This window comes from Ruegeria sp. J8 (genome assembly GCF_056531925.1).
Genome location: NZ_JBQFMR010000001.1, coordinates 57,672 through 113,061, shown reverse-complemented (window position 1 = coordinate 113,061; position 55,390 = coordinate 57,672). Strand labels below are relative to the sequence as shown.

General features: G+C 59.0%; 56 protein-coding genes (2 of these 56 only partly in view). 26 read left to right on the top strand and 30 right to left on the bottom strand.

The genetic code is table 11. From position 1 onward, the window contains the following. Window positions 1-585, top strand: partial view of a DMT family transporter gene (locus ACR0L1_RS00520; protein ID WP_480503008.1) — the 3' portion only. Its footprint begins 291 nt before the window's first position; 585 of the gene's 876 nt are visible here — the last part of the coding sequence; its start codon lies off the left edge, out of view; its stop codon occupies window positions 583-585. Here the strand turns inward: ACR0L1_RS00520 and ACR0L1_RS00515 are convergent, their stop codons facing one another. The 3 genes from ACR0L1_RS00515 to ACR0L1_RS00505 form a co-directional block, all read right to left on the bottom strand. After that, window positions 586-2,406, bottom strand: coding sequence for a M3 family oligoendopeptidase (locus ACR0L1_RS00515; protein WP_480856591.1), 1,821 nt, complete (start codon window positions 2,404-2,406; stop codon window positions 586-588). A 67-nt stretch (window positions 2,407-2,473) separates the two neighbouring features. Beyond that, a complete protein-coding gene (locus ACR0L1_RS00510) occupies window positions 2,474-3,439 on the bottom strand; it encodes an alpha/beta fold hydrolase (RefSeq protein ID WP_480856589.1) in 966 nt (321 codons plus the stop codon). Further along, on the bottom strand, window positions 3,439-3,729 hold the full coding sequence (locus ACR0L1_RS00505) for an SCP2 sterol-binding domain-containing protein (protein ID WP_170769445.1): 291 nt from the start codon (window positions 3,727-3,729) through the stop codon (window positions 3,439-3,441). The genes ACR0L1_RS00510 and ACR0L1_RS00505 overlap by 1 nt, the downstream gene beginning before the upstream one ends. 31 nt (window positions 3,730-3,760) lie before the next feature. On the opposite strand from ACR0L1_RS00505, the gene ACR0L1_RS00500 reads away from it, so the two are divergent. The 6 genes from ACR0L1_RS00500 to ACR0L1_RS00475 all read left to right on the top strand — a co-directional run bounded on the left by ACR0L1_RS00500 (window position 3,761) and on the right by ACR0L1_RS00475 (window position 9,646). Further along, the gene (locus ACR0L1_RS00500) at window positions 3,761-4,369 is read left to right on the top strand and encodes a tetratricopeptide repeat protein (RefSeq protein ID WP_170784438.1); all 609 of its coding nucleotides are present in this window, start codon (window positions 3,761-3,763) and stop codon (window positions 4,367-4,369) included. A 16-nt stretch (window positions 4,370-4,385) separates the two neighbouring features. After that, complete coding sequence (locus ACR0L1_RS00495; protein ID WP_480856587.1) at window positions 4,386-7,199, top strand: helicase-related protein; 2,814 nt, start codon at window positions 4,386-4,388, stop codon at window positions 7,197-7,199. Window positions 7,200-7,205: 6 nt separating this feature from the next. Then, on the top strand, window positions 7,206-7,571 hold the full coding sequence (locus tag ACR0L1_RS00490; protein ID WP_480856585.1) for an RNA-binding S4 domain-containing protein: 366 nt from the start codon (window positions 7,206-7,208) through the stop codon (window positions 7,569-7,571). Between the two features lie 66 nt (window positions 7,572-7,637). Continuing rightward, the gene (gene fdxA, locus ACR0L1_RS00485; protein ID WP_170769449.1) at window positions 7,638-7,976 is read left to right on the top strand and encodes a ferredoxin FdxA; all 339 of its coding nucleotides are present in this window, start codon (window positions 7,638-7,640) and stop codon (window positions 7,974-7,976) included. Between the two features lie 286 nt (window positions 7,977-8,262). After that, entirely contained in the window at window positions 8,263-8,772 is a 510-nt protein-coding gene (locus ACR0L1_RS00480; protein ID WP_170381457.1) for a CarD family transcriptional regulator, read from the top strand. A 103-nt stretch (window positions 8,773-8,875) separates the two neighbouring features. Beyond that, window positions 8,876-9,646, top strand: a complete 771-nt coding sequence (locus ACR0L1_RS00475) for a potassium channel family protein (protein ID WP_170769450.1) — start codon at window positions 8,876-8,878, stop codon at window positions 9,644-9,646. Here the strand turns inward: ACR0L1_RS00475 and cobS are convergent. Continuing rightward, window positions 9,643-10,407 carry an adenosylcobinamide-GDP ribazoletransferase gene (cobS, locus tag ACR0L1_RS00470; RefSeq protein ID WP_480503003.1) on the bottom strand — a complete coding sequence of 255 codons (765 nt, stop codon included), beginning with the start codon at window positions 10,405-10,407 and terminating at the stop codon, window positions 9,643-9,645. The two genes, ACR0L1_RS00475 and cobS, sit on opposite strands and share 4 nt — an antisense overlap. A gap of 79 nt (window positions 10,408-10,486) precedes the next feature. On the opposite strand from cobS, the gene cobT reads away from it, so the two are divergent. Beyond that, window positions 10,487-11,500 carry a nicotinate-nucleotide--dimethylbenzimidazole phosphoribosyltransferase gene (cobT, locus tag ACR0L1_RS00465; protein ID WP_480503001.1) on the top strand — a complete coding sequence of 338 codons (1,014 nt, stop codon included), beginning with the start codon at window positions 10,487-10,489 and terminating at the stop codon, window positions 11,498-11,500. Between the two features lie 25 nt (window positions 11,501-11,525). Here the strand turns inward: cobT and ACR0L1_RS00460 are convergent, their stop codons facing one another. Together ACR0L1_RS00460 and ACR0L1_RS00455 are read right to left on the bottom strand one after the other, a co-directional pair. After that, the gene (locus ACR0L1_RS00460; RefSeq protein ID WP_170788501.1) at window positions 11,526-13,406 is read right to left on the bottom strand and encodes a monovalent cation:proton antiporter-2 (CPA2) family protein; all 1,881 of its coding nucleotides are present in this window, start codon (window positions 13,404-13,406) and stop codon (window positions 11,526-11,528) included. A 14-nt stretch (window positions 13,407-13,420) separates the two neighbouring features. Beyond that, window positions 13,421-13,876 (bottom strand): Lrp/AsnC family transcriptional regulator, encoded by a 456-nt coding sequence (locus ACR0L1_RS00455; RefSeq protein WP_480503000.1) that lies wholly within the window; start codon window positions 13,874-13,876, stop codon window positions 13,421-13,423. A 146-nt stretch (window positions 13,877-14,022) separates the two neighbouring features. Between ACR0L1_RS00455 and hppD the strand changes: the two genes are divergently transcribed. Then, window positions 14,023-15,120 (top strand): 4-hydroxyphenylpyruvate dioxygenase, encoded by a 1,098-nt coding sequence (hppD, locus tag ACR0L1_RS00450; protein WP_480502998.1) that lies wholly within the window; start codon window positions 14,023-14,025, stop codon window positions 15,118-15,120. A 46-nt stretch (window positions 15,121-15,166) separates the two neighbouring features. Here hppD and ACR0L1_RS00445 read toward each other — a convergent pair whose 3' ends face one another. Beyond that, on the bottom strand, window positions 15,167-17,020 hold the full coding sequence (locus ACR0L1_RS00445; protein ID WP_480719390.1) for a hypothetical protein: 1,854 nt from the start codon (window positions 17,018-17,020) through the stop codon (window positions 15,167-15,169). A 210-nt stretch (window positions 17,021-17,230) separates the two neighbouring features. On the opposite strand from ACR0L1_RS00445, the gene ACR0L1_RS00440 reads away from it, so the two are divergent. After that, entirely contained in the window at window positions 17,231-17,926 is a 696-nt protein-coding gene (locus tag ACR0L1_RS00440; protein ID WP_170784450.1) for an SIMPL domain-containing protein, read from the top strand. A gap of 2 nt (window positions 17,927-17,928) precedes the next feature. On the opposite strand, the gene ACR0L1_RS00435 is transcribed toward ACR0L1_RS00440, so the two are convergent. From ACR0L1_RS00435 to ACR0L1_RS00425, 3 genes are all read right to left on the bottom strand, one after another. After that, window positions 17,929-18,639: a GNAT family N-acetyltransferase gene (locus ACR0L1_RS00435; protein ID WP_480503362.1), complete on the bottom strand. Its 711-nt coding sequence runs from the start codon at window positions 18,637-18,639 to the stop codon at window positions 17,929-17,931. Window positions 18,640-18,642: 3 nt separating this feature from the next. Next, window positions 18,643-19,935, bottom strand: coding sequence for an O-acetylhomoserine aminocarboxypropyltransferase/cysteine synthase family protein (locus ACR0L1_RS00430; RefSeq protein ID WP_170769459.1), 1,293 nt, complete (start codon window positions 19,933-19,935; stop codon window positions 18,643-18,645). 72 nt (window positions 19,936-20,007) lie between these two features. Further along, window positions 20,008-21,003 carry a hypothetical protein gene (locus tag ACR0L1_RS00425; protein ID WP_480857150.1) on the bottom strand — a complete coding sequence of 332 codons (996 nt, stop codon included), beginning with the start codon at window positions 21,001-21,003 and terminating at the stop codon, window positions 20,008-20,010. 157 nt (window positions 21,004-21,160) lie between these two features. On the opposite strand from ACR0L1_RS00425, the gene ACR0L1_RS00420 reads away from it, so the two are divergent. The 3 genes from ACR0L1_RS00420 to preA all read left to right on the top strand — a co-directional run bounded on the left by ACR0L1_RS00420 (window position 21,161) and on the right by preA (window position 24,637). Further along, the gene (locus ACR0L1_RS00420) at window positions 21,161-21,793 is read left to right on the top strand and encodes a cupin domain-containing protein (protein WP_480856580.1); all 633 of its coding nucleotides are present in this window, start codon (window positions 21,161-21,163) and stop codon (window positions 21,791-21,793) included. 160 nt (window positions 21,794-21,953) lie between these two features. After that, a complete protein-coding gene (locus ACR0L1_RS00415; RefSeq protein WP_170788508.1) occupies window positions 21,954-23,288 on the top strand; it encodes an NAD(P)-dependent oxidoreductase in 1,335 nt (444 codons plus the stop codon). A 44-nt stretch (window positions 23,289-23,332) separates the two neighbouring features. Then, on the top strand, window positions 23,333-24,637 hold the full coding sequence (gene preA / locus ACR0L1_RS00410; RefSeq protein WP_480856578.1) for an NAD-dependent dihydropyrimidine dehydrogenase subunit PreA: 1,305 nt from the start codon (window positions 23,333-23,335) through the stop codon (window positions 24,635-24,637). Window positions 24,638-24,685: 48 nt separating this feature from the next. On the opposite strand, the gene ACR0L1_RS00405 is transcribed toward preA, so the two are convergent. After that, window positions 24,686-24,910, bottom strand: coding sequence for an N-(5'-phosphoribosyl)anthranilate isomerase (locus ACR0L1_RS00405; RefSeq protein ID WP_170788510.1), 225 nt, complete (start codon window positions 24,908-24,910; stop codon window positions 24,686-24,688). A 34-nt stretch (window positions 24,911-24,944) separates the two neighbouring features. Further along, window positions 24,945-25,553, bottom strand: coding sequence for a TetR family transcriptional regulator C-terminal domain-containing protein (locus ACR0L1_RS00400; RefSeq protein WP_480856576.1), 609 nt, complete (start codon window positions 25,551-25,553; stop codon window positions 24,945-24,947). A gap of 171 nt (window positions 25,554-25,724) precedes the next feature. Here ACR0L1_RS00400 and ACR0L1_RS00395 point away from each other — a divergent pair, with 171 nt between their 5' ends. The 9 genes from ACR0L1_RS00395 (at window position 25,725) to ACR0L1_RS00355 (ending at window position 34,648) form a co-directional block, all read left to right on the top strand. Next, window positions 25,725-26,975 (top strand): Zn-dependent hydrolase, encoded by a 1,251-nt coding sequence (locus tag ACR0L1_RS00395; RefSeq protein ID WP_170788512.1) that lies wholly within the window; start codon window positions 25,725-25,727, stop codon window positions 26,973-26,975. 92 nt (window positions 26,976-27,067) lie between these two features. After that, a complete protein-coding gene (gene hydA, locus ACR0L1_RS00390) occupies window positions 27,068-28,522 on the top strand; it encodes a dihydropyrimidinase (RefSeq protein ID WP_170788513.1) in 1,455 nt (484 codons plus the stop codon). 54 nt (window positions 28,523-28,576) lie between these two features. Then, on the top strand, window positions 28,577-29,374 hold the full coding sequence (locus tag ACR0L1_RS00385) for an ABC transporter ATP-binding protein (RefSeq protein WP_170788514.1): 798 nt from the start codon (window positions 28,577-28,579) through the stop codon (window positions 29,372-29,374). A 24-nt stretch (window positions 29,375-29,398) separates the two neighbouring features. After that, the gene (locus ACR0L1_RS00380) at window positions 29,399-30,331 is read left to right on the top strand and encodes an ABC transporter permease (protein ID WP_170769468.1); all 933 of its coding nucleotides are present in this window, start codon (window positions 29,399-29,401) and stop codon (window positions 30,329-30,331) included. Continuing rightward, the gene (locus ACR0L1_RS00375) at window positions 30,328-31,173 is read left to right on the top strand and encodes an ABC transporter permease (RefSeq protein WP_170769469.1); all 846 of its coding nucleotides are present in this window, start codon (window positions 30,328-30,330) and stop codon (window positions 31,171-31,173) included. The genes ACR0L1_RS00380 and ACR0L1_RS00375 overlap by 4 nt, the downstream gene beginning before the upstream one ends. Window positions 31,174-31,226: 53 nt before the next feature. Continuing rightward, window positions 31,227-32,216: an ABC transporter substrate-binding protein gene (locus ACR0L1_RS00370; protein ID WP_170788515.1), complete on the top strand. Its 990-nt coding sequence runs from the start codon at window positions 31,227-31,229 to the stop codon at window positions 32,214-32,216. 152 nt (window positions 32,217-32,368) lie between these two features. Further along, entirely contained in the window at window positions 32,369-33,082 is a 714-nt protein-coding gene (locus ACR0L1_RS00365) for an ABC transporter permease (RefSeq protein WP_170769471.1), read from the top strand. After that, on the top strand, window positions 33,075-33,809 hold the full coding sequence (locus tag ACR0L1_RS00360) for an ATP-binding cassette domain-containing protein (RefSeq protein WP_480502985.1): 735 nt from the start codon (window positions 33,075-33,077) through the stop codon (window positions 33,807-33,809). The genes ACR0L1_RS00365 and ACR0L1_RS00360 overlap by 8 nt, the downstream gene beginning before the upstream one ends. A gap of 20 nt (window positions 33,810-33,829) precedes the next feature. Then, window positions 33,830-34,648 (top strand): ABC transporter substrate-binding protein, encoded by an 819-nt coding sequence (locus tag ACR0L1_RS00355; RefSeq protein WP_480856572.1) that lies wholly within the window; start codon window positions 33,830-33,832, stop codon window positions 34,646-34,648. On the opposite strand, the gene ACR0L1_RS00350 is transcribed toward ACR0L1_RS00355, so the two are convergent. The 11 genes from ACR0L1_RS00350 to ACR0L1_RS00300 form a co-directional block, all read right to left on the bottom strand. Next, window positions 34,645-35,517 (bottom strand): substrate-binding domain-containing protein, encoded by an 873-nt coding sequence (locus tag ACR0L1_RS00350; RefSeq protein ID WP_480856570.1) that lies wholly within the window; start codon window positions 35,515-35,517, stop codon window positions 34,645-34,647. The two genes, ACR0L1_RS00355 and ACR0L1_RS00350, sit on opposite strands and share 4 nt — an antisense overlap. Next, entirely contained in the window at window positions 35,518-35,643 is a 126-nt protein-coding gene (locus ACR0L1_RS00345) for a hypothetical protein (protein WP_269149758.1), read from the bottom strand. It abuts the gene before it with no gap. A gap of 14 nt (window positions 35,644-35,657) precedes the next feature. After that, window positions 35,658-36,917, bottom strand: coding sequence for a c-type cytochrome (locus tag ACR0L1_RS00340; RefSeq protein WP_480856568.1), 1,260 nt, complete (start codon window positions 36,915-36,917; stop codon window positions 35,658-35,660). Beyond that, a complete protein-coding gene (locus tag ACR0L1_RS00335) occupies window positions 36,918-38,114 on the bottom strand; it encodes a formate dehydrogenase subunit gamma (protein WP_480856566.1) in 1,197 nt (398 codons plus the stop codon). A 26-nt stretch (window positions 38,115-38,140) separates the two neighbouring features. Continuing rightward, a complete protein-coding gene (locus tag ACR0L1_RS00330) occupies window positions 38,141-38,491 on the bottom strand; it encodes a putative quinol monooxygenase (RefSeq protein ID WP_480856564.1) in 351 nt (116 codons plus the stop codon). Window positions 38,492-38,597: 106 nt separating this feature from the next. Beyond that, window positions 38,598-39,191 carry a formate dehydrogenase FDH3 subunit beta gene (gene fdh3B / locus ACR0L1_RS00325; RefSeq protein ID WP_037307340.1) on the bottom strand — a complete coding sequence of 198 codons (594 nt, stop codon included), beginning with the start codon at window positions 39,189-39,191 and terminating at the stop codon, window positions 38,598-38,600. A 12-nt stretch (window positions 39,192-39,203) separates the two neighbouring features. Next, a complete protein-coding gene (locus tag ACR0L1_RS00320; protein WP_480856562.1) occupies window positions 39,204-42,098 on the bottom strand; it encodes a formate dehydrogenase subunit alpha in 2,895 nt (964 codons plus the stop codon). A gap of 106 nt (window positions 42,099-42,204) precedes the next feature. Continuing rightward, the gene (locus ACR0L1_RS00315; RefSeq protein ID WP_170352882.1) at window positions 42,205-42,393 is read right to left on the bottom strand and encodes a ubiquinol-cytochrome c reductase iron-sulfur subunit N-terminal domain-containing protein; all 189 of its coding nucleotides are present in this window, start codon (window positions 42,391-42,393) and stop codon (window positions 42,205-42,207) included. Window positions 42,394-42,456: 63 nt separating this feature from the next. Further along, window positions 42,457-43,068 carry a TorD/DmsD family molecular chaperone gene (locus ACR0L1_RS00310; RefSeq protein ID WP_480502977.1) on the bottom strand — a complete coding sequence of 204 codons (612 nt, stop codon included), beginning with the start codon at window positions 43,066-43,068 and terminating at the stop codon, window positions 42,457-42,459. Between the two features lie 4 nt (window positions 43,069-43,072). Beyond that, the gene (locus ACR0L1_RS00305; RefSeq protein ID WP_480856559.1) at window positions 43,073-43,657 is read right to left on the bottom strand and encodes a DUF3306 domain-containing protein; all 585 of its coding nucleotides are present in this window, start codon (window positions 43,655-43,657) and stop codon (window positions 43,073-43,075) included. After that, window positions 43,654-44,208, bottom strand: a complete 555-nt coding sequence (locus ACR0L1_RS00300) for a DUF3305 domain-containing protein (RefSeq protein WP_480856557.1) — start codon at window positions 44,206-44,208, stop codon at window positions 43,654-43,656. Before ACR0L1_RS00300 ends, ACR0L1_RS00305 begins: the two co-directional genes overlap by 4 nt. A 263-nt stretch (window positions 44,209-44,471) precedes the next feature. Here ACR0L1_RS00300 and ACR0L1_RS00295 point away from each other — a divergent pair, with 263 nt between their 5' ends. Next, a complete protein-coding gene (locus ACR0L1_RS00295) occupies window positions 44,472-46,424 on the top strand; it encodes a 4Fe-4S binding protein (RefSeq protein ID WP_480856556.1) in 1,953 nt (650 codons plus the stop codon). Here the strand turns inward: ACR0L1_RS00295 and ACR0L1_RS00290 are convergent. Next, window positions 46,418-47,146: a hypothetical protein gene (locus ACR0L1_RS00290; RefSeq protein ID WP_480856554.1), complete on the bottom strand. Its 729-nt coding sequence runs from the start codon at window positions 47,144-47,146 to the stop codon at window positions 46,418-46,420. The two genes, ACR0L1_RS00295 and ACR0L1_RS00290, sit on opposite strands and share 7 nt — an antisense overlap. 109 nt (window positions 47,147-47,255) lie before the next feature. Here ACR0L1_RS00290 and ACR0L1_RS00285 point away from each other — a divergent pair, with 109 nt between their 5' ends. The 3 genes from ACR0L1_RS00285 to ACR0L1_RS00275 are packed head-to-tail and all read left to right on the top strand — an operon-like array spanning window position 47,256 to window position 49,485. After that, window positions 47,256-48,317, top strand: a complete 1,062-nt coding sequence (locus tag ACR0L1_RS00285; RefSeq protein ID WP_480856552.1) for an Mrp/NBP35 family ATP-binding protein — start codon at window positions 47,256-47,258, stop codon at window positions 48,315-48,317. Continuing rightward, window positions 48,314-49,003 carry a biotin/lipoate--protein ligase family protein gene (locus ACR0L1_RS00280; RefSeq protein ID WP_480856550.1) on the top strand — a complete coding sequence of 230 codons (690 nt, stop codon included), beginning with the start codon at window positions 48,314-48,316 and terminating at the stop codon, window positions 49,001-49,003. Before ACR0L1_RS00285 ends, ACR0L1_RS00280 begins: the two co-directional genes overlap by 4 nt. A gap of 2 nt (window positions 49,004-49,005) precedes the next feature. Then, window positions 49,006-49,485, top strand: coding sequence for a DUF6505 family protein (locus ACR0L1_RS00275; protein ID WP_170788529.1), 480 nt, complete (start codon window positions 49,006-49,008; stop codon window positions 49,483-49,485). Here the strand turns inward: ACR0L1_RS00275 and ACR0L1_RS00270 are convergent. The 6 genes from ACR0L1_RS00270 to ACR0L1_RS00245 all read right to left on the bottom strand — a co-directional run. After that, on the bottom strand, window positions 49,474-50,187 hold the full coding sequence (locus tag ACR0L1_RS00270) for a sulfotransferase family 2 domain-containing protein (RefSeq protein ID WP_170769487.1): 714 nt from the start codon (window positions 50,185-50,187) through the stop codon (window positions 49,474-49,476). The two genes, ACR0L1_RS00275 and ACR0L1_RS00270, sit on opposite strands and share 12 nt — an antisense overlap. A gap of 51 nt (window positions 50,188-50,238) precedes the next feature. Then, entirely contained in the window at window positions 50,239-50,739 is a 501-nt protein-coding gene (locus ACR0L1_RS00265) for a flavin reductase family protein (RefSeq protein ID WP_170788531.1), read from the bottom strand. 89 nt (window positions 50,740-50,828) lie between these two features. Continuing rightward, entirely contained in the window at window positions 50,829-52,241 is a 1,413-nt protein-coding gene (locus tag ACR0L1_RS00260) for a 3'-5' exonuclease (protein ID WP_480856547.1), read from the bottom strand. Window position 52,242: 1 nt separating this feature from the next. After that, on the bottom strand, window positions 52,243-52,761 hold the full coding sequence (locus ACR0L1_RS00255) for a hypothetical protein (RefSeq protein ID WP_170788533.1): 519 nt from the start codon (window positions 52,759-52,761) through the stop codon (window positions 52,243-52,245). Between the two features lie 25 nt (window positions 52,762-52,786). Further along, window positions 52,787-54,610 (bottom strand): DUF294 nucleotidyltransferase-like domain-containing protein, encoded by a 1,824-nt coding sequence (locus tag ACR0L1_RS00250; RefSeq protein ID WP_480856545.1) that lies wholly within the window; start codon window positions 54,608-54,610, stop codon window positions 52,787-52,789. A 111-nt stretch (window positions 54,611-54,721) separates the two neighbouring features. Next, window positions 54,722-55,390 carry the end of a sodium:solute symporter family protein gene (locus ACR0L1_RS00245; protein WP_480856543.1) on the bottom strand. 1,116 nt of this gene lie beyond the right edge of the window, so only the last 669 of its 1,785 coding nucleotides appear in the window; its start codon lies off the right edge, out of view — the gene reads right to left on this strand; it ends in the stop codon at window positions 54,722-54,724.

Sequence of the window (55,390 nt, the reverse complement as noted above, 5' to 3'; positions counted from 1 at the left end):
GCGATGGTTTTGGAGAACACGGCACCCTTTTTCGTGCTGGTTTTCCTTTATTTCTTTGCGGATACACCGGTTACGCGAACCGATGTTCTGGCCACAGTTTTGGCCATTCTGGGCGTTTTTCTGACCGTTTTCAGGGATTTTCAAGGAGGCGGAGAGCCCTTATTCGGGGATATTCTTGAAATCGGAGCCGGGCTAAGCTGGGCGGTCTTTCTGATCTCAAGCAGTCGGGCTATGCGCAATTCGAAATCGACCGGAGAGCGGCTGAATTTCCTGTTCGGCATCTTCTTGTGTTCCGGGGCACTTCTGCTGCCGCTGGCCGCGTTTTCGATGCAGGTTCCGTCGGCCAATGACGTGGTGTTCCTGATCTTGCTGGGCGTGCTGCCGACCGCCTGCGCCTATTACCTGTGGTACGAGGCTGCTGCGCGGGTTTCGACATTGACCGCAACCTTGATGTTTGCGGCCTCGGTCGTGTTCACCTTTGTCAATTCGGCGCTGTTTCTGGGGGCCGCAATCACGCCGATTGCAGCCCTTGGGGGTGTGCTGATCGTGGCGGCCGTGTTTTTGACCACCAAAAACCAGAAATGATCAGCCCTCCATCGCTTCCAATTCGTCGATAAAGCCCGAGATCATCGACAGGCCCTTGTCCCAGAACTTGGGATCGCTGGCGTCCAGCCCGAACGGGGCCAGCAATTCCTTGTGGTGCATCGAACCACCGGCGCGCAGCATGTCGAAATACTTGTCCTCGAACCCATCGGACCCGCTTGCGTAGACGGAATAGAGGGCGTTCACCAAGCCGTCGCCAAACGCGTAGGCGTAGACGTAGAAGGGCGAGTGGACGAAGTGCGGGATATAGGCCCAGAAGGTCTCATACCCCTCCATGAATTCGAACGCGGGGCCAAGGCTTTCGGCCTGAACGCTCATCCACAGGGCGTTGATGTCGTCGGGCGTTAGCTCACCTTCGCGTCGGGCGGCGTGGAGTTTGCATTCGAAATCATAGAACGCGATCTGGCGGACGACCGTGTTGATCATGTCCTCGACCTTACCGGCCAGCAGCACTTTGCGCTGTTCGGGGGTTTCGGCCTGATCCAGCATCTTGCGGAAGGTCAGCATCTCACCAAAGACCGAGGCCGTTTCGGCCAGCGTCAGAGGGGTAGAGGACAGCATCTCGCCCTGACCGGCGGCCAGTACTTGGTGGACGCCATGACCCAGCTCGTGCGCCAAGGTCATCACGTCGCGCGGTTTGCCCAGATAGTTGAGCATCACATAGGGGTGCACGTCGGTGACGGTCGGATGCGCAAATGCACCCGGTGCTTTGCCCGGCTTCACGGCCGCATCAATCCAGCCCTTGCTGAAGAAGGGGGCGGCGATTTCGCCCATGCGTGGGTCAAACGCGTTATAGGCATCCATTACGGTCTTTTCGGCCTCGTCCCAGCCGACGATGCGTGTGTCTTCCATCGGCAAGGGCGCGTTGCGGTCCCAGACCTGCATCACGTCCAGCCCCAGCCATTTGCGCTTGAGCTCGTAATAGCGGTGGCTCAGCTTGGGATAGGCGGCGACCACGGCTTCGCGCAGAGCCTCAACCACTTCGGGTTCCACGTCGTTTGACAGGTGGCGACCGGTTTGAGCGGTTGGCATATTCCGCCAACGATCAACAATCTCTTTCTCTTTGGCCTGTGTGTTGTGAACGCGGGCAAAGGTTTTGACGTTGTCCTGAAACACCCGCGCCAATTCCCGAGCAGCGGTTTCGCGTTTGGTCCGGTCCTGCTCGGTCAGCAGGTTCAGGGTGCCTTCGATGTTCAGTTCTTCGCCTTCGATGTCAAAGGTCAGACCGGCGATGGTTTCGTCAAACAGACGTTCCCATGCATCGCCAACAACGCCCAGATCGTGCAGAAACTTCTCCAACTCATCAGACAGTTGATAGGGCTTCATCGCGCGAATGCGGCGGAAGACGGGTTCGTACCGGCCCAGATCCGCGTTGGCGTCGAACCGGGCTTTCAGCGCGTCATCGTCGATACGATTGATCTCGAGCGTGAAGAAGACCAGCGGCGTGGTGAAGATGGTGATCTTTTCCTGCATATCCGACAGGAATTTGGCGCGGTCCGCATCGGTGGTCAGCTGGTAATAGCGCAGACCGGCGAAGGACATGATCCGCCCGGCAATTGCGTTGATCTTTTCGTTGCGCAGGACGCATTGCAGCAGTCCATCGGCATCTAGATCCGCCAGCTTGCCCTCGTAGTCTGCAGCAAAGGACGCACATTCGCCTTCAAGCCAGTCCAGATCGCGCGACAGTTCCGGCGCCTCTTCCGAGCTGTACAGATCCGTCAGGTCCCATTCCGGCAGGTTGCCAAGATTGTCGGACCCGCCGACTGCATTTGCGTCACGGACGGGGAAGGGAAAGTCGCGCATGGATCACCTCGAAATAATAGCTTTCGCCAACATCTAGGCGCGCCGGGCAGGGATCACAAGCGGGGTGTTAGTCAGACAGGGCGGGTTCGCGTTCAGCAGCCATGAAATGCGCCGCCAACTGGTCGAAAACGGGGCCTCGGACCTCAGGCGCTTCCATCAAAACCTCGTGTTCGCCGTCGGGGATTTCCACCAGCGTGCCGCTGGGCCAGTTGGCCATGCGGGCGCGGATGGCCTTGCGGTCCACGATTTGTTCATGGGTTCCCAGGAAAGTCAGGCAGGGGGTCTTGGGCGCGGGTTGGTCCATCAGCCACGCGCATTCGTCCAGCGCCTCGCGCAGCCAGATGGTGGAGGGCGCGCCCAGCGTTAGCTCGGGGTGCGCGTTCAGTTGATCTTGCATCATCTTGTACATCGCCGGATCGCGGGTCAGCACGTTGCCTTCGAACGGTTGCGACAGCACATAGCTTTCTAGCGATGTGGTCGGTGGAGTCTTTTCCCCCAACCCCAACCGAGGCCCCCAATAGGCGGTCAACCGGCTGAGCGGTTTCATCAGCGGAGTAAAGAAAATCCCCCACATCGGCCCGGTAAAGGCACATGTAGCGAAGTGATCGCTTTCGATCACGGCCCGCAGCCCTATGGCGCCGCCCATCGAATGCCCGATGAGGTGCCATGGCTTTGGCAGGTCCAGCTCAATAGCAAGGTTCAGCGCGGCCTGAACGTCATTCTGATAATCCGGTATCGTATCGACATGACCGACTCGTGGGTCATCTAGCAACCGATCCGCAAGCCCCTGACCTCGCCAGTCGATTGTCAGGAATGCAAAGCCACGACCGACAAATTCGCTCGCGGTATCGCCGTATTTTTCGATATATTCCGTGCGGCCAGGGAACATGAACACCGTGCCGCTGCTGTTGGTTTCAGGTTGCCAATGGGCCACCCGAATGCGGACATTATCCGTGGTGTTCAACCAGTGGGCCTGTCCGCCGGCTGGGGCACCGGCCACGTCTTCGAACAAGGGGGCCGGTGACGCGTTCATCAGGCTAGCGCCGATGCCAGTTGCATGGCGACACCCATGTCACCATCGACGGTCAGCTTGCCGGACATGAAAGCACCAGTCGGGTTCAACTCACCACTGAGGATTTGTTCGAACGTGTCGACATCCGCGCTCATGGTGACGTCGGCCTCTTCGTCGCTGACGCGCGCGCCGCTGCCGTCCAATACGATTGCACCCAGGCCTTCGATGGCGAACTTGGCGGATGCGCCAAAGCCGCTGTCGGCCAGTTTTTCGTTCAGCGCCGCTGCGGCTTTTTCCAGAGTGTCGCTCATGGTTCTCCTCACTTTGATTTGAGCGCAGGGAATGGACATCCCACTGCGCTACGCTACACTGAACGTTGTTATGAGCATTGCAAGCATCAATCTCAAAGGTATCGTCGCGGCAACCGCGCTCCTAGTCACGTTTTCCATCCCTTGTCTTGCACAGCAGGCCGACTCGCGGGATGAAGCCGAGCTATTGCAGCAATTGGCGCAATCAACACCTGATCAAGCGATTGGCATCGATCGTCAACTCAAGTCGCTTTGGTCCCTGTCAGGGTCGGCTTCGGCAGACCTGTTGTTGGAACGAGGACGCGAGGCGCTGGAGGATGGCGATACCAAGGCCGCCATCGAACATCTAACAGCGTTGACTGATCACGCCCCGGACTTCGCCGAAGGATGGCATGTGCGGGCGTCGGCCTTTTTCGGGATCGAACGCTTTGGCATGGCGGCGGCGGATCTGGAATATGCCCTGTCGCTGAACCCCAACAATTACGAGGCGATCTACGGATTGGGATTGATCTTTGAAATCGTGGGTCAGCCCGATAAGGCGCTGCAAGCCTATGAGCGCGCATTGGCTATACATCCCCATCATGAAGAAGTAACCAATGCGGTGAATCGACTGAAGCCTCAGGTCGAGGGCTCGGCCCTCTAAGGGGCAGGGGGCAAGAGTGAGCGGGTCATCCCGAATCGTGGCCGTACTGGGCCCGACGAACACAGGCAAAACGCATTACGCGATTGAACGTATGCTGGGCCACCGGACCGGTATCATTGGCCTGCCGCTGCGTCTGCTCGCGCGCGAGGTTTATGACAAGATCGTCGCCATTCGCGGGCCGTCGGTCGTGGCGCTTGTCACGGGCGAAGAGCGCATCGTGCCGCCACGCACCCAGTATTGGGTCTGTACGGTCGAGGCGATGCCCGAGGGTATGGGCGCCGATTTCGTGGCCATCGACGAAATCCAGCTGTGTACCGACCCCGAGCGCGGCCATGTCTTCACAGACCGTCTGTTGCGGTCGCGCGGCACAAGCGAGACGCTGTTCCTAGGCTCGGACACCATGCGTGGTCCCATATCAGCGCTAGTGCCCGAGGCACAGTTTGTGCGGCGCGAACGGATGTCTCAACTGGTCTATGCCGGGTCGAAAAAGATCAGCCGGATGCCTCCACGCAGCGCCATCGTCGGGTTCTCGGTTGATAACGTCTATGCCATCGCGGAACTGCTGCGTCGTCAAAAGGGCGGGGCGGCCGTGGTGATGGGGGCGCTCAGCCCGCGTACGCGGAACGCGCAGGTCGATCTCTATCAGAATGGTGAGGTGGATTATCTGGTCGCCACCGACGCAATTGGGATGGGCCTGAACCTGGATGTGAATCACGTCGCGTTTTCTTCGCTGACCAAGTTCGACGGTCGGAGGATGAGGCCACTTGCCCCCAACGAACTGGCCCAGATCGCCGGCCGGGCCGGGCGCGGCATGTCGGATGGCACGTTCGGTGTTACGGGCGAGGCCCCGCCGCTGGATGACGGTGTGGCGCAGGCCATCATGGACAGCCGCTTTACGCCGATGAAAAAGCTGAACTGGCGGAATGCCGCTTTGCGGTTCGGATCCATCGAGGCGCTGATCAACTCGCTTGAAGTCAGCCCGGACAATGAAAACCTACTCAAAGCGCGGCCCGCCGACGATCTGAACGTGCTGAAATCCCTGTCGCAAGTGACCGAAGTGATGGCCCGCGCAAGCGATCCGCAATCCATCCGCTTGTTGTGGGATGTATGCCGAATCCCCGATTTTCGCGGCATCAGCCATTCGGAACATGCCAGCCTGCTCGAGGTGATCTACGGCCATCTGCACGAACGCCAGTCGATCCCTGATGACTTCATGGCGCGGCAAATCCGCCGGATTGACCGGACAGACGGAGATATTGATGCGCTGTCCAAACGGCTGGCATATATTCGCACCTGGACATATGTTGCGCAACGAAACGGATGGGTGCGTGACGAATCCCATTGGCGTGAGGAAACGCGCACTGTAGAAGACAGGCTGTCAGATGCATTACATGACCGTCTGACCCAACGATTTGTGGACCGGCGCACATCCGTTTTGCTGCGGCGGCTCAAACAGAAGGAGGCCCTTTTGGCCGAAGTAAATGACAAGGGTGAAGTGACCGTCGAAGGCGAATTCGTCGGTCGTTTGGAAGGGTTCCGGTTCAGTCCGGACAAAGCTGCGCAGGGGACCGAGGCGAAAGCCTTGAGATCGGCTTCGCTGCAAGCTCTCGCGCCGCAATTCCATCTGCGTGCCGACCGCTTCTACAACGCGCCCGATACCGAAATTGATTTCACCGAACAAGGTGGCCTGATGTGGGGCGAATATGCCGTTGGCAAGCTGGTTGCCGGGGCCGAGCCGCTCAAGCCTATGGTCGAGGTTTTCGTAGACGAAGCCGCAGGCCCCGATGTCGAACAGAAGGTGCAGCGCCGGCTGCAGCATTTCATTGACCGTAAGGTGGCCGCGCTGTTTGAACCGCTGCTGAACCTGTCGCGAGACGAGGAACTCAGCGGTCTGGCCAAGGGCTTTGCATTCCGCATGGTCGAGGCATTGGGCATCTTGCCGCGTGCGCAGGTCGCGCAAGAGGTCAAGGATCTGGATCAGGACGCTCGCGGTGCGCTGCGCAAGCACGGCATCCGCTTCGGTCAATTCACGATCTTCATGCCGCTGCTGCTGAAACCCGCGCCGACGCGCTTGCGTCTGGTTCTGTGGGCGCTGTCCAGCGGCTTGCAGGAATTCCCTGAAGCGCCGCCTCCGGGACTGGTTACGGTCCCCGTCGCTAAGGACGCGCCGCAAGGGTATGACACCATGTGCGGTTACCGCGACGCCGGTGAGCGCTCGATCCGTATTGATATGCTGGAACGTCTGGCAGACATGCTGCGGTCTGAGGACAGCCGGGGCGGGTTCGAAGCCAAGCCCGACATGCTCTCGATCACCGGTATGACGCTGGAACAATTTGCCGACCTGATGCAGGGCTTGGGCTATAAGGCCGATCGGGGTGAGCGTGAAAAGGTCAAAGCCGCGCTTGCGGAACAACCTGCGGCGGAAGCGCCCGAGCAACCTGCTGCTGAGGAAACCCCGGCAGATGCAGTTGCGACAGACGATGCGCCCGCACCCGCCGAGGCGCTAGCCGAGGCCACCGAAAGCACCGAGGCAGCAGCCGAGGCTCCTGCCGCAGAACTCGCAAGCGATGAGCCTGAAGTTGAAGTGTTCTACACCTTCACATGGGGCCGTCAGCGCCAGCAGAATCGTGGCCCGCGCCGCGAACAGGGGCAGGGCAAGGGCAAGCCGCGTGGCAAACCTCAGGACGGTCGCGGCAAGCCGCACGGCAAGAAGGGTGGTAAACCGCAGGGCGCGAAATCCTTCTCGTCCCGACCGCCCAAGAAAGAGAAAGCCATTGATCCCGACAACCCCTTCGCCGCTGCGTTGATGGGGCTGAAGGACGGCAACTAAGCACGGATGTCCGAGGCCAAGCTGCGGATCGACAAATGGCTGTGGCAGGCGCGGTTCTTCAAGACCCGCAGCCTGTCCGCCAAGCAGGTCAGCGGCGGCCATGTGCGTGTCAACGGCAACCGGGTTCTGAAACCGGCGACAGCTATCAACCCCGGCGATGTTCTGACCTTTCCTCAGGGCCGCGTTGTGCGTGTTGTGCGGGTGGAAAAACTGGGTGAACGGCGCGGTCCGGCCCCCGAGGCACAAACGCTATATACGGATTTGACCGAAAAGCAGGACAAGCCGCTGCAAAATCCAAGCTTTGAAGGAAAAGGTCGTCCAACCAAGAAAGATCGGCGCGCGCTTGATCTTTCTCGCAATCAAGATAGCTGATCCTATCTTGAAGCTGACGCCATACTGATTTAGCTAGACGCCCAAAGCGCAAACGGGAATCCGACCATGACCTACGTTGTCACTGAAAACTGCATTGGCTGCAAATATACCGACTGTGTCGAAGTATGCCCGGTGGATTGTTTCTACGAAGGTGAGAACACGTTGGTCATCCACCCCGATGAATGCATCGACTGCGGCGTGTGCGAACCCGAATGCCCCGCCGACGCAATCCGCCCCGATACCGAGCCGGGTATGGATGAATGGGTCGAGTTCAACCGAAAATACTCGGAAATGTGGCCGGTCATCGTGACCAAGAAAGACCCCTTGCCAGAAGCCGAGGAACGCGACGGCGAAGAAGGCAAGATGGAGAAGTACTTCTCTGAAGCGCCCGGCGAAGGTGGCTAAGCGATTCGCTCTCTGAACCCAGTGGTTTAGATGCCGAAAAAACGCCGCAACCTTATGTTTAATAATGATTTTATCGGCTCATTGGTCGGTAGCGCTTTTGCGTGTCGCATTTTTGTGATATACTTCGTAGCTGAATGATGACTGAGCTGGGGATGACTCCGTAAGTATGGACGCTTTGGAGTTCTAATTTTTTGACAAACAAACTGCCTGACCGGGCCTTCAAGGCACGGTTTTGGGGTGTTTTGTCGTTTTTTTGTCTGGCTCTGCTAACCAAGGATGAACCTGAATGTCTAAGTCGAAAAAGCTTGAGTTCCGCCCGAACGATTATGTGGTTTACCCCGCGCATGGTGTGGGTCAGATTATCTCGATCGAGGAACAGGAAGTTGCCGGGTATTCGCTTGAGCTGTTTGTGATCTCGTTCGAGAAAGACAAGATGACCCTGCGTGTTCCGACCAACAAGGTGACCGAATCCGGTCTGCGGTCGCTGAGTTCGCCCGACGTGATCTCTCAGGCGATGAAGACGTTGAAGGGCAAGGCCAAGGTGAAGCGCGCAATGTGGTCGCGCCGGGCGCAGGAATATGAACAGAAAATCAACTCGGGCGACCTGATCTCGATCGCAGAGGTGGTCCGCGATCTGCACCGCACTGACGATCAGCGCGAACAAAGCTATTCCGAGCGTCAGCTCTATGAAGCTGCCTTGGAACGTCTGACCCGTGAAGTTGCAGCCGTATCCGGCGCCGGTGAAGTGTCGGCCGCCAAGCAGGTGGATGAGGTGCTGACCTCGCGCGCTGCCTGATCGAATTGCTTTGAATAGTTTGGGCCGCTCCTGTTGGGGGCGGCCTTTTTTATTTTCTACCTCTTCGTTTGGGGGTATTTTCCCAATAGGTAGAGGCGTCTAGATGGCCCAGATAAAGAAAACGCTCAAATATCTCTATATCGGACATGACCCGGTTTCGGTCTGGTTCCGCTACGGGCTGATCCTGTTCGACGCGGTGACAATCGTGTTTTTTGTCGCCACTGCGCATATTTCACACGGTCCTGGGATCACGATCGCCAGCATGTTCGTCGGGTTCCTGATCCTGCTGGACTTTTCGGCGCGCCTATGGATCGCGCGGGACCGGCGCAAACTGTTCTTCAAGATTTACACCCTGGCCGATCTGGTTGTGATCGTGTCGCTAATGCTCGACCCATTCCTTTCGGGCAATCTGGCCTTTCTGCGGATTCTGCGCGCTCTGCGCCTGATCCATTCCTTTCACTTACTGCGCGATCTGCGCCGCGACGTCCAATATTTCCGCACCCATGAAGACGCGGTTATTGCCGCCATCAATTTGCTGGTCTTTGTATTCGTGACCTCGACTGCCGTTCTGGTCTTTTTCATCCCCGAGGACAGCCAGACCCCCTATATTGACGCTTTGTATTTCACCATGGCGACGCTGACGACAACGGGGTTCGGCGACATCACGCTGGACACACCGGGCGGTAAGCTGATTTCGGTCTTTATCATGGTGGTTGGGGTGGCGCTGTTCGTGCGGCTGGCGCAGGCGATTTTCATGCCACAAAAAGTACGGCACAAATGCCGAAGCTGCGGCTTGTATCGACACGACCCAGACGCTGTGCACTGCAAACATTGCGGCGAAGTGTTGCGGATCGAAACTGGAGGCGCGTCCTAAAGCGCCGCCGCCAGCGCTATCAGAATGGCAAGCTCGGTCATCACCTGCGTTGCGCCCAGCACGTCGCCGGTCTGTCCCCGAATTTTGGATCTGGCGACCAAACCGATGGCGAACGTAACAATAGCGGCGACAATCAAAGCCTTAAATGCGGTGGCACCAATCAAGATCAGGGCCATTGCGAGGGCAAAGGCAGCCCCAATCCCAGTAGTGGACGACAGGGGAGCGCCGACCGAATGGCTCAGACCGGCGTTTCTGGCGTTGGGCAGGGCAGTCATCAATATCGGCATCATTGCGCGCGACAGGATGCAGGCAGTCAGTATGCCTCCGAAAGCGCCAGTTGCCAGCAAGGGGGCGAACAGCGCAACGCGCAGGGCTTGCGACAAGATCAGGGCAAGAACGCCATAAGTGCCGATGTGGCTGTCTTTCATGATCTCAAGACGTCGGGCCGGGTCAAACCCGCCCCAGAACCCGTCTGTGGTGTCAGCCAGCCCGTCCTCGTGCATGGCCCCGGTACACAGGATCAGCACTGCAACCAGTATGACGGCGCAGGCCAACGGGGGCAGGCCCCAAGCCGATCCGACCCATCCCGCCGCACAGGCCAGAGCGCCGACAACGAAACCGGCGAACGGAAACGCCCAGGCGGCCAAGACCTGACGATCAAAAGCATCCTCGGGCAGGCGCGGGATCGGTAAACGCGTCAACAGGACCAGTGCCAGCAGTATATCCCAGTGGGAAATGAGTTTGGTGTCGTTTTTTAGCACTCCCGCGCCTTTCAGGGTCTTGTTGCTTTGGTCGCTTCGGTTAAACACACAGGACCACTCTGATGCAACGAGGCTTTGGATGCTGCCAGACCTGACCGACCTGAATTCTTTTCGTGACGCCCTTTCTAATGCGCCCGGATCCGATGGCGACGCCCGTCAGGGTGCCGCGGACCGGAACGGACAATTGACCAAACCTCCAGGTGCGCTGGGGCGGCTGGAAGATCTGGCGATCTGGTATGCGGCCTGGCGTGGGGACGCGCGGCCGCAGATCAATGCGCCGCAGGTCATTGTCTTTGCCGGAAACCATGGTGTTACGGCGCAGGGCGTTTCGGCCTTTCCGCCCGAAGTGACCGTGCAGATGGTGATGAATTTCGAACATGGCGGCGCGGCGATCAACCAGTTGGCCAAAGCGGCGGGAGCAACGATGGACGTGCACGCGCTGGAGCTTGACCGTCCGACCGTGGATTTCACCACCGGTCCGGCCATGTCCGAGGACGAACTGTTGCGTGCGCTGCAAACCGGCTGGAACGCAGTGAACCCGGAAGCTGACCTGCTGGTCGTGGGCGAGATGGGGATTGGCAATACCACCCCTGCCGCCGCGATTGCCTGCGCCCTGTTCGGAGGCGAAGCCGCCGATTGGACTGGGCGTGGAACCGGCGTGGACGATGCTGGGCTGGCCAACAAAACCCGTGTGGTGGCAGAGGGCGTAGCCCTGCATGGCGGCTCGGGCGACGGGTTGGAGGTGCTGCGCTGTCTGGGCGGGCGCGAGATTGCGGCCATGGCTGGGGCGATTGCTGCCGCCCGCATCCTGCGCATTCCGGTTGTTTTGGACGGGTTCATCTGTTCAGCTGCTGCGGCCTGTCTGGCCCGCACGGTCGACGGGGCGCTGGATCACACCGTGGCAGGCCATCAAAGCGCTGAAGGCGCGCATGGCGCGGTGCTCGCCCAGCTTGGCAAAGAGCCGCTGCTCAGCCTCGGCCTACGTCTGGGTGAAGGGTCTGGTGGTGCTTTGGCGATCAATATCGTTAAAAGCGCTGTCGCCTGTCATTCCGGTATGGCAACCTTTGCTGAAGCTGGCGTGTCGGACGGCTAAGCTGAAGGGCCTGACCGGGGAACGGTCAGGCTGATTTCTGGGCGTGTTTCTCGGCCAGTTCCAACAGCTCGGTCTCTAAGTCCTTTTCAAGCTGCCGGGCCCGATCGATATATTTCTTGTTCTCACCGGTGGGCATCCCGGGGATCCACAGTTCGGCCAGTTCCCGAACAGCGGTCCGGTCGTGGTGGTAAAAGGTCTGCTCGGCCTGCGCCGCCTCGTAGTCGCTGAGGCCGATATTCTCGAGCACATAGCGTCCAGCCCGGAGCGATCCGTCAAACATCTCGCGCACGATGTCATTGGCCCCGGCCTGATACAGCTCGTACACATGGGTTCGGTCATGAGCGCGGGCGACGATATGAAGGTCGGGACGCTGGCGGCGGGCGAAGCTGACCAGCCGCGTGACTGTCTTGGGGTCATCCATCGCAGCGACCAGAACCGAGGCTTTCTCTAACCCGGCGGCACGCAGCAGTTCTGGGCGGGTGGGATCGCCCAGGAACCCTTTGACGCCAAACCGACGCATCAGCTGGATGGTTTCGATATCGTGGTCCAGAACGATTGTCTTGAACCCGCTGGCACGCACCAGCCGGTTCACAATCTGACCAAACCGACCGATACCTGCGATGATCACCGGGCCTTTCTCGTCGATCTCATCGGGTTCGGGGACGGGTCCGCCATCGCTGATCCGGCGCGAGAGCAGGTCGTAGATGATGAACAAAAGTGGCGTAATCAACATTGTAAGGGCGATGATCATCAGCAGCTTTTGTGACAGATCGGGCGGGATGACGTTTTGCTGTGTTGAGAAGGCCAGCAGAACAAAGCCAAATTCACCCGCTTGCGCTAAACCCAAGGTGAATAGCCAATGATCGCGCCCGCGCAGTTTGAAGGCACGGCCAACCAGAAACAGGATGATGCCTTTGGCCAGAATGACCAAAAGGGCGAGGCCTATCAGATCAAACGGGTCGTTGAAGAAATAGGCGACATCAATCCCGGCCCCCACGGTGATAAAGAACAACCCCAAAAACAGACCTTTGAACGGTTCCAGGTCGCTTTCCATTTCATGGCGGAACTCCGAACTTGCCAGAACTACACCCGCCAGAAACGCGCCAAGGGCGGGCGAAAGGCCGACCAACGTCATCAGGAAGGAAATCCCCACGACGATCATCAGCGCCAGCGCCGTGTACATCTCGCGCAGGCGGGTGGCATGGATGAAGCGAAACAAGGGGCGGGTCAGGTAGATACCGGCAAGGATGACGAAAGCGATGGCGGCTAGTGTCACCAGCGTTACCGCCCAGCCCGGCAGCCCATCCACTAGAGACAGGCTGTGATGCGCCTTGTCATGCAGGTCTGCCGCTCCCCGCTCGATAGATCCGTCATTCTGGATGTGAGGCACCGCAGGCAGCGCCAGCAGAGGCAGCAAGGCCAGCATCGGGATCACCGCAATATCCTGCGTCAACAGAACTGAGAACGTCGCTCGGCCGCCATTTGTCTGCATCAACCCCTTTTCCGACAGGGTTTGCAGCACGATCGCGGTTGAGGACAATGACAGGGTCAACCCGACAGCTAGCGCCACCGACCACGGGTGGTTGGCATACATGGCCACGCAAGCAATCACCGCAGTGGACAACAGAACCTGCAGCCCACCAAGACCCAGTAGCCGTTCGCGCATATCCCACAAGGCGCGAGGCTCCAGTTCCAGCCCGATCAGGAACAGCATCATGACAACACCGAATTCGGCAACATGTTGCAGGCTTTCGGTCTCGGCCCCCACCAGTCCGAACATCGGACCGATGACAATACCGGCGGCCAGGTATCCCAATACCGACCCAAGACCCAGGCGCGCCGATAAGGGCACAGCGATCACGGCAGCCGCCAGATAGATCGAAGCCTGGTATAGGAAATCGTCCATATTATCCTCTCGGGTCAGGTGGGCAGGGGCGCATCGCGCTTGAGTTGGTCCATCACGATCTGGCTTTGCACCCGTGCTACCGCAGGATGCGGCAGTATCACTTGATGAAGCAAGCGATTGAGCGCGGAAAGATCGTCACAATATACATGCAGCAGATAGTCAGCCTCGCCGGTCATCGTCCAGGCGCTGGTGATCTCGGGTCGAGTGTCAACCAAACGGGCGAAACTTTCGGATTGCTCGGGGCCATGGGTGCCCAAATGTACCTGGATAAAACCTTGCACCTGCAAGCCCAACTTCAGTGGGTCCAGCCGCGCGGCATAGCCGGTGATATACCCCTCGGCCTCGAGCCGTTGACGGCGGCGTCCGGCCTGACTGGGCGACAGGTTCAGCATCTCACCCAATTGATGGGCCGTCAGGTGCGCATTTGTCTGAAGCGCCGACAAAAGCCGTGTGTCTATTGAATCCAACACCTGCGCAAATTCCTCATAAAATCATCAAAACGTGCGGTTTTTTCGCACTTGAACTTGGTTTACCCGAAAACAATGCGCAGAAACAGCGCGGAATAAGACTTATTTTGGAATCAGCAAAGAAATTCCTGTTTTTACGGAGACGCGCCATGGGACCCTTCCCGCATAACGCCCCGAAATCTGTCATCGGCCCCGAAAATCCGGCCGGAACCGACGGGTTCGAGTTTGTCGAATTCGCCCACCCCGAGCCACAGGAACTGCGAGACCTGTTCGCCAAGATGGGGTTTGAGTTGGTCGGCCACCACAAGGACAAGCCCTCGGTCGAGCTGTGGCAGCAGGGCGACGTGACCTATATCCTCAACGCGGATCCCGAGAGCTTTGCCGCCAAGTTTGTCGCAGAACATGGCCCTTGCGCCCCGTCGATGGGCTGGCGAGTTGTGGATGCGAAAAAAGCCTTCGAGCATGCCGTCAGCAAGGGCGCCGAGCCCTATGACGCCGCAGATAAAACGATGGATGTGCCTGCGATCAAAGGGATTGGCGGATCGCTGATCTATTTCATCGACCAATATTACGACACCTCGCCCTATAATCAGGAGTTTACCTGGACCGAACAGTCCAAGCCGCGCGGCGACGGGTTCTATTACCTCGATCACCTGACCCACAACGTCTACAAGGGAAATATGGACAAGTGGTTCAAATTTTACGGCGATTTGTTCAACTTCCGTGAGATCCGTTTTTTTGACATTCAGGGTAAGTTCACCGGGCTCTATAGCCGCGCGCTGACATCGCCCTGCGGCCGTATCCGCATTCCTATCAACGAAGACCGGGGCGAGACGGGCCAGATCGTGTCCTACCTCAAGAAATACAAAGGCGAGGGTATTCAGCATATCGCGGTCGGCAGCGAGGACATCTATGCCTCGACCGATGCGATTGCCGAAAAGGGTCTGAAGTTTATGCCGGGCCCGAACGAAGCCTATTACCACATGTCCAAGGACCGCGTGGCCGACCATGAAGAACCGCTGGACCGGATGATGAAACACGGCATTCTGATTGACGGCGAGGGCGTGCTGGACGGGGGCGAAACCCGGATCTTGCTGCAAATCTTCTCGAAAACCGTGATCGGTCCGATTTTCTTCGAGTTTATCCAACGCAAAGGAGATGACGGGTTTGGTGAAGGAAATTTCCAGGCTCTGTTCGAATCCATCGAGCGCGAACAAATCGAATCCGGTGAAATTTCAGCCGCTTGATCCTGTGTCTTAACTTGATCTCGGGGGCGGCCTGCGCCCCCGGTGATCAACTTCTGGGCAGCCGCAATGTTACGTTCTGGCCGCGTTTTTGATAGCGCAGTTCGGAATCGCCAATCGCCACCACATTGCCGCCGTCCAGCCTGTCTCCGACTTTCAACTTCTTGTAGCGCCCACTGGGCAGACGCACCAAGGCGCGTCGGTTGGCGGGCGTCCCATATACTCCGATCAGGTTCAGCTTGCGCAGGTTGATCGCGTTATCGATTGTCGCCTGCCGCGCGACCGAAGCAGAGGACGGGATTTTTGGCGCGACCGCTTTGGGCTGGAAGGACTCCGCCTCGTCAACGGATTGCGCAACGGCGGCGGTCGATCCCAAATTCACAGTGTTAACACGCGCGCTACGAGCTGCCCCGGCAGGGCGCGGTTTAGGGCGCGGGACGCGAACTACGGCCAGTGCGGTGGGTGTGTAGTCAATCTCTGGCGGCTTCAGGGATGCAGGTCGCAGTTTGGGGCGCAAGACTGCCAATTCCTGCAATGTGCGCCCGCCAAGCTGCTGGCGCTCGAACTGGTCGATCAGGTTCTCGGGGCGCGGCTTTGGCCGCAGCTCGGCCAGACGCGATGTCGCCTCATCAGGGACAGGCTCTTCCTCGAACCGCACGGGGACATCCGGGGGTACTTTCGACGGGCGGCCGAGATAGACGACAATGCCGTCCGGGTTCAACGTGCCCTCGGCAGTGGGTGTCACCAAGCCGCGCTCGTCCAACTCAAATCGGGTGCCTGCAGCCGATGGTTGCGCGACCGGGTCGAATTCCAGATCGGTGTCAAACCTTGCGACTTGCGGCAGGGCAACCGCGTCGCGAGACAGGTCCGACGGGTCGATGGAGGCCAGATAGATATCTTCGGCCTCAACAGCGACGGGGCTGTTCAGGGGCTGAGGTGTTTCAAACCGCACAGCAGGCAGCAGCGGTTGCGGCTCAGGTTCGGGCGCGATCGGTTCAACAACGGTGGGCGCCACTTTCAGCGCCTCGAGGATGGCGACATCTGTGGCGGAAAGCGCAGGTTCTTCTGGTTCGGCAGGGGCCGGAATTGGTTCGGACGCGGCGGTTTCTATTTCAACGGGGTCACTTACGACCGTTTCTGTCGCGCGCGGTTCATCTGGTTCGGGTTCCTCGAAGTCCGTCACATCCGGATCGGCCTCCACAGATTCCAATGGTTCAGGCGGGGCGGTCGCAATCTCGGGATCAACCTCGATTTGGGCGATTTCCGTCTCTTGGACTTCGTCGTCGGGACTGCCGCCAAGCGCCCAGACTAAAATGGCCACCGCTGCAACACCTGCGACTGCTGCGGGAACCGTATATTGCGTCAGGTTCGCTGCATACGGAATGGACCGAGTCTCGGCTTCAGGGACCGACCGGAAATCCGCAGCAGCGGGAGAGGCCGCTATGACATGCACAGCTGGTTGTGGAGTGTCGGGAACGGGTGCCGCGATAGGCTCGGGTGACAGGAACTGAGGCGCTTCGGGATAGTCTTCACCATCGGTTGGTGCCGTGATCTGAACCGGTACGAATCCATGTTCAGTGGCAAACTCGCGGGCTTCGGTCAGCGTCTGTTTCGCCACAGCGGCGACGTGAATGATCTGGTCCCTTGTCGCGGTATCATAGACCAGTTCGTCCAGTGTGTAGGGCGTCGCGCCTGTCAGAGCCGTCTCAACAGATCCGTCCGCGCCATCGGCGTCGACAGCCAGATAGCGTACCTGATCTTTCGGCAGCACCAGCGTACAGCTCAGCTGCGTCTCAAGCGCAAAGGCCTTGTCGCGTAGCGTGGCAAGCTGCGCGCCCAGATCCGGCTCATCCACGAACACATCACCAAGCCAAAACGAGTCATTGTTGGCCAAATGGTGCAAAGAGATTCCGGTAGACGAAAAAATCAGCTCAAAGGCAGGTTTCATAAGCCGGACGAACCATAGTTATCAGGGTCAAAACAGACAGGCATCCCGTCCGCAGACCGACATTAAAGCAGGAACTTGCCGAGGGAAAGAAAAAGCCGGGTTTCCCCCTTGTTCGGCAGACCCTTGCCACCCCATCTTGACAGTAACGAAATCGGAGGGAAGACCTTGAAGAAATTCGCTTTTCTGGCGGCCTTGATGGCCGCAACCGCGGTTGGCGCAGCCCATGCGGAAGAACGTCGCATCACCGTTAGCGCAGCAGGCACTGTGCTGGCTGAACCGGACATGGCCACCATTACTCTGGGCGTTACCAATGAGAATGCGCAGGCCGCTGCCGCGATGAAGGCCACGTCAGATGCTGTGTCGCAAATCCTGGCACGGCTGGACCAGATGGGGATCGACGCGCGCGATGTGCAGACCCGCGATCTGTCACTGTCACCGGTCTGGGCGGGCCGTGGCAACCAAGCTGGAGAACGGCCTGAAATCTCGGGCTTTTCAGCCTCAAACCGCGTGTTTGTGCGGGTGCGTGATCTGACGCAGTTGGGCGCAGTGATGGATGCGGTCATCCAAGACGGGGCCAATGATTTCGGCGGTCTCAGCTTTGGTATTCAAGACCCCAAACCGCTGGAGGCTGAGGCGCGTGCCAAAGCCGTGGCCGAGGCGACAGCCAAGGCCGAGCAACTGGCGCAGGCAGCCACGGTCACACTGGGCCCTGTTCAGCAGATCAGCGAGCAGGTCGGCGGCATCCGGCCTGCGGCCCAGATGCGCGAATTCGCGGCGGCGGATGCAGGTGGAATTCCGGTGGCAGGAGGCGAGGTCTCGGTCTCGGTCAATGTCACGATGGAGTTTGGGATTTCCCAGTAAGCTCAGCGTGATGCGCGGGCTTGCAGTGACTGGCGCTGCTGGCCCGTCTGGTCGAAGTTTTCAGGGGTCAACCATGCCTCGAAAGCCGATCGAATACGGGGCCATTCGCTGTCCAGAATCGAATACCACGCGGTGTCCCGGTTGCGTCCTTTATAATGGGTTGCTTGCCGGAAGATTCCTTCGAAGGTGAAGCCCAGCCGCTCGGCCGCGCTGCGCGACGGCGCGTTCAACGCATCGCACTTCCACTCATACCGGCGATAGCCCAGTTCGTCGAAAACCCGCCGCATCATCAGATACATCGCTTCGGTCGCCATGGGCGTGCGCTGCATCAAGGGTGAGAAATGGATATAGCCAACTTCGATGACGCCGGCGTCGGGGGTGATACGCAAATAGGTTGCGTGGCCAAACGGGGTGCCGGTTGCGTCCAGAACAGTGTGAAACATCGGATCCGCGCTGCGTTCGGCCTGTTTCATCCAGTCCGAGAACGCGGGCTCGGATGTGATCGGCTCTTCTGGCAAGTAGGTCCAGTTCCGACCGTCTTCGTCCTGCGCAAACGCCCGGTAGAGGCCGGATGTATGCTGTTTCGCATCCAAAGGAACCACTGAACAAAACCGCCCCGGCATATCGATGCGGGGGGGCATCGGGCGTGGAAACTCACCCGACACCGGCGCGCCGATGGGTTGGCCAAAGGCGTTGGTTCGGTGGTCCGTTATCATTCAGGCGGTGGCTTTGGACAGAGCCTGATCCAGATCAGCGATCAGGTCATCTGCATCCTCAATCCCGATCGAGACACGTACAACGCCGGGACCTGCCCCTGCAGCTTCTTGCTGTTCAGGGGTCAACTGCCGGTGCGTGGTCGAGGCCGAATGGATAATCAGCGAGCGCGCATCGCCGAGGTTCGCAACATGGCTGAAGATTTCCAGCGCGTTCACCAGCTTGACGCAGGCATCATAGCCGCCTTTGACTGCAAAGGTGAACAGCGCACCGGCGCCTTTCTTGTACTGCGCCTTGACCCGGTCGTGGTAGGGGGACGAGGGTAGGCCCGCATAGGTCACGTAATCCACCCGGTCATCGGCCTCCAACCAGGCTGCAATCTTCTGCGCGTTCTCAACGTGACGCTCCATCCGCAGCGACAGGGTTTCGATCCCCATCAGCGTATAGTGCGCCGCCTGCGGGTTCATGGTCATGCCCAGATCGCGCAGACCGATGGCGATACCGTGGAAGGTGAAGGCCAGCGGCCCGAAAGTCTCGTGGAATTTTAGGCCGTGATAGGCGGGTTCGGGTTCGCTGAGCGAGGGGAACTTGTCATTCGCCGACCAGTCGAACTTACCCGAATCCACGATGCAACCGCCCGTGACGGTTCCGTTGCCGGTCAGGTATTTGGTGGTCGAATGCACCACCAACGTCGCGCCCTGTTCGATGGGGCGGCACAGGTATGGCGTGGCCGAGGTGTTGTCGACGATCAGCGGAATGCCCGCCGCGTCCGCAACATCTGCCATCGCACGGATATCGGTGACGTAACCACCGGGGTTCGAAATGGATTCGCAGAACACAGCGCGGGTGTTTTCGTCAATCGCGGCCTTTACAGCCTCGGGGTCGTCCATATCGACGAATTTGGCCGACCAGCCAAATCGTTTGATGGTCTGGCTGAACTGCGTGACCGTGCCACCATACAGGCGGGTCGAGGCCACAACGTTGCAGCCCGGTCCCATCAGCGGGAACAGCGCCATAATCTGCGCCGCGTGACCTGACGAGCAGCAGACAGCGCCCACGCCACCCTCAAGCGTTGCCACGCGCTCTTGCAGCACGGCGACGGTGGGGTTGGTCAGACGGGAATAGATGAAGCCCACCTCTTGCAGGTTGAACAGCGCGGCCGCGTGGTCGGCATCACGGAAGACATAGGCCGTGGTCTGATAGATCGGCGTCTGGCGCGCGCCTGTGGCCGGATCGGGCCGGGCGCCTGCATGAATCTGAAGCGTGTCAAAGCCATAAGTGGGGCCGTCAGACATGGTCGAAATCTCCCTTTTGTATGTGTGTTGCAGAATCTCTAGGCGATCAAGGGCGTGCGCACAACAACGCAGTCAGCGCATCCACAATCCCTTGGCCTTGATCGTGTTGCGGATAACCTGCTCGCGTTGCGGCAGGTTCTCGCGGTCGAACATCGCGCGAATTTTGTGACCTTTGCGCTGAATCACCAGTTTGCGGATCGGGTCATAGCCCTTGAGCACTTTCTTGATCCGGTTTGGGGCAACCACCGTTTCCAGCACCTCGACCACATGATCGCTTTCACGGGCGTAGAGCAGCGGAAACAGTCGGTAGTGGCAAGTGACAGAGCCGTCCAACAGGCCAGCGGGCAGGGCATCGCGTCCTCCGCCCAGTGAATGAATGACCAGCGGCAGCGCCACCTGATCCAGCCAGGGGTCCAGCACCTGACCGGCCAGTTCCGGGATATCTTCGTCGCGTATGGTCTGCGCGTAGTCACGGAATCGCTCCCCAAACGCGCGCGGGCAGGAATAGAAGAAATGGCCTGCATTGAAGTACAGATAGCGACGCCAGTAGTCATGCGGTTGGCTGGTATCCAGCGAACTGTCGAAATCCAGGCTGAACCGCTGGTAGAGCGTCCGCCAAATTCCGTCGAAACCGGGGCCGTAGAGGGTCGGGCGGGGCCATGTCCCCTCGACCTTCAGCGAAGCGCTTGGGCGGGAAAAATCAAAGGGGACAGTGTTCAGATCACCGGTGATGAGCGTGTCACTGTCGAAGAACACAAAGGGCTCACCCTCGGGAAGGGCCAGCAAAGCCTCGATTTTGTTGCCGTAGGGATAGCTTTCGCCAAATACCTGGGAGTCGAAGGGCAATATCTCGACATCCAACTGGCGCAGCGCGTTCAGGATATCTTCGTTCTGAATGCTGGGGTCTTGTGACCAAAGCGGGCCGGGTTGGGGCACGGCGACGAACACACGACCGGCAAAGTCGGGGCTGCTGTGACGGAGTGAGGCGGCAAACAGTAGCGACTCGTATTGCAGGCGGTTGTTTTGTCCGATCAGGACGATGTTGAATGTCTTGGGGGTGGCCTGCATCGGTGTCCGGTCAATCACTGGGGTATTTCGGTTGGCGGCACAGTACGCAGGGGCGGCGGGCAAAACCAGATGTGAACACCGTCTTGGGGCGCAAAATTTGAAAACCGGGACCGTGCCCCCATCTTATGCCAAGATGCCGAAACAGGAGATATCTCAAATGAGGGTCAACGCAGATTTCACCAAACGCGTCGCCGTTCACTTTGATCAGAACGAATGGGTCCAATCCCCCGCCGCCGGGGTCGAGCGGAAGATGCTGGACCGTATCGGTGAGGAGGTCGCCCGCGCCACCACGATTGTGCGTTTTGCTCCGGGCAGCGCCTTTGCCGCGCACACCCATGATGGGGGTGAGGAATATCTGGTTCTTGAAGGTGTCTTTCAGGATGAAACCGGGGATTTCCCGGTGGGCAGCTACGTGCGCAACCCGCCGACCTCGTCGCATACGCCTTCGGCCAAGGAAGGCGCGACGATTCTGGTCAAGCTGCATCAGTTCGATCCAGCGGATCGGACTGAGGTGCGGCGATCGATCAACGGGGCAGAGAAACTGCAACTGTTCAAGGATGCCAAAGAGGATGTCAGAGTCCTGAGCCTCGCCGCCGGTGAATCGCTGAACCTGGATGCAGAGCAAGGGCTGGAGCTGTTCGTCATCGAAGGGTCTGTTTCAGAAGAAGATGAGGAATTCGCGGCCTGGGATTGGCTTCGACTGCCGCCGGAAACCCAGTCTGTTGCGACCGCCGGGACCGATGGTGCCCGCGTGTGGATCAAGTCTGGGCACCTCTCTGGCATGGTCTGACCGACAGCGACGCTTTAATTTTAGGCAGTATTTTCTGAAAACCGGGCCGTCGAGCCCGGTTTTTTAATTTTTTGACCATTTGGCAAATTTTACCAATTGATAAAATTTCAGACTGTGGCAAGCTGAGAGTACAACAACCATATCTACAGGGAGTAGAGCGATGGCACAGGGCCAGATGGTCCCCGGCATTGTCTCCGGGCGGCTTTCAAGCGATGAGCTGACCTCGAATTTCACGGATCTGCATCCGCCATTGGCCGCGCATGAGGCCGCCGTGGCAGCAGATCGGTGCTACTTTTGCTATGACGCGCCATGTGTGACAGCCTGTCCGACGGATATCGATATTCCGTTGTTCATGCGGCAGATTCAGGCCGGTCAGCCCAAAGCGGCGGGTGAGACCATATTGGCGCAAAATATTCTGGGCGGCATGTGCGCCCGTGTGTGTCCTACCGAGACATTGTGCGAAGAAGCCTGTGTGCGCGAGGCAGCTGAGGGCGCTCCGGTCGAGATTGGGCGTTTGCAGCGTTATGCAACCGATAGTGTTATGGCAGACGGGGCGCATCCGTTTGTACGTGCCGATTCGACCGGCAAAACCGTTGCGGTGATTGGGGCAGGGCCTGCAGGTCTGGCCTGCGCACACCGGCTGGCGATGCTGGGGCATGAGGTTGTTATTCACGAAAGCAAGCCCAAGCCGGGCGGCCTTAACGAATATGGGATCGCGGCCTATAAATCGACCAACAACTTCGCGCAGGCCGAGGTGGATTGGCTGATGCAGATCGGTGGGATCACGATCGAGACAGGTTCGGTTCTGGGCGACACGATCTCTCTGGAGGGCTTGTCAGCAAATTACGACGCAGTTTTCCTATCCATTGGCTTGGCCGGAGTGAACGCTCTGCGCGCGGGTGGCGTTGATATAGATGGCGTGCGGGCTGCGGTCGAGTTCATCTCGGATGTACGGCAGGCTAGTGATTTGACTGACTTGCCGGTAGGGCGCAATGTGGTCGTCATTGGCGGTGGCATGACCGCCGTGGACGCGGCGGTGAAGTCCAAGCTGCTAGGGGCGGAACATGTCACTATCGCTTATCGCCGGGGACGTGATGCCATGGGGGCCAGCCGGTACGAGCAGGACCTTGCGGCCTCGCATGGGGTCAAGATCATGGCCAATGTGCAGCCTGTGGCCGTGCACGGAAACGGCGCCGCGGCTGAGATTGAGTTGGAATATACCTCGAGCGAGGGCGGTCAATTGACCGGGACGGGCGAAGTGATCCGCCTGCCTGCGGATCAGGTTTTGAAAGCGATTGGTCAGACGCTGGAAGGCGCGCCCGAAGGGCTGACGCTGGACGGCAACAAGATCGCTGTCACTGGCGCGGGTCGGACCTCGATGGCGGGTGTCTGGGCCGGGGGTGACTGCGCGGCTGGTGGTGAAGACCTGACCGTGACCGCTGTGGCCGAGGGTCGCGATGCAGCAATGGACATCCACGCCAAACTGACGGCGTGAAACTGTTATTTTGGATGCTGAACCGCATCAGGAGGGCCTGATAAATGGCTGATTTACAGACAAACTTTCTGGGTATCAAAAGCCCGAACCCGTACTGGCTGGCCTCGGCGCCGCCGACCGACAAAGAATACAATGTCCGCCGCGCCTTCGAGGCCGGTTGGGGCGGCGTGGTCTGGAAAACGCTGGGGGCCGAGGGCCCTCCGGTCGTGAACGTAAACGGGCCTCGGTACGGTGCGATTTATGGCGCGGATCGGCGGCTGCTAGGGCTGAATAACATCGAACTGATCACTGATCGCCCGCTTGAGGTGAACCTGGAAGAGATGGCCCGGGTCAAGGCCGACTACCCGGACCGCGCGTTGATCGCCTCGATCATGGTGCCGTGCGAGGAAGAGGCTTGGAGAGCCATCCTGCCACGCGTTGCCGAAACTGGTGCTGACGGGATCGAGTTGAACTTCGGCTGTCCCCACGGCATGAGCGAGCGCGGGATGGGATCGGCTGTGGGACAGGTCCCGGAATATATCGAGATGGTCACGCGGTGGTGCAAGAAACACTATGACCGTCCGGTGATCGTGAAGTTGACACCCAACATCACGGATATCCGCAAACCCGCCGAGGCCGCAAAGAATGGTGGCGCGGATGCGGTGTCGCTGATCAACACGATCAACTCGATCACCAGCGTCAATCTGGACACGTTCAGCCCTGAGCCTTCGATTGATGGCAAGGGTAGCCATGGCGGCTATTGCGGTCCGGCGGTGAAGCCGATCGCTCTGTCGATGGTGTCAGAGATTGCGCGGGCACAAGCAACGCATGGTCTGCCGATCTCCGGTATTGGTGGCGTGACCACATGGCGTGACGCGGCCGAGTTCATGGCCTTGGGCTGTGGCACCGTTCAGGTCTGTACGGCTGCGATGACCTATGGGTTCAAGATTATTGATGAACTGACGGCGGGCCTGTCCAAATGGATGGACGAGAAGGGGTATAAGGACGTCTCGGAGATTGTTGGTCTGGCCGTGCCGAACGTGACGGATTGGCAATATCTGAACCTGAACTATGTGGCGAAGGCCAAGATCGATCAGGACCAATGCATCAAATGTGGCCGCTGCTATGCCGCTTGCGAGGATACCAGCCATCAGGCAATTTCCATGTCTGATGATCGTGTGTTCGAGGTGATGGATGACGAATGTGTCGCCTGCAATCTATGCGTGGATGTGTGCCCGGTGGATGGGTGCATTTCGATGGTCCCGATGAATGCGGGCGAAATTGATCCGCGTACCGGACGGGAAGTGCAGCCTGACTACGCCAATTGGACGTCACATCCGAACAACCCGATGGCGAAAGCTGCGGAATAGGAGATTTTTCGTCGAAAAATCTTGGACGAGAAAATTCGACGAATTTTCTCAGAACAAAATGTCGATGGGGCCGTTGTGGCAGATCACGATATATTGGTTGGCGGTGCGGATCAGGTGGTATCCGCGCCGCCTTATTTCTTGCTGAAACGTCTCATGCCCCACTTCTCTTTCCACCCAACTAGTGGACCGGCGCACGACCGCACCGCGCTGCGCGGATTTGGTGGAAAACAACTGGTCGAGCCAGGGATCGGGATAGGGGCGAACGGTAGTCATGGGTATATGCTGCCGCAATTTGGTTAACTGGACCTTAAGGCATAAGGAGTTTCCGGTAGAGCGTGTCTACAAAAGGTTCCGCGCCTTCAAAAGGATCTTCGTCCCCCAAAATCGCACGAACCTGTACGTCGAAATCGGCGTAGTGCTGGGTCAGCGCCCAGATCGAAAAGATAAGGTGATACGGATGAAGTCGCGCTATTTTCCCCTGATCCATCCAGCCGACCAGAATCGCCGTTTTCTCATCCACCAAGATCTTGAGGTCACTTGAAAGCGAGTCGTGAATGCGCGGCGCGCCTTGCACGAGCTCGTTGGCGAATAGGCGGCTTTCGCGCGGCAGATCGCGGCTCATTTCCAGTTTGCGTCGGATATAGGCGAGGATTTCCTCCATAGGGTCGCCATCGGCATCCAGTTCGTGCAGAGGGGCCAGCCATGTTTCCAGCAATCCGGACAGGAGCGCGGTGTGAATGGCCTCTTTTGTCGGGAAATAGTACAGGAGGTTTGGCTTGCTCAGGCCTGCCTCGGTGGCAATCTGGTCTACGGTCGCGCCGCGGAAGCCATGGGATGAAAACACGTTCAAGGCAGCCTCGAGAATCGCTGCGCGATTCTTTTTCTGAATTCTGGTGGGGGCGCGGTCTTTGGACATTGTTCCAGACTGTCTCATTTTACGGCAAGTGGGCGCTGGATAGGCCAAAAAATCTAATGGCGTCCTGCAATTTCTTGACTGATCTCGAACCCGTGATAGCGTGAGTTTGACCAGATGGTCAAATCAAGACACCAAAAGCGAGCCAAATCGCAAGCAACAGGGAAGAACAAGATGGCAGCTCCGGCGCAGAACCTCAGGATCAATGGCGACAGATTGTGGGACAGTCTGATGGAGATGGCCAAGATCGGCCCCGGTGTTGCGGGCGGCAATAACCGCCAGACCCTAACCGATGAGGACGCTGAAGGCCGCGCCTTGTTTCAGAAATGGTGTGAGGATGCGGGTTGCTCCATGGGCTTGGATCAGATGGGCAATATGTTTGCTCACCGAGCGGGAACAGATCCCGACGCTTTGCCGGTTTATGTTGGTTCGCACTTGGACACGCAGCCGACAGGCGGGAAATACGACGGCGTCTTGGGGGTTCTTGGCGGTTTGGAGATCATCCGAACGTTGAACGATTTGGGGATCAAGACAAAGCATCCCATTGTGGCTACGAACTGGACCAATGAGGAAGGGACACGCTACGCGCCCGCTATGTTGTCCTCGGGGGTGTTTGCCGGGATGCACACGCAGGATTGGGCCTACGCGCGTGAAGATGCTGAGGGTAAGGCCTTTGGCGATGAATTGCAGCGGATCGGTTGGCGTGGTGAAGAGGAGGTGGGCGCGCGCAAGATGCATGCCTTCTTTGAACTACATATTGAACAGGGACCCATTCTTGAGGCGGAAGGAAAGGACATTGGTGTTGTCACCCACGGTCAGGGGTTGAGTTGGACCCAGATCACGGTGACCGGCAAGGATGCCCATACCGGCTCGACCCCGATGCCGATGCGCAAGAATGCGGGTCTGGCGATGGCGCGGATTCTTGAGAAAGTGGACGAGATTGCCTGGTCCCATGCGCCCCATGCCGTTGGGGCGGCGGGGCATATCGATGTGTTCCCGAATTCGCGGAATGTGATCCCTGGCAAGGCGGTGTTTACGGTCGATTTTCGCTCGCCCGATCTGGACGTGATTCAAGATATGGAGGCACGACTGCGCGTTGCGGCTGAAGATATTGTCGAAGAAATGGGCTTGCAGATCGAGTTCGAGAAGGTCGGTGGGTTTGATCCTGTGCAGTTCGATGACGGCTGTGTGGCGGCGGTACGCGATGCAGCGGAACGGTTGGGGTATTCGCATACCGATATCATCTCAGGCGCCGGGCATGATGCGTGCTGGATCAACCGGGTGGCGCCGACGGCGATGGTGATGTGTCCTTGTGTGGATGGATTAAGCCATAACGAAGCTGAGGAAATCACCAAAGACTGGGCTGCGGCAGGGGCTGATGTTCTGTTGCATGCGGTTGTCGAGACGGCTGAGATCGTGGAGTAGGGGCCGCTGCCCCCGTCGCCCGGTGGGCGAATCCCCCGGGATATTTTTGGCCAGATGAAGCAGGTGGCGTAGACCGCCACAGGGAGATTGAAATGAGCACTGTGATCAAGAACGGAACGGTTGTGACCGCCGATTTGACTTACAAGGCGGATGTGATGGTTGAAGGTGGCGTGATCACCGAGATCGGTCAGGATCTGAAAGGTGATAAGGAACTGGACGCGACCGGTTGCTATGTGATGCCGGGCGGGATTGATCCGCATACGCATCTTGAGATGCCGTTCATGGGCACCTATTCCAGCGATGATTTCGAAAGCGGAACCCGGGCGGCTTTGGCTGGCGGCACCACGATGGTGGTGGATTTTGCGCTGCCTAATCCGGGGGAAAGCCTGCTGGATGCACTGAAGCGTTGGGACAATAAATCGACGCGGGCGAATTGCGATTATTCGTTCCACATGGCCGTCACATGGTGGGGCGAGCAGGTGTTTGACGACATCAAAACCGTGATTGAAACGCGCGGGATCAACACGTTCAAGCACTTCATGGCCTATAAGGGTGCGTTGATGGTGAATGATGATGAGTTGTTCGCCTCGTTCAAGCGTCTTGCCGAGTTGGGCGGCACCGCGATGGTGCATGCCGAGAACGGTGATGTGGTGGCCGAGTTGAGTGCTAAGCTGCTGGCCGAAGGCAATACTGGGCCCGAGGCACACGCCTATTCCCGCCCGCCGCAGGTCGAAGGTGAGGCGACAAACCGCGCCATTATGATCGCCGATATGGCGGGCGTTCCTTTGTATGTGGTGCACACCTCGTGCGAAGAAGCCCATGAGGCCATTCGCCGGGCAAAGATGCAGGGTAAACGGGTGTGGGGCGAGCCTTTGATCCAGCACCTGACCTTGGATGAAAGCGAGTATTTCCACCATGATTGGGAGCATGCGGCGCGGCGGGTCATGAGCCCTCCGTTCCGGAACAAGCAGCATCAGGACAGTCTTTGGAACGGTTTGCAATCGGGAACGCTGAGCGTGGTGGCCACCGACCATTGCGCCTTTACCACCGAACAGAAGCGATATGGCGTGGGCGATTTTACTAAGATCCCCAACGGGACAGGCGGGCTGGAAGATCGGATGCCGATGCTGTGGACCCATGGAGTAAATACCGGGCGCCTGACGCCGAACGAATTTGTGGCGGTTACTTCAACAAACATCGCTAAGATATTGAATTGCTATCCTAAAAAGGGTGCCATTTTGGTTGGTGCGGATGCGGATATCGTTGTGTGGGACCCGGACAAAGCCAAGGTGATTTCAGCCGAAACGCAGCAGTCTTCGATCGACTACAACGTGTTCGAAGGCAAGGAAGTGCGCGGGTTGCCCCGGTTCACGCTAACCCGTGGTTCGATCGCTGTTCATGATGGTGAGATCCAGACACAGGAAGGACATGGGAAATTCGTGGCACGCGAGGCCAATACCCATGTGAACAAAGCGCTGAGCACCTGGAAAGAGCTGACCGCCCCGCGCCCGGTCGAGCGGACGGGTATTCCAGCGACGGGTGTATGATTTGCGGGGGTGTCCTCTGGGCGCCCCAAAGCGAAACCTTTTCAAGGTAATGGAATGACTACTGAAAGTACGACCCAGCCTGTGATCGAGGCAAGGCAACTCGATCTCACCTTCCAAACCAATGACGGCCCGATCCACGCGTTGAAAGACGTGAACCTGACCATCGACAAGGGGGATTTCGTCAGCTTTATCGGCCCCTCGGGCTGTGGCAAGACCACATTCTTGCGCTGTATCGCGGCGCTTGAGACGCCGACGGGGGGGGTGCTGACCGTCAATGGAATGACCCCAGATGAAGCACGGCGCAAGCGCGCCTATGGTTATGTGTTTCAGGCCGCGGGGCTGTATCCGTGGCGGACCATCTCCAAGAACATAAAACTGCCGCTCGAGATCATGGGCTATTCCGCCGCCGAACAGGAAGAACGGGTAAAGAAGGTTCTGGAACTGGTTGATCTGGCGGGTTTTGGTGGCAAATTCCCGTGGCAGCTTTCGGGCGGGATGCAGCAACGGGCCAGCATCGCGCGGGCTTTGGCTTTTGATGCTGATATTCTGCTGATGGACGAACCCTTTGGCGCGCTGGATGAGATTGTGCGCGATCACCTGAACGAGCAGCTTCTGGCGCTATGGGCGCGGACGGAAAAGACGATCGGGTTTGTGACGCACTCGATCCCCGAAGCGGTCTATCTCAGTACCAAGATCGTGGTAATGAGCCCTCGGCCCGGTCGGATCACCGATGTGATCGACAGCCCTCTGCCCAAGGAGCGGCCTTTGGATATTCGAGACACGCCGGAATTTATCGAGGTTGCGCATCGGGTGCGCGAAGGGCTGCGGGCGGGGCATTCCTATGATGATTAAGGCAACCAGACTGTGGGGCGCGCGATGAAAAACTTGGTGCCTATCTTGGTGGTGCTCGCGGCAATTGTCGCGCTGTGGTACGCAGCAGTGGCCCCGATGAACATTCGCATCTCGCTGGATCAGGCCGAGCGTGCGGGGCAGGTAGTGACACCTGAAACGTCGCGCGAACGGCGAGAGACTTCGGTCTGGGTTCTGATGGCGTCAAACCCCGGAGCGATTTCCGGCGGCTATGCGCTGGAACGCCCACGGCTGCCGACCCCCGGACAGGTTGGGCAGGAGCTGTGGAAAACGACCGGTGAGATGGTGGCCAAGGGTCGTGCATTCTCGAAACGGTCGCTGATCTACCATGCTGGAATCACGCTGAAATCCACGCTGTGGGGTTTTCTGCTTGGCACAACGCTGGGCATTTTGGCGGCCGTAGCCATCGTCTATTCGCGTGTCGCGGATATGAGCCTGATGCCATGGGCGATTATAAGCCAGACCATCCCGATTGTGGCGCTGGCGCCGATGATTATTGTCGTCAGCTCTCAGCTAGGGATTGAGGGGCGCGGGGTGCCCAAGGCGGTAATCTCGGCCTATCTGTGTTATTTCCCGGTGCTGGTGGGGATGGTGAAGGGGCTAAGGTCGCCATCGCTGCCGCAACTGGATTTGTTGAAGACCTATAACGCCTCGGGCGCGCAGGGGTTCTTTAAACTTCGGCTGCCATCCTCGGTGCCGTATCTGTTCACGTCGCTCAAGGTCGGGATCGCGGCTGCATTGGTTGGCACGATTGTGGGCGAGTTGCCGACGGGGGCTGTGTCAGGTCTTGGTGCCAGAATCCTGATCGGAGACCAGTTCGGAACGCCTCTGGCCATCTGGGCGGCCCTGCTGGCTGCCGCTATTCTGGCGGGCTTGCTGGTGACACTGTTGGATCTGCTGCAGCGACTGGCCCTGCGCCGGATGGGGTTGAACGCATGACCTGGCTATCCTTTGCTTTGCTGTTCTGGGGCTTGGCCTGGTTTGTGAACTACCGTCTGGCTATCTCGTCCTATCGCAAAACCCGTGCAGCGCGCATTTTTGTGCCGGTTCTGTTTGGCATCACGCTGTTGGTGCTTTGGGAGGGGCTGGTGCGCGGGCTGGGTGTTTCGCCGGTTATCCTGCCGCCACCTTCAGATGTGGGGACAGCCTTTGTACAATCGTCCGGCATTTTGTGGGAAGACTTCAAGCAAACCGTCTTCAAGGGCGCGCTGACGGGATTTGTGATCGGGTGTGCTGCGGCTTTTGCTTGTTCGGTTGCCATAGACCGCTCGGCTTTTCTGACGCGTGGTCTGCTACCCATCGGGAATTTTGCGGCGGCGCTGCCCATTGTCGGGATCGCGCCAATTCTGGTCAGTTGGTTCGGGTTCGATTGGCACTCGAAAGCGGCGGTTGTCGTGGTCATGGTGTTCTTTCCAATCCTGGTGAACACCGTGCAGGGTCTGCGCGAAGCGGATGCGATGCAGCGTGACCTGATGCGGACCTATGCGGCCGGGTATTGGCAGACCTTGTGGAAACTGCGCTTGCCAGCGGCGATGCCCTTTGTGTTCAATGGGTTGAAGATTGCAACCACGCTTGCTTTGATCGGGGCGATTGTGGCCGAGTATTTCGGCTCACCCACACGGGGCATGGGGTTTCGGATTTCGACCGGCGTCGGCAGCCTGTCGATCGACCTTGTCTGGGCCGAGATCGCCGTAGCCGCGCTGGCCGGGACCGTGTTTTATGGCCTTGTCGCAGCGGCGGAAAAGGCGGTGACCTTCTGGCACCCGTCGCAACGAGGATAGGAATTCAACAGACCCCGACAACGGGGCATAAACAGCAACTAGGAGACATGAAGATGAAAAAGCTACTCAGCGGGGCGGTTGCCGCCTTTGGCCTGACCGCCGGTGCCGCATGGTCCGCCGATGAGGTGACATTGCAGCTGAAATGGGTCACGCAGGCGCAATTTGCGGGCTACTATGTGGCCGCCGATAAGGGATTCTACGAGGAAGAAGGGCTGGACGTTACCATTTTGCCCGGCGGCCCCGACATCGCTCCAACTCAGGTGATCGCGGGGGGCGGCGCGGATGTGACCGTCGAATGGATGCCTGCTGCGCTGGCCGCACGCGAAAAGGGTCTGCCGCTGGTAAACATCGCGCAGCCATTTAAAAGCTCGGGCATGATGCTGACCTGCTGGAAGGATGCCGGTATTGCATCGCCGGATGACCTTAAGAACCGCACGCTGGGTGTCTGGTTCTTTGGTAACGAATTCCCTTTCATGAGCTGGATGAGCCAGCTAGGCATCGACACTGGCGGCAAGGGTGAGAGTGGGGTTGAGGTCCTCAAGCAAGGTTTCAACGTTGATCCTCTGCTGCAGCGCCAGGCCGATTGCATCAGCACCATGACGTATAACGAGTACTGGCAGGTGATCGACGCGGGCGTAAATCCCGATGAGCTTGTGACCTTCAAGTACGAAGATCAGGGTGTCGCCACGCTTGAAGACGGCCTCTACGTGCTGGAAGAAAACCTGAGCGACGAAGCCTTTGTCGACAAGATGGAACGGTTCGTCCGTGCCTCGATGAAAGGCTGGAAATACGCCGAGGAGAACCCGGATGAGGCCGCCGAGATCGTGTTGGACAATGACGCGACCGGAGCGCAGACCGAAAAACACCAAAAGCGCATGATGGGTGAGATCGCCAAGCTGACCGCAGGGTCGAATGGCGCTTTGGACCCGGCGGATTTTGAGCGGACCGTGGGTACTCTGCTGGCCGGTGGTTCTGATCCGGTCATCACCCAACAGCCTGAGGGGGCGTGGACCCACAAGATCACCGACGCAGCGCTGAACTAAGCCCGGTTTAAACCGAATTGAGCGCGGCCCCGGTTGGGGCCGCGTTTTGCGTTTCTGATGTCGGAAAAGTGTCTGTACTTAGCCGGGAAATGACTTAGTATTCCTTTGTAAATTATCGCATTTCATACGAAATTGCGACTGGATGGAAAATTATGCAAGGATTTGCATCAGAATTCAATTCAGCCTTGGGTCTGATCCTGACAGGGGATTCAGAGCTGTGGGCGATTGTGCTGTTGTCGCTCAAAGTTTCCGTCTTCGCTGTATTGATTTCTGCCCTGATCGGGATGCCCGTGGGCGCGGCATTAGCCGTTGCGCGCTTTCCGGGACGGCGGATGTTGATCGTGCTGATGAATGCTCTGATGGGCTTCCCGCCGGTTGTTGTGGGCTTGTTGGTCTACCTGATGTTATCCCGATCCGGGCCGCTGGGTGTTCTGGAGTTGCTCTATACCCCGACCGCAATGATCATCGCGCAGGTTGTTCTGGTGACACCTATTGTGGCCGCGCTGACCCGGCAAGTGATCGAGATGCTGGCCGAGGAATATTCGGAACAGCTACGCTCGCTCGGGGTGTCGCGTTTAGCCTCGGTGCCGGTGCTGCTGTGGGATGCACGCCTGGCGCTGGTGACTGCGCTGTTGGCCGGGTTCGGACGTGCCATTGCCGAGGTGGGCGCGGTGATCATCGTTGGCGGCAACATCAACCATGTGACGCGGGTGATGACGACGACCATCGCGCTTGAAACCTCGAAAGGCAATCTGGCGCTGGCGCTGGCCTTGGGCGCGATCCTGATCGGGATTGCGGTGGCGGTGAACGCTATGGTCAGTACCGTCAGCCTGCGCGCCGAGCAGGAGGGGTTGCGCCATGCGTGATCTGGTGTGTGACATGGCCAGCAGCCTGACGGTTCGGGACGTGAAGATAACACGCAAGGGAAAGGTCCTTCTGGACGTTGCGCATTTGTCTTTGGACGGGCCCGGGCCGACGCTGATCCTTGGGCCGAACGGGGCGGGGAAAAGCCTGTTGCTGCGTTGCTTGCATGGTTTGATCGCGCCTGACCGGGGGCGGATCGAACAGGACGGCGTGCCTTTGTCCGGCGAGCACAAATCCCGGCAGGCGATGGTGTTTCAACAGCCGGTGCTGTTGCGCCGCTCGGTCGCGGCCAATCTGGATTTTGTGCTGAAGCGTCAGGGCCTGTCTTGGGGCCAGCGCAAAGCCCGGATCGAAGACTTGCTGACCGAGGGCGGTCTCGACGGAAAAGGACGGCAATCCGCGCGCTCTTTGTCGGGGGGGGAGGCACAGCGGCTAGCCATCCTGCGTGCTCTGGCGTTGGAGCCTGAGACGTTGTTTTTGGATGAACCCACCAGTGCTTTGGACCCGAGTGCTACGCAGATGATCGAACGCATGATCCAGCGCGCCTCGCGACGGGGGGTGCGGATTGTCATGGTGACACATGATATCGGTCAGGCGCGTCGCCTTGCAGTGGATGTCGTTATGATGCAAGGCGGCCATGTGGTTGAACACGGGGTTGCCAGACAAGTTTTGGACGCCCCGCAAAGCGACGCCGCGCGTCGTTATCTTGCTGGTGGGCTGGTGACCTAACTCAAACTATGGAGATCTGGATGATCCGAGATTTTCTTCGGGCTGCATTGGTATCGCTTGGCTTGATGGCCCCTGTGTGGGCCGAGGCCCCGTTCATCGTTGTGCAATCCACCACGTCGACGCAGAATTCGGGCCTGTTGGACTATATCCTGCCGGGGTTCGAGGCTGAAACCGGAATCGATGTGCGCGTTGTGGCCGTCGGTACTGGACAGGCAATCCGAAACGCTGTGAACGGGGACGGAGACGTTCTGCTGGTTCACTCCAAACCCGCCGAGGAACAGTTCGTCGCCGATGGCTGGGGCGTTGAGCGGTTTGACGTGATGTATAATGACTTCGTGCTGGTCGGCCCCAAATCGGACCCGGCCAAAGTAAAGGACGGCGACGATATTGTTGCGGCCCTGACCGCCGTGGCCGAGGCCGAAGCCCCCTTTGCCTCGCGCGGGGATGACAGCGGGACGCACAAGGCCGAGATGCGCCATTGGGCGGCGACCAATTTAGATCCGACGGGCGCATCTGGTGCGTGGTATCGTGAGACAGGGTCCGGCATGGGGGCAACGCTAAACGTAGCCAGCGGGATGAATGCCTATGTGCTGACCGATCGGGCAACATGGCAATCCTTTGGCAACCGGGGCGAGCTTGAGATCATGGTCGAGGGCGACCCGCGCCTGTTCAACCAGTATGGCGTCATTCTGGTGAACCCGGAAAAACACCCAAGCGTAAGGGCAGCGGCGGGTCAGCGGTTTATCGACTGGCTGACCGGGCCGGACGGGCAAGCGGCCATTGCGTCCTACAAACTGGATGGAGAACAGTTGTTTTTCCCCAACGCCGACGGGTCTTAACCGCTAGCGCCGTTGTGGTGAATTGTGCCCAGCCCGCCTAGGTCGTACCCTCCGAACTCGGCGGCGCGGGCCGCGAAGCGATCGGATTGAACAAAGGCCAACAGCTTCAACATTGGGTCATCGAAATAGGCGCGCCGCCAGATCGCAAGGTCCAGCCGTTCAGTATGAGTGGCGCTGAAGCCCAGATCATAGAGACCCGCCAGCGCACCCAGACCAAAACCGGCCTCGGCCTTGCTGTCGTGCAGGGCGATGGCCAGCTCTTCCTCTGTGCGGGCGCAAGTGGGCAGGGCGTCCAGATCCGCGCGGGTCATGCCGTGATGCTCCAACTGTACGTCGAACAGTCTTTGGCTGGCGGCAGAGCTTTGCCGCAGGATCACGCGCCTACCATTGAGGTCCGCGAAGCTTTGGATGTCAGACACGCCGGGGGCCAGCAACAAACCGCGCTGGCGTTGGGCGATTTCAAACAGAACAACCGATGCTTCGCCCAGATGATCGCGCAGGGCTTGGGTGTTGAACCCTTCCGCCTCATGAATATGCAACGCGGCCGCCTGCGCGGTACGGTCCTTTAGGCGGTTCAGCCCGTCAAACGAGCCGTCATAATAGGTCGCCAACCCCGAGCCGCTTTCCCGCAAAGCCCAGTCCAACAGCGGGTCATGGCTGCCCGCCACAATCGGAGGCAAGGGCGGTTCTTCAACCTGAGGACCCGAGCGTGAGGCATTCAACCAGGCGACAACTTCGGAACGGGGAAACAGCAGTTTGCCCATCGCGCGCACGCAGGGTACCTCGCCCGAAGACGCCAGATCATAGGCCTTACGCTCGCCGATGCGCAGCAGATCGGCCAGTTCTTTGGTGGTCAGATACTCGGGCATTCAGTCCAGGCGCACTGCTGATCCGGTCCCAGCGTCCGCTGCGCTGAATCCGATCTGGTTCAGGACAGCAGGGGCGGCGATCGCGATGACGACCATCGCGGCGACGGCGGCTAGAAAGGCTTTCATTGTCTCCTCCGGCGTTAGTTTTCCGGTGCCGTGGCGCGGCGCAGAAAGGCGACCAGATCTTCCCGGTCGTTGGGCTGCGTGATCCGCTGCATCGGCATCTTCGACCCCGGAATGTAGTGGTCGGGCCCCTCATCGAAAAGGGCATTTATGGTTTCGTCATTCCAAATGATATCAGAGTCTTGCAGCGTGTCCGAATAGAAATATCCCGGCAGTGTTCCAGCCCGGCGGCCAAAGACGCCATGCAGCGTCGGACCGGCGCGGCGTTGCCCGTCTGGGGTCAGGCTGTGACAGATTGAGCATTTGCGGGCAAACTGCCGTTCACCATTGCTCATCTGATCGGGGTTTTTGAGGAAGCTGGGCTCGGACGCAGCCATCCGTTCTTGCTCGCGCAGATTGGCGACCGGCCAACTGTACATCGCCTCATCAATGCCGCCGGCGTGGATGTTCTGACTATCGGGTGAAAAAGCCAGCGCCCAGACCGGACCGCGCAAAGTGGCGCGGAAATCTTGCGCGATGCGCCACTCCTCCGTGTCGACCACCATGATGAAGCCCTCGCCGTCGCCTACAGCGAGCATGCTGTTATCAGGGCTAAGCGCCAGCGCCAGAATAGGGCGACGGTCGAGGGTAAAGTCACGTTCCTCGCCCGTGGTCAGATCGCGGACGCGGGTGACACCATCAACAGCGCCATAGGCGATCCAGTTGTCCTGCGTATTTAGCACTAGCTCATTGATGCCAAAGCCATGCTCGACCAGTCGCAGAGTTTCCTGTCCACTGGTCACATCCCACAAGCGCAAAGCCCCGTCGACACCGGCTGAATACAGTTGGTTGCCGTCAGGCGTAAACGCCACGGCATTCACTCCGCTGCCGGTCGTCAGAGTTTTTGGTTCCGATCCATCCACGGGCCACAACCCGATTGTACCATCCCAACTGGCTGTTGCCACATGGGTTTTCGAGGCAGCGATATGTACGATTTTGCCTTTGTGCTGTCCTACAACCTCACCGCCGGGCCAGCGGCGCAGAGTGAAGTCGTCGCCGGCGGAATAGATCGCAGTGCCGTTGAAAGCAACTGCGTTTACAGCTGCCTCATGACCTTCCAGCCATTCCGGCATTTGATCCGACCAGATGCCGACCGAGTTGTCGAAACTTGCCGTAGCGATCCGCCCATCGGGGGCCGTGGCGATCCCCATGATTGGACCGCCATGACCTTTGAGCGTATAAAACTCAGCTAAAGCAGGCAGGGGCAGTAAAGCCAGCGCCAGAACCAACCCGCGCATCTATTCGGCGGGCGAGGCCGTCGCTTTGCTGGCCTCTTTTTCCTGGACCTCCTCCAGCCACAACGAGTGGTGCTCGCGTGCCCATTGCTCTTCGACTTCGCCGGTTCCCATGGCGTCAAATGCACCTTCCATCCCGACCGAGCCGAGGTAGATATGGGCGATGATGATGGCGATGAAAACATAGGCGATCATCACATGCCAGACCTGCGCGTATTGCATTTCCTCTTGCGGCGACATCTGCACCGGCAGGCTCAAACCCATTGCCTGAGGCAGGCCGGTTGCATTGGCGATCTGGAAGGTTTTGGCAAACAGAGGCATCTCGAACGGGAACAGCAGAGACAGGCCCGAAAGGCTGATCGACACGCCCAGCAGAATGCAGGACCAGAATATGACCTTTTGACCGGCATTGAACTTTTTGGCCGGCGGGTGGCTGCCTTTGGTGAACAAACCGCCACCGGCGGCCAGCCATTTCAGGTCGGTCCGGTTGGGAATGTTGTGAGCGATCCAGTTCACCGTCACGATGATCAACCCCAAAATAAAGGCCCAGGCGAGGTTGTTGTGTAGCCACTTGCACCCTTGCGCAATAGTCGCGAAGCCTTCTTTTCCAAAGATCGGGATCAGGAAATCCCGCCCATACAGTGTCAACAGCCCTGTAAACCCAAGCACTAAAAAGGACCCGGCGAAAAGCCAGTGGCCGAACCGCTCAAACCCATTGAAACGCGTGACTGTGCGCCCGGTTTTCTCACCATCAATGCGGATTTTGCCACGGATCAGGAAGAACAGCAGGATCACGGCGGCCATGCCTGCAATGATGTAGGTTCCGTATTCTCGCAACGGTCCGGTGCGGAAAGCCCACCACCACATGCCACCATCCTGGATAAGAACACTGGCTGCGGGCCCCTGAGACGACACGGTGACATCCGCCGACCCATAGCGTAGCGCGCGATAGACATCACTGTCCGAGGCCACACCGGCAGTACCAAACTGCCCCAGCAAACCTTCGACATTGCCTTGGCCAGTGTTTTCCGAGCGATAAGTGTTGTCCACTTTCTCGCCCCGTTGACGGGCCAGAATATCCTCAAGCGTCGTGGCCCCTCCGGTGGCCGAGCGATCCGGTGCCGGGGATTCCGGGGCGTCCTGCGCCCATGTGGCACCGGTCAGGAAGAGTGAGAAGAGCAGAAAATGGATCAGGCGCATGGGTTCTCTCCCTATTCTTGGTCGTGTCAGCGGTCAAAGCCGCCGATCTGCTTGTGAAAAACGGCTCCGACAGGGGACAGGGCCGCCTGAAGGTCGTCTTTCGCGGGGCCGTAGACATCAAACTGAACCGGCGTAAGTAAGGACATAAACCGATCCGCGAAATTTGCCCCAAAATTCTGCATATGAATTATCGCATCATCTGAACTTGCGTAACGTTCATAGATGTGAATGGCGCTGTCGCTTTGATGCCACTCATAGGTTTTAGCGCCTGTTTCCTCGAGGGTCGCGGCGACCATTTCGGCCATCAGGGCCTCGAACTCGGACTGTTTTTCTGGGTTCAGGTCCAGCTTCAACAGCCAGTAGATATCGTTGGTCATAGGCGTCCTACCTTCGTCAGGAAAGGCGGCGACCGACAGGCGGCCACAGGCAAGGGTAAGACAGCCCCCGGCCTAGCGCAGGGGGCTGTCGAGCTTCGGATAGACCTTAGCCGTCTTTCTGGTCGTAGGCGGTGCCCCAACCCCACGCGCCCGAGCCAAAGCCGCGCGCCACAACGCGTTCGCGGTAGATGGCCGAGACCACGTCGCCGTCACCGGCAAGCAGGGCCTTGGTGGAACACATCTCGGCACAGATGGGCAGTTTGCCCTCGGCGATCCGATTGCGACCGTATTTGGCGAACTCTGCTGTCGAGTGCGTTTCTTCGGGACCACCGGCGCAGAAGGTACATTTGTCCATCTTGCCGCGCGATCCGAAGTTGCCCGCCTGCGGATATTGCGGCGCGCCGAAGGGGCACGCGTAGAAGCAATAGCCGCAGCCAATGCACAGGTCCTTGGAGTGCAGGACGACACCTTCTTCGTTCTGATAGAAGCAGTCGACCGGGCACACCGCCATGCAAGGCGCATCCGAGCAATGCATACAGGCCACCGAGATCGAGCGTTCGCCCGGGTTGCCGTCATTGATCGTTACCACCCTGCGGCGGTTGATGCCCCATGGCACCTCGTGTTCGTTTTTACACGCGGTGACACAGGCGTTGCACTCGATGCAGCGTTCAGCGTCGCAGAGAAACTTTGCTCTAGCCATTTTCGTCCTCCTTTACGCTGCCGAGATCTTGCAGAGAGTACATTTGGTCTCCTGCATCTGGGTTACTGAATCGTAGCCATAGGTCTGGGCGGTGTTAGAACTTTCGCCCAAGACATAGGGGTCAGCACCTGCGGGGTATTTGTGTCGCTGGTCCTCGCCCTGGAAATGACCGCCAAAGTGGAACGGCATAAAGGCCACGCCGGCGCCAACCCTGTTGGTCAGCATCGCCATCACCTTGACCTTTCCGCCCTCAGGACCTTCGACCCAGACCTGAGATCCGTCCCGAATGCCAAGGTTATTGGCATCGCGCGGATTGATCTCGACGAACATGTCCTGCTGAAGTTCGGCCAGCCACGGGTTGGACCGTGTCTCATCACCGCCACCTTCATATTCGACCAGACGACCAGACGTCAGGATTATTGGGTAATCCTTTGAAAAGTCGTTCTTTTGGATCGAAGCATAAAGAGTGGGCAGACGATAGGCTTGACGGTCCTCGTAGGTCGGATAGTCCTCCACCAGATCGCGCCGGTTGGTATAGAGCGGCTCGCGATGCAGCGGAATCGGATCCGGGAAGGTCCAGACAACCGCGCGGGCTTTGGCGTTCCCGAAGGGCGCACAGCCATGCTTGATCGCAACCCGCTGGATACCGCCGGAGAGGTCGGTCTTCCAGTTGGTTTCAGGACCCGCAACAGCGTCAATCGCCGCGCGTTCCTCGGCGGTCAGATCGCCATCCCAGCCAAGATCCATCAGCATCTGCATCGTGAATTCCGGATAACCATCCTGAATTTCCGATCCAACGCTATAGACCCCTTCGGCCAGCAGGTTGTCACCATCGCGTTCCACACCGAAACGGGCGCGGAAAGTCAGGCCGCCTTCGGCCACCGGCTTGGACATGTCATAAAGGTTTGGTGTCCCTGTATGACCCATTTCCGGCGTACCCCAGCAGGGCCACGGCAGTCCGTAATACTCGCCGTCGTTTGGTCCACCGATGGCTTGCAGCGTGGTTCTGTCGAACGTGTGCTGGTTGGCCATGTGGCTTTTCAGACGTTCCGGCGACTGCCCGGTATAGCCGATGGTCCAGAGGCCCGAGTTGAATTCACGCGTGATGCTTTCAACATTCGGGGTCTCGGCATCTTCCATCTCGATATTGCGGAAGAAGCGGTCCGCCCAGCCGAACTTGTTGGCGAACTTGGCCATGATGACCTCGTCCGGCAAGCTTTCGAACAGCGGATCAACCACCTTGTCGCGCCACTGCAGCGACCGGTTCGATGCCGTGGCCGAACCACGTGTTTCGAACTGCGTACAGGCAGGCAACAGGTAGACACCGTCGGTGCGGTCATGCAGAACAGCCGAGACGGTGGGATACGGGTCGATCACGACCAGCATGTCCAGCTTCTCCATCGCCGTCTTCATTTCCGTCATCCGGGTCTGCGAGTTGGGCGCGTGGCCCCACAGAACCATGGCACGAACGTTGTTGTCCTGATCCATGTTGGCCGGGTCTTCCAGAACACCATCGATCCAGCGGGAAACCGGGATGCCACGCTCATTCATGAGCGGCTTATCCTTGCCTTCCTTGTCCTTGATCGTGGCGAACTGACCTTTCAGCCAATCCAGATCTTCACCCCAGACGCGGCTCCAGTGACCCCATGCACCTGCGGAGAGGCCATAGTAGCCGGGCAGGGTATGGGACAGAACACCAAGGTCTGTTGCGCCCTGCACGTTGTCGTGGCCGCGGAAGATGTTGGTGCCGCCGCCCGATGTGCCCATGTTGCCAAGCGCAAGCTGAAGCACGCAATAGGCGCGGGTGTTGTTGTTGCCGTTCGTGTGTTGTGTACCACCCATGCACCATACAACGGTGCCGGGACGGTTGTTCACCATTGTCCGGGCGACGCGACGCAGCTGCGAGCCAGGCGTACCGGTAACGCGCTCAACCTCGTCCGGGGTCCACTTGGCAACCTCTTCGCGGATCTGGTCCATTCCCCAGACACGGGTGCGGATGAACTCTTTGTCCTCCCAACCGTTGTCGAAGATGTGCCACAGGATACCCCAGACCAGTGCAACGTCGGTGCCGGGGCGGAAACGGACATATTCATCCGCATGGGCCGCGGTGCGCGTAAAGCGCGGGTCGCAAACGATCAAAGGGGCGTTATTCTGCTCTTTCGCACGCAGGATATGCAGCAGCGAGACGGGGTGCGCCTCGGCCGGGTTACCACCGATGATAAAGATGGCCCGGCTGTTGTGCATGTCGTTGTACGAGTTGGTCATGGCGCCATAGCCCCATGTGTTCGCAACGCCAGCAACAGTGGTCGAGTGGCAGATACGGGCCTGGTGGTCCACGTTGTTCGTGCCCCAGTAGGCCGCGAACTTGCGGAACAGATAGGCCTGTTCGTTATTGTGTTTCGCAGAACCCAGCCAGTACACGCTGTCCGGCCCGGATTCTTGGCGGATGTTCATCATGCCGTCGCCGATCTCGTCGATCGCCTGTTCCCAGCTGATGCGCTTCCACTCTCCGCCTTCTTTTTTCATCGGGTACTTCAGGCGGCGCTCACCATGGGCGTGCTCGCGGACCGAGGCCCCCTTGGCGCAGTGCGCACCCAGGTTGAACGGGCTGTCCCAGCCGGGTTCCTGCCCGACCCAGACACCGTTCTGCACTTCGGCAACAACTGTACAGCCGACCGAGCAGTGAGTGCATACGGATTTGATGTTTTCAACGGCGGTGTTCGCCGCTGTCTGGGCGCTGGCTGGCGTCACGGTTCCACCCGTGGCGCTGATTGCGGCAAGGCCGCCGATCGTCAGGCCCGAGCCACGCAGAAATGCGCGGCGATCGACGGTTTTCTCGCCGACCTGGGACAGGATACTTGTCCGCTGGGGGCGTCTCGCAACCCCGTTGGTCTTTTTCCTAAGCATTACTTTCCTCCCTTGCGTGCCATGTAAGTCACGGCTGCTTGGTACTTCGCAAAACCGACGTCAGGGCCAATCGCAACCGTCTGTCGGGTGGTGAAAACGTCCGATCCTAGAACCGGGTGCTTTCCAGATATGCGCGTGTATGCGCGGTGTCCTGCATCCGGGTTTCGTCCGTGGGCAGCTCGGCTGCTTCGGCCTGTCCGGTCAGGCTGGCTGCGGCGACAGCAGCGGGTGCTGCGGTTCCGGCCAGTTTGAGGAAGTCGCGGCGCGTTGCACCTTCTTCCTTGGTCTTGCTCATGGGTGTCTCCTTTCCCATTTGCAGTTTAACGCCCCGCAAGGGACGCTGGCGAATGACAACGTCTCACGCTGCCGACATTCGGAAAGCTTCGCGCTCGATCTCCATAAAGACCCGACCGGCAGTGCCGACTGAGGCATAGAGGACCGAGTTCTCGGCGCCTTCCAAATCCGAATAGAAATGCGTGGCCCAAGGGCCGATATGTTTGTTCCAGAACGCTTTCTGGTCCTCCAAAGACGCGGGCGCGCCGAACCGGCCGACGATCATACCCGCCATCATCTCCATCAACGAGGCGATGTTGTCTTCGGGTTCATAGACGTTTTTCGCCCGCGTGATACCGCGCACAGCCATGTCATTGCGCAGCTGAGCCAATGGTTTCTCGTTCAGGAATCCGGTTAGGTAAAAGCTGGCATAGGGCAGAAGCTCTCCGCGTCCCAAACCGATGAACAAGGCATTGAACTCACGTTCAGCAGACGCAGGTTTGGTGACTTTGGCCACCCGAGCCATTGCCTGAATAGCCTGACCCAGATCGCTGTCATCGCCGCTGAGACCCACCATCTGGTCCAGAAGCATCTGATCTGGCGGACCGGCCAGCAGCAGGCCCAGAAAGTTGTAGAAATCCGCGCGCAGGCGATCCTCGGCCGAGACATCCATCTGTTGCGCTTCACTTGCGGTCATTCGGTTATCCTTCGAATTCAAATTTCATGCGGCGCGGGGCAGGGGCGACTTCCGCCTCCTCTGGCGCGTTAGGTTCTATTTCCGCCACGAGAACGGGCTCTGGGTCGGGCAGGTCGATTTCTTCGGGTTCTGGCTGAGGTTCCTCGGCCTCGACCTCGATATCGGAATCTTCCGCCTCGGCTTCGGCCTTGGCGGCCAGCGCTTCGACATGAGCAAGCATACCCTTGCCGACCTGATAGGCGGTCTGAAGGTTTTCGATCACACAGGCCGCATCGGTGTAGTCCTCACCATAATCCACCAAGCCGTCTACATTGGCCAATACCGGGTTCAGTCGCCACAACCTGCGCAGGGCGCGGCGGCGAAGACGATCGGGGACAGCTTTGGCCATAAAGCCCGAGACATCGTCACCAGCTTGCAACTGATCGGGATCGGGGAGGTTGAGCTCGGCCAGAATCTCGGCGTCGGTTTTTTCTTCCAGCTCGGCGCGCTGATCTGCGATCACCTGTTCTTCGGCTGCGATTACTTCGGCCTCAGCCTTGGCCTGAACGGCGGCTTTGCGGCGGGACCAGAAATCGCGGGCTTCGGTCATTGGATGATCCTCCGCGGGGCGCGGTAAACATCAGACGTTTGTCGGATGCGCGCATCGCCTTTGCCATCTTCGACCAGATCAGTGCGTTTCTTGTCGCGCTTGCGTTTAACGAAGACTTCATCGCGGTGATGTTCCAAAGCGAAATCCCGCACCCAGGCGATCAGCCCGTCGGTCATTGGAATTTTCTCGACAATCTCTTCACCGGTATCTGCGTAATCCTGTCCTTCATAGGGTGAGGCTGTGACCAGCACAGCATCCATCGGGCGCTGCCCGTCCAGCGCATCGCGCAGCACAAGGTATATCGAGGGCGTGCCGTCGGACAGGTTGACCATATACGCCTCGGTCTCATCCGCCCACAACGTCAGGGGCAGGGTTGCTGCGTGGTATTCTACAGCCTCCCCTTCACGGCGCATTTCGTGCCAGTCCGCAGGACCGGCGCCGGGCAAAACCGCGACGGCGCGCCAGTTCCATTTCGCCCAGCGAGTGACTCCGGGCGCTTTGCGCACGACGACGCCAATTGGCATTTCAATTTGATGAGCGGCCTTCGCCACGTATTCCTCCCCGGAAGGCTCTCCCCTGCCTTCCCCATGTCCACTATGGTACACAAAATGATCTTCTGCCAAGCCCAAGCACTACGACTTTAGTCGCATACGGTGATAGCGAGTTCGTGAGGGGCCTTGTTCCCCGGTAGAAAAACAGGGTTGTTTAGCGCGTCCGGGGGTTGGATTTGGCGTGTTTGCGATGGGGTTTACATTGCCGTCCCCTGAATACAGCCTACTGTGCTGTGAGATGGCGCGACATCCGGGGAGGGGATATGAGCACCAAACTACTATTATGCGACTGCGCGGGCACTCAGCGCGTGGACGCAGACAAGATTGCGTCCGCTTGCGATGCGACATGTTCCAAGGTCCACACGGCGCTGTGTACGCGCGAATTGGAGACAGCTGCGAAGTTTATGCAGGACGGTGACGTGATTGTCGCCTGTGGGCAAGAGCAGGAAGTCTTTCGCAACCTGGCCGAAGAGCTTGGGGTCGAGGCCCCAGGTTTCGTCGATCTACGAGACCGCGCGGGATGGTCGGATGAAGGCGCTGATGCCGCCCCCAAGATGGCAGCGCTGGCTGCCGAGGCGCTGTTGCCGCAGCCGATCACGCCCAGCGTGGATGTCGTCAGCGAAGGCACGTGTTTTATCATCGGCCCCGGTGCAGTTGCGTTTGATCTGGCCGAGCGCCTGTCGTCGACCTTGGCCGTCACGGTCCTCAGCACCGACGATAGCGAGCCGATGTCGCGGGCCTACGATGTGGTGCGCGGGCGTGTTCGGTCGCTGACCGGTGCTTTGGGTGGATTTTCCCTGCGGCTGGATGCGCTGCAACAGTTAGAACCCGGCGGACGCGGAGCCTTTGCATGGTCGGAACCGCGCGACGGGGCGGGCTCATCCTGCGATATCGTTCTGGACCTGACCGGGGACACGCCTTTCGTGCAGGCCCCCGCCAAGCGCGAAGGGTATCTGAGGGCCGATCCCAAGGATACCGTCGCTGTAGAACGTCTGGCCTTTGAAGCGGCGCAACTGGTCGGCACCTTTGAAAAACCGCTTTATGTTCGGATGGAGGAAACTCTCTGCGCCCATTCCCGCGCCGAACAGGTAGGGTGTTCTAACTGCCTGGACATCTGTCCAACCGGTGCGATCACCTCTGCGGGCGAACACGTGTCAATCGACCCTATGATCTGCGCCGGATGCGGAGGATGCGCTGCGGTCTGCCCCTCGACAGCGATCACCTACGAAGACCCGCCGGTTGCAGCACTTTTGTCCCGGATGCACATTCTGGCGCGCACTTATAGACGGGCCGAGGGACAAGCGCCCCGGCTGCTGGTTCATGATGCCCACGGGGCTGAAATGATCCGACTGTCCGCCCGCTTTGGTCGTGGTCTGCCTGCCGACGTGATTCCATTGGAACTGAATGTGATCTCGGGCTTTGGCCATTCCGAAATGCTGGCCGCGCTGGCCCATGGATTTGCCCGTGTGGATGTGCTGCTGGCGCCAACGACTGAGCGGGATGCATTGGACAGGGAACTGGCATTGGCCGAGGCCATCGCAGGCGTGGGCAAGCTGGGCCTGATTGATGAAGCGGACCCGGACGCTATGTCCGATCAGCTATATGGTCAGGATGTTCCAGCACCTTTGGCCGACACGGTGCTGCCCTTGGGAAATCGGCGTCAAATCGCACGCTTGGCCGCGCAGGCGCTTAATCCACAGGCCGATGCTCCGCTGCCATTGCCCGAAGATGCGCCTTACGGCGCGGTGGCCGTGAATACAGACAGTTGCACGCTGTGTCTGAGTTGCGTGTCGCTCTGCCCGTCGGGGGCGCTGATCGACAACCCGGATATGCCGCAGCTGAACTTCCAGCAGGATGCTTGTTTGCAATGCGGCATGTGCCGAACAATCTGCCCCGAGGACGCGATCACGCTGGTCCCGCAACTGGACCTGAGCGATGCCGCCTTGTCTCAGCAGGTGTTGAACGAGGAAGAGCCCTTTGCCTGTGTCGAATGCGGCGCGCTGTTCGGCGTTAAATCCACTGTCGAACGGATCATGGAGAAGCTGTCGGGCACGCATCCAATGTTCGCCACCTCGGAGCAGGCGCGGATGATCCAGATGTGCGACAATTGCCGAGTGAACGCGCAGTTTCAACATCAGGACAATCCGTTCCAATCCGCGCCGCGCCCGAAGGTGGTCACGACCGAGGACTACTTCTCAAAAAGGAAGGATCACTGAAGTTGCAGCGGAGCGCCCAGATCAGCGGCGCGAATGACCGAGACAAAGGCCAATATCGCATCCAGCTCGTCCAGCGTTATCTCGACCGGATGAATGGGCGAGGGGCGTTCCGGGTCGAAGGGCGGTGTCAGCCCGTCGATCTGGGTAAAGGCCGGATGCGGGTTCAGGGCAAAAAACGCCTCGAACCGTTCCGACCAGTCCGGCATCGCACGCAGTACGGCAAAGGATGGCGTCGAGCCCAGCCCGTTCATGCGGTTTTGAGGGCCGATCACGTGGCATCGCCCGCAATGGGTCATCGACAGTTCCTCGCCCAACAGGGCATCGCCGTCGATCACGGTTTCTTCCTGCACGGCGGCGATCTCGAACTCGGCCGAAAACGGCGTGCCATTGTCGGGGGCGAACCCTTCGACCGTGCGTTTGCCGATATCCGACAGCAGCCAGTCGCGGAACCGTTCGTGTTTGGTGTCGTCCCCGATGCGCAGGTGGTATATCACCCCATCGCGGGCAAAGACAGGATCACCCGGAGGGCCGCTTTCCAACACCAAAACGCCCGCGTCATCGGCAATAACCCGTATCCCGGTCTTGAGAGAAAAGCGGGGAAGAATATGTTGCAACAGGCCAGAGTCGGTAACTTCGGGCGGGGCAGTCAGCCCGAGCGCCTCTTGCGACCAAGAGGGGGTGGCGGTGAGCGTCAGGCTCAGGCACAAAAGGAGTACGCGCATGGGGTCAGCCTAGCGGCAGCGCCCCAATTGCGTCAAATAAACAGAATGAGACGGAGACACATGCAATGAACAGCAGCCACATGGTTGGGAAAATCAAAGGGTTACAGGCATGAGTGTTCGTGACGCGGTTCTGGCGAACCTCAAGAAGATCACTGATCCGGTGTCGGGTCAGGACATTGTCAGCGCTGGTATCGTGCGCGCGCTGAACGTCGAAGGCGACGCCGTTCGCTTTGTGATGGAGATCGATCCCAAGCACGCCGACAAGATGGAGCCGGTGCGCGTGACGGCTGAGCAGGCCGCGCAAATGGTGGATGGCGTGGCCAAGGTTTCGGCCATGCTGACCGCGCATTCCGACAAGGCACCGCCAGATCTGAAACCCAAGCCGAAACCGGCGCAGACCGGCCCTCAGCCGGTGGCCGGTGTGGATCGGATCATCGCTGTTGCTTCGGGCAAGGGCGGGGTCGGTAAATCGACCGTGTCTGCGAACCTTGCCTGCGCGCTGGCCGCTGAGGGACGGCGCGTGGGTCTGTTGGATGCCGACGTTTATGGCCCGTCGCAACCCCGGATGCTGGGCGTCTCGGGGCGTCCGGCCAGCCCCGATGGCAAGACGATCCTGCCGCTGCGCAATCACGGCGTCACCATGATGTCCATGGGGCTAATGACCAACGAAGGGCAAGCGGTTGTCTGGCGCGGCCCGATGTTGATGGGCGCGTTGCAGCAGATGATGAACCAGGTGCAATGGGGCGCGCTAGATGTGCTGATCGTCGACCTTCCGCCCGGCACCGGTGATGTGCAACTTACGCTGAGCCAAAAGTTCCAGGTGGATGGCGCAATCGTTGTCTCGACCCCGCAAGACGTTGCCCTGATCGATGCCCGCAAGGGGATCGACATGTTCAACCAATTGAAAACGCCGATCCTCGGCATGATCGAGAACATGTCCACGCATATTTGCTCGAATTGTGGGCATGAGGAGCATGTGTTCGGCCATGGTGGCGTGAAATCCGAGGCTGAATCGCTGGGTGTACCGCTGCTGGGGGAAATCCCGTTGCATCTGGACATTCGCGTGGCCGCTGATGGGGGTGCGCCCATCGTGGTCAGCAAACCCGACAGCCTGCAGGCCGACGCGTTCCGCAAAATCGCCCGTGACTTGATCGCCAAGGGAAACGCATGAGCGAGCCGGTTTTTCCCCCTCTGTTGGTCGGTCACCCGGTGCAGGGGGGACAAGATCCGTTTCAGCGCGCGCAAGCCATGGCTTCGCTGGGATGCGATGCGGGCACCGTGGTTTACAACATTCAGGCTGACCGCTTACGCGTGGCTATCGTCTTTGCACCCGAAGTTCCGCTGCAGGACGCGATGGCGATGTTGCCGCTCTGCGCCGTGGGGTTTCAGAACGCACTGGGCGCGCTGGCCCCGCCCGAGGTGGCGGTCCATCTGGACTGGGACGGCCCGATCTGTGTCAACGGGGCTAAATGCGGGATCTTTCAGGTCGCGGCCTCAAGCACTGCGCCCGAAGAAGAACCCGATTGGCTGATCGTCGGCTGGGAACTGGCACTGCTGCAAACCAGCGACGCGCCCGGCGAAAACCCAGATATTACAGCGCTTTATGACGAAGGCTGCGCTGAGGTGTCGCCGACTCAACTGGTCGAAAGCTGGTCGCGGCATATGCTGACATGGCTCAACCGCTGGCAAGAAGACGGAAATGCGCCGCTTCATGCCGAATGGATGGGGCTGCTACGCGGGGTGGGCGAACCCTATGACACAGGTGTCTTTCTGGGCGCCGACGAGCGGTTCGGAATGCTGATCCGCGACGGTGCCGAAACAACCCTGCGCCCCTTGACGGATCTACTGGAGAACTAAAGATGAAACTGGCCCGCGCGATTCATTTCGACGAAAGCGACATGAACGTATTTCATTCCCCGGCCCGCACGGGCGAGTGGTGTATCTCGGGCGGGTTCGAGTTTTCGAACTGGGGCGAGGGCGATCTTGAGGGCAAGGCCCGGCAGGCGTTCTCGAACGGTTGGTTGGGCGTTGAGACCTTTGGCCGGGTGACATTCGTGGCCGTGACGCAGGTGGAACCCTCCGAGATCGACCAGATCGCGCAGAACCTGGCCGAGCATTTCGTGCAGTTCTATGGCGCACCTTCGGTCGAAGCCGCCTTGGGCGTGGCGCAATCAGAGATCACCCATATGTCCGAGCTGTGCGAAGAACATGCGCCCAACACACTGCTGACTGTTGCCCGTGAACTATCCGAGACCGGTGTGCATGAGGCTTTCCGCATCATCACCCCGCAGGAAACCCAGCTTGAGGCGTTGGCCGTGCATGGCTCGCTAGACGACTGACAAATGCGGTTGCAGTCTAGGGTGCTGGGCCAGTTTCATCTGCGCATAGGACAAGTCATGCGGATCGGTGCTGTAACCTAACAAATCGAAATCCGGTCGAAACGCATTGATGACCATTTCTGTTAGTTCCGGGTCGTAGTACTCGGCGATTCTACGTGATCGCTTGGACTTGTTTTCATGGTCCAATGTCGCGTTTACGCCGATCTCGGAGCAAAAAGACCGGAAATCAGCGTTTAGGTTTTCCAAACGCCCAACAGTACCGACGATGCAGCGGTCCTGCGGGTCCAACACATACGACGATTGACAGTTTGGCGAACATTCGGTCCCACAATACTCAATAATAAACTCTCGAAAACTGATGTCCTTAATCGCGTTATGCAAGGGGTGAATATCGGTCTGCTGTATATAGCTGAACAACGAAATCTGGAGGTCGAACGGGTTCCGAACAAAGGCGAGCGAATGCATTGCCCAATATCTGTCACCCAAATGCTGGACGTAGTCTGTCGCCTTCGCATGGACTGGAAGAGGTTGGAATTTCGACTTTGGGTAAAGCCCAGTATTTAAAGTCCTCTTGTCGAGGCTTTTGAGCGACCGCTGAAGGGGATTTGGTCGGTCAAATTCTTTTCGCAACGCCCATGCAACCGAACTTCCGCCGGTTTTGGGGATGTGGACAAAGACGATTTTCTTCTTGCTTCCAATCATTGTACGGGGTTGTACGATATTAGATCGCAATAAGTGAATACATAAAATAAACTAAATCAGGTCAGCAAAACCGCCAAATTGACCGCGTTTGAAAATCAATCCTTTTCCGGTCCGATACATGACTTTTTCGACCTCTCCGATCAGGATCAGATGGTCTCCGGCCTCGTACCGGGCGTGAAGTTGGCAGTCAAAGCGGGCAAGGCAATTCGACAGTTGCGGCCGGTTGGCGTGGTCCGGCGCCCAATCCGCGTGGGAAAAATCCGCGCCGTCACGGGCGAATTTCAGCGCCTGATCCTGCTGATCTTGCGCCATAACGTGGATTGAATAGTGCTGGCAGTCATGAAACGCACCGAACCGGTTGGAATCCTTTGCCAGACACCATAACACCAAAGGCGGGTCCAGCGAGACCGAGGAGAACGAGTTCACCGTGATCGCACGTGGACCCAATTCGGTGTGGGTAGTAACGACTGTGACACCAGTTCCGAAACAGCCCAACGCCTCGCGGAAGGCGGTGCTTTGATCCGGGGTAGGGGTAAAGGTCGTTTCCGTCATTGCGCGCTCGTTCAGTGGCCGGGCCTCAGGTGCCACGACCCGGTGGGATTGTCCACGAAAAGCTGTGTTTAACCGATTTATTTTCCAGCTTAGTTCAGGTCTTCCAGCAAGCGCCCATGCTGACGCGTCGCCTCGATAACCGCACCGAACGTGTTCATGCCGCGCGCTTGTAACATGGGCAGCATACGAACCAGAGCCTCAGCCGTGGCGACGGCGTCGCCCAAGGCGGTGTGACGCAAAGCGTCCGGAATGGTGATATCCAGCCTCTCACACAGCGCGTCCAGTGTGTGTTTGTCGCTGGCCCCGAACAGCACGGCGGACAGCAAGACCGTGTCCAGAATGGGGTGATCCCATGCGACGCTCATCTGGTTGGCATGGCGGCGCAAAAAGGCCATGTCGAAGGGCGCATTGTGGGCCACGATCACGGCGTCCCGCGCGAATTGATGGAACACGCGGCCTGCCTCGGCAATCTTGGGCGCATCCTGGACCATGGCATTCGTCACTTTATGCACCTTGGTCGAGGCCGGCGGGATTGGCATCTCCGGATCAACCAGCATATCCAACTGTTCGCCTTCGATGATCCGACCATTCACCACCCGAACAGCGCCGATTTGCACGATCTCATCCTTGTGCGGCAATAGACCTGTGGTCTCGGTGTCGAAGACGACAAAACACAGGTCTCGCAGTTCCAGCGTCTCAAGCGCGCGGTTGGCTTCCGAGTTCATCAGTGCGAAATCATAGACCAGCGGGCGTGAGGCTTCGGGCGCGATATTGGCGACGCTGTCATCGAATATCAGCATGTATCCGGGCGCATCGCCCAAGGGCTTCATGCGGGTCGCAAATGACTGGGTGCCGTCGGTGCTTGTCAGCGTGCAGCTGACCTCGATCCCGGTTTTGACCAGTTTGGCATAGGCATGTTCCAGCGGTTCAGATTGAAAATATTCCGACAGTGCCGCGTTCAGGCGGGGATGTGAAATCTGAGCCAGAACCTCGGCCGCCTGTCCATCATAAAGAACGATCTTATGGGTCGGACTGGCCAGCAGCATGGCCACCGGGATATCAGTCAGCAAAGCGGTCAATCGTTGCTTTTCAGCGGCCAAATGTGCGGTTTCGGCGGCGACGGCTTCGGCCACACTCAGGGTCTTTTCTGAAAGCTGATCAGCTAGACCTGCAGCCGCAGGGGCCAGATCGCCCAGATAGCGCGCGGCCTGCATGTCCATGTCCGAGCTGACACCCGCATGAGCGCGCGCCCGCAGTTCCGCTGACAGACGCTCGATCGGTTTGGCGACGTTGTCATCGAACAAAAGCCAGACGGCAACGATCAGTGCAACGAAGCCGAAACCCATGATGATTTCAGCAAAAATGAACGCGTTGATCAGGTCCGGGTCGGCCACGCGGCGGTAACTGATCCACAGTGCCAGTGCGCTGACGACTACTCCGCCAACGGCCAGCAGGCAGAAGAACAGGAAGATACGTAGGCGCAGGCTTAGCCGGGTCAGCATGTTACACTCCGCAGGTGGCCTCGATGATGGGGTCGTCGGTTGTGCCGGTGATCCAGTCGGCATTCACAAGCTGCCCATCAGCCCCGAACTCTGCCCCGTCGGCTAGATTGGCGCGCAGGTTTTGCGCGCAATCGACCGCAACAGGCAACTTGGACACGGGTGCCCAGCGGCCAAAGAAATAGAGGTCAACCAGCCGCTGTTCCGGCACTTGTTCGTTTGTGCGGACCGAGACGGTGTCAATCGCCGCAAACCGGTTCACGAAGGGTACCGCATAGGTCCAGGGACGGTATAGCGCGCGGCTTTCGACCTCTTGCACCACGGTCATCCCGTCGGGCAGTGTGTCTTTGGTGCGGTCGTACCACGAATACTCGCTCGAGATCGTCATTGCGATCATCCCAAGCCCTGCAGCGACCGGCGCGACCCATTTGGGCAGACGACCGCCGGTAAATTTGTTTATCACCATCACCACGCCGGCGAATGCAATGCCTGCAAAGATGGTGGCGATCAGTTCGAGGAACATTCTGTCTCTCCCATTTCCAGCCGGTTTACCCCAGCATTCCTTTTCCGTGGCCAACCGCTGATTGCATCGTTTTTATCACGACAAACGCGTCCCTTAGATGACTTCGCTCAAAGTCTGACAAGTCCGATGGCGGCAGGAAGTTATCCGGTTTCTTGTCGCCTTTCACAAGACGCACCTGATGTTCCAGCCTTGTTTCAGCGATCAGGTCATAGGCGTCCAGCAGATCCCGCGCGCCGGACGCACTGAGGATACCTGCCGATCCTGCCGCTTTCAGCCGCGCGCGGGTATTGGCCTCGGGCAGCTTGCCTTGCAGGCTGTAAATCCGCGCCAGATCGACCACTGGCACAACGCCGTTATGTTTTAAATCCAGCGTGTTGCGGTGCTCACCTGACCGGATGGTGGCAAAGCCGCGCAGCAGGCCAAGGGGCGGTGTGTGTTTCAGTGAGTTCGAGATCATATGCGCCACGAAGATCGAATTCGAACGCGCGGCAGCCAGCGTATCGGCTTGCAGGTCGTCGAACAGGTGGAAAGCGCCGCCGATAGGGCGCAGGTCGAACATGACCGAAGCCAGCATCTGCGCCTCAGGGTCAGGCTTGGCGATCCAGCCCTTGAAATAGTCGAGCCAGACGCGCACCGGCTGGCACCAGCGCGGGTTCGTCGCCATCATGTCGCCGGGGCAATAGAAATACCCACAAGTGTCCAGCCCATCTGAGACGAATTTGGCCAGCGCGTGGAAATAGGACATGTCCCCTTCGGACACGCTGTCATCCAGCATCAGGCAATTGTCTTGATCCGACACGCCTGTCTGTTCTTGTCGACCTTGCGATCCGCAAGCCAGCCACAGATAGGGCACTGGCGGGGGGCCAAGTTTGGCTTCCGCCAACAGTAACAATCGACGCGTCGCCGTATCCGCGATATCGGTGATCAGGCGTGTGACGATCTCATGTCGGTTCCCGGCGGCGACGAGCTGTACCAGAAGCTGCGGGATTTCATCGGTCACGTCAGCCATCTGCTGGGCGGTCTGCGCCGACGCGATCCGCCGGACCAACTCGGCAGAGTTGACGGCCTGATAATGGGTCAGGTCGGTCTGCGTCACTATACCGACCAGACGACCGCCTTCGGAAATCGGGATATGGCCAATGCCGCGCTCCATCATGATGTGCAGAACGTCTGACCCGATATCGGATGGGGACAGGGTGATGGGATCGGCGGTCATGATGGCTGAAATGGGGGTGTCGCCGGGCATCCCATCGGCCACGAACTTGCCCGAGATATCGCGCAACGTGGCGATCCCGCGCAGCGCGTCCCCCTCGGTCACGCAAAGTGATGAGATATGTTTGTCCCGCATCGCCTGCGCAGCTTCACGGACCAGTGTGTCCGGCGGGCAGGTGGCAGGGTTGTGTGCCATCAGCACGTCGATGGCGCTTGTCGCCAGACTTTGCGGGCCCTGGCGCGCATCACGGGTGCGGTTAAAGAACTTTGCGACAACCGAATGCCCGTCAATCAATGCGCGCACCAGATCAGACGGCAGAACCAACAGTACTGAAGGCGCGTGCGTTTTGGCCTTGGTGAGCGCCTTGCCGTCCTTCAACAGGCCCCGTTCGCCAAAGGAATTGCGCAATCCCAGATGAGAGACCACGGCGTCGTTCTCATCCTTGATCTCAACCTGTCCTTCGTAAATCACAAAGACGCCGGGCAGGGTATGGCCCAGCTCATAGATTGGAGAATCCTCTTCGACCTCCCAGACCTCGATCTGTTGCGCGACAGAATCCAGCAGGTCGTGGGGCAGGGCGTCATAGGGATGGACGGATTTCAGAAACCGGGTGATCTCGTCATGGGACAGGGGCATGGGCTACTCCTCGGTTTCGGGTTGAAAAATCCCGCCCGGTGGTGTGCCGGGCGGGAGTAGTCAGTCGAAAGACGCGGCCTTTGGCAATGGGCCAATGGGCCGCATCAGGGCTCAGTGATCCTGAGCTGCACCCGCGCCACGGGGAATGCGGATGCTTTCGACCATATCTTTGATCTCCTGCGGGGTCTCCTTGGTCGCGCCGGCTACAAAGTAGGCGACGGCAAAGTTGACCATGGCACCGATCGCGCCGAACGAGGTGGACTTGATCGGACCCAGCAGCGGGTCAGCATCGGTGAACGAGTTGGTGCCCGGAATGAACAGCCAGCCCTTGTGCAGGAAAATGTAGACCAAGGTGACGACCAGACCAGCCAGCATACCCGCGACCGCGCCGGTGTTGTTGATGCGGGTCGAGAAGATCCCCATCATCAGCGCCGGGAAGATCGAGGCCGCTGCAAGACCGAAGGCCAATGCCACCGTCTGCGCCGCGAAGCCCGGAGGGTTAAGACCCAGCCAGGTTGCCACGGCGATGGCGACTGCCATTGCGATCCGCGCCGACAGAAGCTCGCCTTTTTCCGAGATCTGCGGGTTGATCGCGCCCTTGATCAGGTCGTGAGACACAGCCGACGAGATTGCGAGCAGCAGGCCCGCAGCGGTCGACAGAGCAGCGGCAAGACCGCCGGCAGCGACCAGACCGATCACCCAACCTGGCAGGTTGGCGATCTCGGGGTTGGCCAGAACCAGGATGTCACGGTTGAACTTAGTCAGTTCGTTGCCCGCCCA

Excerpts from the sequence above, each read along its gene's own strand:
- ACR0L1_RS00515 (WP_480856591.1), bottom strand. The coding sequence starts at position 2,406 with ATGCGCGACTTTCCCTTCCCCGTCCGTGACGCAAATGCAGTCGGCGGG.
- ACR0L1_RS00510 (WP_480856589.1), bottom strand. The coding sequence starts at position 3,439 with ATGAACGCGTCACCGGCCCCCTTGTTCGAAGACGTGGCCGGTGCCCCA.
- ACR0L1_RS00505 (WP_170769445.1), bottom strand. The coding sequence starts at position 3,729 with ATGAGCGACACTCTGGAAAAAGCCGCAGCGGCGCTGAACGAAAAACTG.
- ACR0L1_RS00500 (WP_170784438.1), top strand. The coding sequence starts at position 3,761 with ATGGACATCCCACTGCGCTACGCTACACTGAACGTTGTTATGAGCATT.
- ACR0L1_RS00490 (WP_480856585.1), top strand. The coding sequence starts at position 7,206 with ATGTCCGAGGCCAAGCTGCGGATCGACAAATGGCTGTGGCAGGCGCGG.
- fdxA (WP_170769449.1), top strand. The coding sequence starts at position 7,638 with ATGACCTACGTTGTCACTGAAAACTGCATTGGCTGCAAATATACCGAC.
- ACR0L1_RS00480 (WP_170381457.1), top strand. The coding sequence starts at position 8,263 with ATGTCTAAGTCGAAAAAGCTTGAGTTCCGCCCGAACGATTATGTGGTT.
- ACR0L1_RS00475 (WP_170769450.1), top strand. The coding sequence starts at position 8,876 with ATGGCCCAGATAAAGAAAACGCTCAAATATCTCTATATCGGACATGAC.
- cobT (WP_480503001.1), top strand. The coding sequence starts at position 10,487 with ATGCTGCCAGACCTGACCGACCTGAATTCTTTTCGTGACGCCCTTTCT.
- ACR0L1_RS00460 (WP_170788501.1), bottom strand. The coding sequence starts at position 13,406 with ATGGACGATTTCCTATACCAGGCTTCGATCTATCTGGCGGCTGCCGTG.
- hppD (WP_480502998.1), top strand. The coding sequence starts at position 14,023 with ATGGGACCCTTCCCGCATAACGCCCCGAAATCTGTCATCGGCCCCGAA.
- ACR0L1_RS00430 (WP_170769459.1), bottom strand. The coding sequence starts at position 19,935 with ATGTCTGACGGCCCCACTTATGGCTTTGACACGCTTCAGATTCATGCA.
- ACR0L1_RS00425 (WP_480857150.1), bottom strand. The coding sequence starts at position 21,003 with ATGCAGGCCACCCCCAAGACATTCAACATCGTCCTGATCGGACAAAAC.
- ACR0L1_RS00420 (WP_480856580.1), top strand. The coding sequence starts at position 21,161 with ATGAGGGTCAACGCAGATTTCACCAAACGCGTCGCCGTTCACTTTGAT.
- ACR0L1_RS00415 (WP_170788508.1), top strand. The coding sequence starts at position 21,954 with ATGGCACAGGGCCAGATGGTCCCCGGCATTGTCTCCGGGCGGCTTTCA.
- preA (WP_480856578.1), top strand. The coding sequence starts at position 23,333 with ATGGCTGATTTACAGACAAACTTTCTGGGTATCAAAAGCCCGAACCCG.
- ACR0L1_RS00405 (WP_170788510.1), bottom strand. The coding sequence starts at position 24,910 with ATGACTACCGTTCGCCCCTATCCCGATCCCTGGCTCGACCAGTTGTTT.
- ACR0L1_RS00400 (WP_480856576.1), bottom strand. The coding sequence starts at position 25,553 with ATGTCCAAAGACCGCGCCCCCACCAGAATTCAGAAAAAGAATCGCGCA.
- ACR0L1_RS00395 (WP_170788512.1), top strand. The coding sequence starts at position 25,725 with ATGGCAGCTCCGGCGCAGAACCTCAGGATCAATGGCGACAGATTGTGG.
- hydA (WP_170788513.1), top strand. The coding sequence starts at position 27,068 with ATGAGCACTGTGATCAAGAACGGAACGGTTGTGACCGCCGATTTGACT.
- ACR0L1_RS00385 (WP_170788514.1), top strand. The coding sequence starts at position 28,577 with ATGACTACTGAAAGTACGACCCAGCCTGTGATCGAGGCAAGGCAACTC.
- ACR0L1_RS00380 (WP_170769468.1), top strand. The coding sequence starts at position 29,399 with ATGAAAAACTTGGTGCCTATCTTGGTGGTGCTCGCGGCAATTGTCGCG.
- ACR0L1_RS00375 (WP_170769469.1), top strand. The coding sequence starts at position 30,328 with ATGACCTGGCTATCCTTTGCTTTGCTGTTCTGGGGCTTGGCCTGGTTT.
- ACR0L1_RS00370 (WP_170788515.1), top strand. The coding sequence starts at position 31,227 with ATGAAAAAGCTACTCAGCGGGGCGGTTGCCGCCTTTGGCCTGACCGCC.
- ACR0L1_RS00365 (WP_170769471.1), top strand. The coding sequence starts at position 32,369 with ATGCAAGGATTTGCATCAGAATTCAATTCAGCCTTGGGTCTGATCCTG.
- ACR0L1_RS00360 (WP_480502985.1), top strand. The coding sequence starts at position 33,075 with ATGCGTGATCTGGTGTGTGACATGGCCAGCAGCCTGACGGTTCGGGAC.
- ACR0L1_RS00355 (WP_480856572.1), top strand. The coding sequence starts at position 33,830 with ATGATCCGAGATTTTCTTCGGGCTGCATTGGTATCGCTTGGCTTGATG.
- ACR0L1_RS00350 (WP_480856570.1), bottom strand. The coding sequence starts at position 35,517 with ATGCCCGAGTATCTGACCACCAAAGAACTGGCCGATCTGCTGCGCATC.
- ACR0L1_RS00345 (WP_269149758.1), bottom strand. The coding sequence starts at position 35,643 with ATGAAAGCCTTTCTAGCCGCCGTCGCCGCGATGGTCGTCATCGCGATC.
- ACR0L1_RS00340 (WP_480856568.1), bottom strand. The coding sequence starts at position 36,917 with ATGCGCGGGTTGGTTCTGGCGCTGGCTTTACTGCCCCTGCCTGCTTTA.
- ACR0L1_RS00335 (WP_480856566.1), bottom strand. The coding sequence starts at position 38,114 with ATGCGCCTGATCCATTTTCTGCTCTTCTCACTCTTCCTGACCGGTGCC.
- ACR0L1_RS00330 (WP_480856564.1), bottom strand. The coding sequence starts at position 38,491 with ATGACCAACGATATCTACTGGCTGTTGAAGCTGGACCTGAACCCAGAA.
- fdh3B (WP_037307340.1), bottom strand. The coding sequence starts at position 39,191 with ATGGCTAGAGCAAAGTTTCTCTGCGACGCTGAACGCTGCATCGAGTGC.
- ACR0L1_RS00320 (WP_480856562.1), bottom strand. The coding sequence starts at position 42,098 with ATGCTTAGGAAAAAGACCAACGGGGTTGCGAGACGCCCCCAGCGGACA.
- ACR0L1_RS00315 (WP_170352882.1), bottom strand. The coding sequence starts at position 42,393 with ATGAGCAAGACCAAGGAAGAAGGTGCAACGCGCCGCGACTTCCTCAAA.
- ACR0L1_RS00310 (WP_480502977.1), bottom strand. The coding sequence starts at position 43,068 with ATGACCGCAAGTGAAGCGCAACAGATGGATGTCTCGGCCGAGGATCGC.
- ACR0L1_RS00305 (WP_480856559.1), bottom strand. The coding sequence starts at position 43,657 with ATGACCGAAGCCCGCGATTTCTGGTCCCGCCGCAAAGCCGCCGTTCAG.
- ACR0L1_RS00295 (WP_480856556.1), top strand. The coding sequence starts at position 44,472 with ATGAGCACCAAACTACTATTATGCGACTGCGCGGGCACTCAGCGCGTG.
- ACR0L1_RS00290 (WP_480856554.1), bottom strand. The coding sequence starts at position 47,146 with ATGCGCGTACTCCTTTTGTGCCTGAGCCTGACGCTCACCGCCACCCCC.
- ACR0L1_RS00285 (WP_480856552.1), top strand. The coding sequence starts at position 47,256 with ATGAGTGTTCGTGACGCGGTTCTGGCGAACCTCAAGAAGATCACTGAT.
- ACR0L1_RS00280 (WP_480856550.1), top strand. The coding sequence starts at position 48,314 with ATGAGCGAGCCGGTTTTTCCCCCTCTGTTGGTCGGTCACCCGGTGCAG.
- ACR0L1_RS00275 (WP_170788529.1), top strand. The coding sequence starts at position 49,006 with ATGAAACTGGCCCGCGCGATTCATTTCGACGAAAGCGACATGAACGTA.
- ACR0L1_RS00270 (WP_170769487.1), bottom strand. The coding sequence starts at position 50,187 with ATGATTGGAAGCAAGAAGAAAATCGTCTTTGTCCACATCCCCAAAACC.
- ACR0L1_RS00265 (WP_170788531.1), bottom strand. The coding sequence starts at position 50,739 with ATGACGGAAACGACCTTTACCCCTACCCCGGATCAAAGCACCGCCTTC.
- ACR0L1_RS00260 (WP_480856547.1), bottom strand. The coding sequence starts at position 52,241 with ATGCTGACCCGGCTAAGCCTGCGCCTACGTATCTTCCTGTTCTTCTGC.
- ACR0L1_RS00255 (WP_170788533.1), bottom strand. The coding sequence starts at position 52,761 with ATGTTCCTCGAACTGATCGCCACCATCTTTGCAGGCATTGCATTCGCC.
- ACR0L1_RS00250 (WP_480856545.1), bottom strand. The coding sequence starts at position 54,610 with ATGCCCCTGTCCCATGACGAGATCACCCGGTTTCTGAAATCCGTCCAT.